Annotated in this window: 54 protein-coding genes (2 of these 54 running past the window's edge); 22 read left to right on the top strand and 32 right to left on the bottom strand. The window is 58.8% G+C overall.

Annotation, left to right across the window (positions count from 1 at the left end):
* The 10 genes from ACW55A_RS01570 to ACW55A_RS01525 all read right to left on the bottom strand — a co-directional run.
* On the bottom strand, positions 1-444 hold the 5' end (the start) of the coding sequence (locus tag ACW55A_RS01570) for a branched-chain amino acid aminotransferase (protein ID WP_003433547.1). Its footprint begins 576 nt before the window's first position; only the first 444 of its 1020 coding nucleotides appear in the window; the start codon lies at positions 442-444; its stop codon lies off the left edge, out of view.
* A gap of 151 nt (positions 445-595) precedes the next feature.
* Positions 596-1237, bottom strand: a complete 642-nt coding sequence (locus ACW55A_RS01565) for a CatB-related O-acetyltransferase (RefSeq protein WP_003433549.1) — start codon at positions 1235-1237, stop codon at positions 596-598.
* A gap of 37 nt (positions 1238-1274) precedes the next feature.
* A complete protein-coding gene (locus ACW55A_RS01560; protein ID WP_003365256.1) occupies positions 1275-2159 on the bottom strand; it encodes a glycosyltransferase family 2 protein in 885 nt (294 codons plus the stop codon).
* A gap of 255 nt (positions 2160-2414) precedes the next feature.
* Positions 2415-3302: a heme o synthase gene (cyoE, locus tag ACW55A_RS01555; protein WP_003314082.1), complete on the bottom strand. Its 888-nt coding sequence runs from the start codon at positions 3300-3302 to the stop codon at positions 2415-2417.
* A 10-nt stretch (positions 3303-3312) separates the two neighbouring features.
* Complete coding sequence (cyoD, locus tag ACW55A_RS01550; RefSeq protein ID WP_003409003.1) at positions 3313-3645, bottom strand: cytochrome o ubiquinol oxidase subunit IV; 333 nt, start codon at positions 3643-3645, stop codon at positions 3313-3315.
* A complete protein-coding gene (locus ACW55A_RS01545) occupies positions 3645-4277 on the bottom strand; it encodes a cytochrome o ubiquinol oxidase subunit III (RefSeq protein WP_042930342.1) in 633 nt (210 codons plus the stop codon). Before ACW55A_RS01545 ends, cyoD begins: the two co-directional genes overlap by 1 nt.
* A 3-nt stretch (positions 4278-4280) precedes the next feature.
* The gene (cyoB, locus tag ACW55A_RS01540) at positions 4281-6293 is read right to left on the bottom strand and encodes a cytochrome o ubiquinol oxidase subunit I (protein ID WP_003433558.1); all 2013 of its coding nucleotides are present in this window, start codon (positions 6291-6293) and stop codon (positions 4281-4283) included.
* A gap of 3 nt (positions 6294-6296) precedes the next feature.
* Positions 6297-7187, bottom strand: a complete 891-nt coding sequence (gene cyoA / locus ACW55A_RS01535; RefSeq protein ID WP_151342162.1) for a ubiquinol oxidase subunit II — start codon at positions 7185-7187, stop codon at positions 6297-6299.
* 61 nt (positions 7188-7248) lie between these two features.
* Positions 7249-7449 carry a hypothetical protein gene (locus tag ACW55A_RS01530; RefSeq protein ID WP_003314077.1) on the bottom strand — a complete coding sequence of 67 codons (201 nt, stop codon included), beginning with the start codon at positions 7447-7449 and terminating at the stop codon, positions 7249-7251.
* A gap of 252 nt (positions 7450-7701) precedes the next feature.
* Entirely contained in the window at positions 7702-8211 is a 510-nt protein-coding gene (locus tag ACW55A_RS01525; RefSeq protein ID WP_003365269.1) for a disulfide bond formation protein B, read from the bottom strand.
* A gap of 611 nt (positions 8212-8822) precedes the next feature.
* Here ACW55A_RS01525 and ACW55A_RS01520 point away from each other — a divergent pair.
* The 3 genes from ACW55A_RS01520 (at position 8823) to ACW55A_RS01510 (ending at position 11119) form a co-directional block, all read left to right on the top strand.
* Positions 8823-9719: a chemotaxis protein gene (locus tag ACW55A_RS01520; RefSeq protein WP_003365270.1), complete on the top strand. Its 897-nt coding sequence runs from the start codon at positions 8823-8825 to the stop codon at positions 9717-9719.
* An 83-nt stretch (positions 9720-9802) separates the two neighbouring features.
* Positions 9803-10246 (top strand): GNAT family N-acetyltransferase, encoded by a 444-nt coding sequence (locus ACW55A_RS01515; protein ID WP_498810382.1) that lies wholly within the window; start codon positions 9803-9805, stop codon positions 10244-10246.
* Between the two features lie 117 nt (positions 10247-10363).
* On the top strand, positions 10364-11119 hold the full coding sequence (locus ACW55A_RS01510) for a YkgJ family cysteine cluster protein (RefSeq protein WP_054080693.1): 756 nt from the start codon (positions 10364-10366) through the stop codon (positions 11117-11119).
* A gap of 17 nt (positions 11120-11136) precedes the next feature.
* On the opposite strand, the gene ACW55A_RS01505 is transcribed toward ACW55A_RS01510, so the two are convergent.
* From ACW55A_RS01505 to ACW55A_RS01475, 7 genes are all read right to left on the bottom strand, one after another.
* Positions 11137-11361 carry a hypothetical protein gene (locus ACW55A_RS01505; protein ID WP_003365273.1) on the bottom strand — a complete coding sequence of 75 codons (225 nt, stop codon included), beginning with the start codon at positions 11359-11361 and terminating at the stop codon, positions 11137-11139.
* A gap of 93 nt (positions 11362-11454) precedes the next feature.
* Positions 11455-12453, bottom strand: coding sequence for a fimbrial protein (locus tag ACW55A_RS01500; protein WP_498810380.1), 999 nt, complete (start codon positions 12451-12453; stop codon positions 11455-11457).
* A 1-nt stretch (position 12454) separates the two neighbouring features.
* Complete coding sequence (locus ACW55A_RS01495; RefSeq protein ID WP_003365279.1) at positions 12455-13240, bottom strand: fimbrial biogenesis chaperone; 786 nt, start codon at positions 13238-13240, stop codon at positions 12455-12457.
* Complete coding sequence (locus tag ACW55A_RS01490) at positions 13237-15771, bottom strand: fimbria/pilus outer membrane usher protein (protein ID WP_455807862.1); 2535 nt, start codon at positions 15769-15771, stop codon at positions 13237-13239. The genes ACW55A_RS01495 and ACW55A_RS01490 overlap by 4 nt, the downstream gene beginning before the upstream one ends.
* A gap of 131 nt (positions 15772-15902) precedes the next feature.
* Positions 15903-16655, bottom strand: a complete 753-nt coding sequence (locus ACW55A_RS01485; protein ID WP_187809349.1) for a fimbrial biogenesis chaperone — start codon at positions 16653-16655, stop codon at positions 15903-15905.
* A 63-nt stretch (positions 16656-16718) separates the two neighbouring features.
* Positions 16719-17303, bottom strand: coding sequence for a fimbrial protein (locus tag ACW55A_RS01480; RefSeq protein WP_003365284.1), 585 nt, complete (start codon positions 17301-17303; stop codon positions 16719-16721).
* Between the two features lie 330 nt (positions 17304-17633).
* Positions 17634-18014, bottom strand: coding sequence for a hypothetical protein (locus ACW55A_RS01475; RefSeq protein ID WP_054080821.1), 381 nt, complete (start codon positions 18012-18014; stop codon positions 17634-17636).
* Positions 18015-18306: 292 nt separating this feature from the next.
* Here ACW55A_RS01475 and ACW55A_RS01470 point away from each other — a divergent pair, with 292 nt between their 5' ends.
* The 5 genes from ACW55A_RS01470 to ACW55A_RS01450 all read left to right on the top strand — a co-directional run bounded on the left by ACW55A_RS01470 (position 18307) and on the right by ACW55A_RS01450 (position 26351).
* Entirely contained in the window at positions 18307-19473 is a 1167-nt protein-coding gene (locus ACW55A_RS01470) for an efflux RND transporter periplasmic adaptor subunit (protein WP_058416397.1), read from the top strand.
* A complete protein-coding gene (locus ACW55A_RS01465; RefSeq protein WP_003365290.1) occupies positions 19470-22574 on the top strand; it encodes a multidrug efflux RND transporter permease subunit in 3105 nt (1034 codons plus the stop codon). Before ACW55A_RS01470 ends, ACW55A_RS01465 begins: the two co-directional genes overlap by 4 nt.
* Before the next feature lie 10 nt (positions 22575-22584).
* The gene (locus ACW55A_RS01460) at positions 22585-23262 is read left to right on the top strand and encodes a heavy metal response regulator transcription factor (RefSeq protein WP_003314062.1); all 678 of its coding nucleotides are present in this window, start codon (positions 22585-22587) and stop codon (positions 23260-23262) included.
* Positions 23252-24616 (top strand): heavy metal sensor histidine kinase, encoded by a 1365-nt coding sequence (locus ACW55A_RS01455; protein ID WP_072365566.1) that lies wholly within the window; start codon positions 23252-23254, stop codon positions 24614-24616. The genes ACW55A_RS01460 and ACW55A_RS01455 overlap by 11 nt, the downstream gene beginning before the upstream one ends.
* 205 nt (positions 24617-24821) lie before the next feature.
* Positions 24822-26351, top strand: coding sequence for a sensor domain-containing diguanylate cyclase (locus ACW55A_RS01450; RefSeq protein WP_498810375.1), 1530 nt, complete (start codon positions 24822-24824; stop codon positions 26349-26351).
* Between the two features lie 70 nt (positions 26352-26421).
* Here ACW55A_RS01450 and ACW55A_RS01445 read toward each other — a convergent pair whose 3' ends face one another.
* Positions 26422-26901, bottom strand: coding sequence for a PA2169 family four-helix-bundle protein (locus tag ACW55A_RS01445; protein WP_002552329.1), 480 nt, complete (start codon positions 26899-26901; stop codon positions 26422-26424).
* Between the two features lie 218 nt (positions 26902-27119).
* Here ACW55A_RS01445 and ACW55A_RS01440 point away from each other — a divergent pair, with 218 nt between their 5' ends.
* The gene (locus ACW55A_RS01440; RefSeq protein WP_003341842.1) at positions 27120-27359 is read left to right on the top strand and encodes a DUF3820 family protein; all 240 of its coding nucleotides are present in this window, start codon (positions 27120-27122) and stop codon (positions 27357-27359) included.
* 124 nt (positions 27360-27483) lie between these two features.
* Here the strand turns inward: ACW55A_RS01440 and ACW55A_RS01435 are convergent, their stop codons facing one another.
* From ACW55A_RS01435 to zwf, 3 genes are read right to left on the bottom strand one after another with little or no spacing between them, the layout of a single operon-like run.
* Positions 27484-28158: a bifunctional 4-hydroxy-2-oxoglutarate aldolase/2-dehydro-3-deoxy-phosphogluconate aldolase gene (locus tag ACW55A_RS01435; protein ID WP_003365294.1), complete on the bottom strand. Its 675-nt coding sequence runs from the start codon at positions 28156-28158 to the stop codon at positions 27484-27486.
* Positions 28159-28194: 36 nt separating this feature from the next.
* Positions 28195-28908 carry a 6-phosphogluconolactonase gene (gene pgl / locus ACW55A_RS01430; protein WP_455807864.1) on the bottom strand — a complete coding sequence of 238 codons (714 nt, stop codon included), beginning with the start codon at positions 28906-28908 and terminating at the stop codon, positions 28195-28197.
* Positions 28895-30364 (bottom strand): glucose-6-phosphate dehydrogenase, encoded by a 1470-nt coding sequence (gene zwf, locus ACW55A_RS01425; protein ID WP_003408964.1) that lies wholly within the window; start codon positions 30362-30364, stop codon positions 28895-28897. Before zwf ends, pgl begins: the two co-directional genes overlap by 14 nt.
* 218 nt (positions 30365-30582) lie before the next feature.
* Here zwf and ACW55A_RS01420 point away from each other — a divergent pair, with 218 nt between their 5' ends.
* Positions 30583-31449: a MurR/RpiR family transcriptional regulator gene (locus tag ACW55A_RS01420; RefSeq protein WP_002552324.1), complete on the top strand. Its 867-nt coding sequence runs from the start codon at positions 30583-30585 to the stop codon at positions 31447-31449.
* Positions 31450-31574: 125 nt separating this feature from the next.
* On the opposite strand, the gene ACW55A_RS01415 is transcribed toward ACW55A_RS01420, so the two are convergent.
* The 10 genes from ACW55A_RS01415 to edd all read right to left on the bottom strand — a co-directional run bounded on the left by ACW55A_RS01415 (position 31575) and on the right by edd (position 43569).
* A complete protein-coding gene (locus ACW55A_RS01415) occupies positions 31575-32450 on the bottom strand; it encodes a D-hexose-6-phosphate mutarotase (RefSeq protein WP_003433591.1) in 876 nt (291 codons plus the stop codon).
* Between the two features lie 108 nt (positions 32451-32558).
* Entirely contained in the window at positions 32559-33920 is a 1362-nt protein-coding gene (locus tag ACW55A_RS01410) for a carbohydrate porin (protein ID WP_003408960.1), read from the bottom strand.
* Between the two features lie 125 nt (positions 33921-34045).
* Positions 34046-35215: an ABC transporter ATP-binding protein gene (locus ACW55A_RS01405; RefSeq protein WP_058397458.1), complete on the bottom strand. Its 1170-nt coding sequence runs from the start codon at positions 35213-35215 to the stop codon at positions 34046-34048.
* Between the two features lie 2 nt (positions 35216-35217).
* Positions 35218-36063 (bottom strand): carbohydrate ABC transporter permease, encoded by an 846-nt coding sequence (locus tag ACW55A_RS01400; RefSeq protein WP_003433593.1) that lies wholly within the window; start codon positions 36061-36063, stop codon positions 35218-35220.
* A complete protein-coding gene (locus ACW55A_RS01395) occupies positions 36056-36964 on the bottom strand; it encodes a carbohydrate ABC transporter permease (protein ID WP_003314048.1) in 909 nt (302 codons plus the stop codon). The genes ACW55A_RS01400 and ACW55A_RS01395 overlap by 8 nt, the downstream gene beginning before the upstream one ends.
* A 104-nt stretch (positions 36965-37068) precedes the next feature.
* A complete protein-coding gene (locus ACW55A_RS01390) occupies positions 37069-38355 on the bottom strand; it encodes an ABC transporter substrate-binding protein (RefSeq protein WP_058397459.1) in 1287 nt (428 codons plus the stop codon).
* Between the two features lie 169 nt (positions 38356-38524).
* Positions 38525-39931, bottom strand: coding sequence for an ATP-binding protein (locus tag ACW55A_RS01385; RefSeq protein WP_072365782.1), 1407 nt, complete (start codon positions 39929-39931; stop codon positions 38525-38527).
* A 61-nt stretch (positions 39932-39992) separates the two neighbouring features.
* Positions 39993-40730, bottom strand: a complete 738-nt coding sequence (locus ACW55A_RS01380; RefSeq protein ID WP_003365308.1) for a response regulator — start codon at positions 40728-40730, stop codon at positions 39993-39995.
* Positions 40731-40780: 50 nt separating this feature from the next.
* Entirely contained in the window at positions 40781-41746 is a 966-nt protein-coding gene (locus ACW55A_RS01375; protein ID WP_010431705.1) for a glucokinase, read from the bottom strand.
* Entirely contained in the window at positions 41743-43569 is a 1827-nt protein-coding gene (edd, locus tag ACW55A_RS01370; RefSeq protein WP_003365314.1) for a phosphogluconate dehydratase, read from the bottom strand. Before edd ends, ACW55A_RS01375 begins: the two co-directional genes overlap by 4 nt.
* Before the next feature lie 219 nt (positions 43570-43788).
* On the opposite strand from edd, the gene gap reads away from it, so the two are divergent.
* The 12 genes from gap (at position 43789) to ACW55A_RS01310 (ending at position 57336) form a co-directional block, all read left to right on the top strand.
* A complete protein-coding gene (gene gap, locus ACW55A_RS01365) occupies positions 43789-44790 on the top strand; it encodes a type I glyceraldehyde-3-phosphate dehydrogenase (protein WP_003433596.1) in 1002 nt (333 codons plus the stop codon).
* 173 nt (positions 44791-44963) lie between these two features.
* On the top strand, positions 44964-45362 hold the full coding sequence (locus ACW55A_RS01360; protein WP_050557974.1) for a YbaN family protein: 399 nt from the start codon (positions 44964-44966) through the stop codon (positions 45360-45362).
* Positions 45363-45460: 98 nt separating this feature from the next.
* Positions 45461-45817, top strand: coding sequence for a DUF5064 family protein (locus ACW55A_RS01355; RefSeq protein ID WP_003433598.1), 357 nt, complete (start codon positions 45461-45463; stop codon positions 45815-45817).
* A 189-nt stretch (positions 45818-46006) separates the two neighbouring features.
* Positions 46007-47515 carry a transcriptional regulator GcsR gene (gene gcsR, locus ACW55A_RS01350; protein WP_003433599.1) on the top strand — a complete coding sequence of 503 codons (1509 nt, stop codon included), beginning with the start codon at positions 46007-46009 and terminating at the stop codon, positions 47513-47515.
* Positions 47516-47685: 170 nt separating this feature from the next.
* On the top strand, positions 47686-48513 hold the full coding sequence (locus ACW55A_RS01345) for a PAS domain-containing protein (protein ID WP_498810365.1): 828 nt from the start codon (positions 47686-47688) through the stop codon (positions 48511-48513).
* Entirely contained in the window at positions 48467-49408 is a 942-nt protein-coding gene (locus ACW55A_RS01340) for a sensor histidine kinase (protein ID WP_498810363.1), read from the top strand. Before ACW55A_RS01345 ends, ACW55A_RS01340 begins: the two co-directional genes overlap by 47 nt.
* Positions 49393-49782 (top strand): response regulator, encoded by a 390-nt coding sequence (locus ACW55A_RS01335; protein WP_003365327.1) that lies wholly within the window; start codon positions 49393-49395, stop codon positions 49780-49782. The genes ACW55A_RS01340 and ACW55A_RS01335 overlap by 16 nt, the downstream gene beginning before the upstream one ends.
* Entirely contained in the window at positions 49683-51920 is a 2238-nt protein-coding gene (locus ACW55A_RS01330) for a putative bifunctional diguanylate cyclase/phosphodiesterase (RefSeq protein ID WP_498810612.1), read from the top strand. The genes ACW55A_RS01335 and ACW55A_RS01330 overlap by 100 nt, the downstream gene beginning before the upstream one ends.
* 328 nt (positions 51921-52248) lie before the next feature.
* Positions 52249-52632, top strand: a complete 384-nt coding sequence (gcvH, locus tag ACW55A_RS01325) for a glycine cleavage system protein GcvH (protein WP_044309187.1) — start codon at positions 52249-52251, stop codon at positions 52630-52632.
* 10 nt (positions 52633-52642) lie between these two features.
* A complete protein-coding gene (gene gcvP / locus ACW55A_RS01320; protein WP_455807868.1) occupies positions 52643-55507 on the top strand; it encodes an aminomethyl-transferring glycine dehydrogenase in 2865 nt (954 codons plus the stop codon).
* A gap of 80 nt (positions 55508-55587) precedes the next feature.
* Positions 55588-56712 (top strand): glycine cleavage system aminomethyltransferase GcvT, encoded by a 1125-nt coding sequence (gene gcvT, locus ACW55A_RS01315; protein WP_455807869.1) that lies wholly within the window; start codon positions 55588-55590, stop codon positions 56710-56712.
* A gap of 411 nt (positions 56713-57123) precedes the next feature.
* The gene (locus ACW55A_RS01310; RefSeq protein ID WP_003365337.1) at positions 57124-57336 is read left to right on the top strand and encodes a cold-shock protein; all 213 of its coding nucleotides are present in this window, start codon (positions 57124-57126) and stop codon (positions 57334-57336) included.
* A gap of 141 nt (positions 57337-57477) precedes the next feature.
* Here ACW55A_RS01310 and lptG read toward each other — a convergent pair whose 3' ends face one another.
* A protein-coding gene (gene lptG, locus ACW55A_RS01305; RefSeq protein WP_003433604.1) for an LPS export ABC transporter permease LptG crosses the window boundary here: on the bottom strand, positions 57478-57671 show its 3' end. It continues 868 nt past the right edge of the window; only the last 194 of its 1062 coding nucleotides appear in the window; the start codon falls outside the window, past its right edge; its stop codon occupies positions 57478-57480.

The raw sequence follows: 57671 nt of genomic DNA, 5'->3' as shown, positions 1-57671 counted from the left end.
CGAGAAGATGAACTCAGGCGCCGTACGCACGCCGATGTTGTCACCCACACCGATGACGAACGGGCGCAGGTACAACGCGCCGCCGGAACCGTAAGGCGGGATGAAGCGTTCGTTGGCCTTGACCACCTGTTTGCAGGCGTCGATGAATACATCGGTCGGGACGTGGGGCATCAACAGACGGGAGCAGCTGCGCTGCATGCGCTGGGCATTCTGATCGGGACGGAACAGATTGATCGAGCCATCCTTGCAGCGGTAGGCCTTGAGGCCTTCGAAGCACTGCTGACCATAATGCAGCGCGGTCGACCCTTCGCTGATATGCAGCGTGTTGTCCTCGGTCAGTGAGCCCTGATCCCAGGCACCGTCGCGCCAATGAGAAAGGTAGCGCTTGTCAGTCTTGATGTAATCAAAACCCAGAGTGTCCCAGTTGATGCTTTCTTGACTCATAACGCCCTCTATCATTTTAGCGACTGCCTGGTCGAGTCAGGCCAATGCCTTATTCTGCCAGATCATTCGGGCCATGAGGCTCGAAATAAATGCAAACCGACATGGCATTTCTGAAGCAGGCTTGCAGACAGAAGCCTCATGAGCCCGGCGGTCACCCGACCGGGAGCGGAGGCGATACCTGGCGCTGGCGGATATAGTCGATAAACGTGTCCATATCCGAACTGCACAACGTTCGCGCAACGAACTTGACCTCTTCGACAGGCCAGTTCCACCAGGCCGTCTGCAGCAGCAACCGGCGAATGTCCTCATCGAATCGCCAACGGATAAATTTGCAGGGGTTGCCTCCCACCACCGAATAGGGCGCCACGTCCCGAACGACCATCGCACCTGCCGCGACAATGGCTCCATCGCCGATGGTGACACCCGACACAATCGTTGCGTTAGCGCAAATCCAGCAGTCGCTGCCGATCACCACATCGCCCTTGCTCGGCGCGTAATCCTGAATATCCGCGACTTGCCCAACCATCGCCGGGAACGGGTATGTCGTAATCCAGTCCGTGCGATGCTCACCGCCCAGTAGAATTTTCACGCCTTCGGCAATAGAGGTGTAAGCACCTACCCTGAGCACAGCGTCGTCTCCGAAGTCGACAATCTCCGGGATGCCGTAAGTCCCCACGCCGACTACCGCACGCGGGTATTTCAATCTGATTTTTTCGGCGTGCCTGTCCAGCTTGTCCATCTTGCGCAACTGCTTGCGTATTTTTCTATTTTTTAACAGCTCGATGATTTTCATATCTTCAATCACATATGTTTTGACCAGCAGGCAGCGCCTACCGATAGCTCAACAACAAACGCTTGCAGCGCCGCAAGGTCGTTCTGTTGATCTGCCTCCACGGAATGGACAACAGCAGACTCCAGGCATATCGCTTGTCCGCGATCGCGGCATATTTCAAGGCCTTGTTGATGGCCTGAGTGCGACCGCTCTGGTATTCGCGATGGTCCCGATAAGGCTCGATGCTTTTCAAGTCAGCCTCTAGCAACACCTTGTACTTGCGTGAAAGGTTGTTCGAGTGACGTCGGTAGCGCGTAACGATCTCGGGGAGCACATGAATTTCATAGCCCAGATGGGCTATTTTCAATGTCGCCTGAAAATCCTGAACCTTTATCTGCGGGTCATAGCCGTTCGCATCCTTGATGGCCTTCATGCGGTACAGAGCGACCGGCGCGCCGACGACCACTGCGCCGCGCAATATGTCATCGAACGTCAGCCTCTCGATGTAATCGCGCGACTGACGTTTGATTTCATTGCCGTCACCATCCATGTAGCTGATCAATGCGCCGACACAGCCTACTGCGGGGTGATTGTCCAGATACTCGGCACGGATCCGCACCGATGAGGGAAGCATGATGTCATCCAGGTCCGGCGTGGAGAGGTAAACGCCTTTGGCATACCGCAGACCGTGGTTAAGGGCAGCACTGACACCCTGATTGGCCTGACGGTAAAGCTGGAAAGGATAGCGTTGCTGCAGGGACTCGAGCATCGCAATGCTGTTGTCGGTCGAGCCATCATCAACAACGATGACCTCGAAATTTTCGTAGTCCTGAGCAAAGATGCTCTGAATCGCAGCCTCAAGAAATCGCTCGGCGTTGTAGCAAGGGGCAACGATGGAAACCAAGGGGCTGGACGTGGGGTTCTGACTTTCTGAAGACATCATGGGTAGCAGCCATAATCATGATCAGCCCTGGCGGGCTCGGAAACCGGATATCTGTAACAGGTCGCTTGAAAACGGCACATCATGCGGCAAGCGCTCCTGATTTTCCATGAAAGGTCAAAAACGCCCTGCAAACAGGCTTTTACAGGCACTTCAATACTGCCGACACGCCCTGTGTTTCATCCAGTGTAGTTCGACACTCGAAAAAAAACCCCGTTCTTCGCAGAACGGGGTTTTCATAACGCGTATCAGGAGGAATCAGAAGGCGTAAGTCACCAGCAATTCTTTTGTCACCTGAAAGTCGACCGACATCATCACGCTCAACGCAGTAATGGTGAAGATCGAAAACACGAACAACTTGCGAGCCCAGACAGTATCGTCAACGGCCTTGTAGCCCTTCCAGGCCATGTACAACCAGTACATGCCCATACCCGCTGCGACAGCCAGGTAATTGAGACCCGCATAGCCACCGACGGTCAGCATCAGGGTCGCTACGAGGAACGCCAGGATGTAGAGCATGATGTGGCGCTTGGTAACCAGAATGCCGCGCTTGACCGGCAGAACCGGGATCTTCGCAGCACGGTAATCATTGAAGCGGAAGATGGCGATCGCATACGAATGCGGCATCTGCCACAGGCTGAACATCACCAGTAGCGTCAGGGCCGCAAAGTCGAAGCTGTTGCTCACTGCGCAGTAGCCAATCACCGGCGGCATGGCCCCCGAGAGACTGCCCACCAGCGTGCCGTGAACGGATCTGCGTTTCAGGTACAGGCTGTAAAGGCCGACGTAAATCACGAACCCGATCACTGCAAACAGTGCGGCCAACGGATTGGCCTCGGTGTACAGCAGGCCAACGCCTGCAATACCGAGCAAGGTTGCGTAGAGCAGCGCCAGTTTCAGTGAAACCAGGCCCTGCACCAGAACCCGGTTACGGGTTCTTTCCATTCGCTGATCGATATCGCGATCGATGCAGTTATTGAACACACAACCGGACGCAACGACCAGGGAAGTACCGATGACAGCAGCGAGGAACACGCCGAAATCGATATTTCCCTTGGAAGCCAGAAAAAAGCCACCTGCCACCGAAAGCACGTTACCGAAAATGATCCCCGGCTTGGTGATTTGGATAAAGTGCTTCAGTGACATCTGGTATTCCTCAATGCGCCATCATTTCGCGGTGGACGCTGAAAATGATCCACAGCGACAAGCCGACCAGCAGGACGATAACCATCGTGGTAAAGGCGAAGGCCATCACGTTGTTACGCTGCACGCTCGTGAAGTCCAGATGCAGGAAGTAATGCAGGTGCACCAGGATCTGGATGATCGCGAAGACCAGAACGATTGCGATCGTCATGTCCTTCGGCAGTGAAGGTGACATCACCAGGGCAAACGGAATGGCGGTCAGGATGATCGACAGTACGAAACCGATGACGTATGACTTCACTGAGCCGTGACTATTGTCTTCAGCGGAGTGATGCGAATTTGACATTACAAAGCTCCCATCAGATAGACAACGGTGAACACGCCGATCCAGACAACGTCCAGGAAGTGCCAGAACAGGCTCAGGCAGCTCAGGCGCGTCTTGTTGGTGTTGGTCAGGCCCCTTTTCTGGACCTGGAACATCATGATCGCCATCCAGATCAGACCGCTGGTCACGTGAGCACCATGCAGGCCTACCAAGGCGAAGAACGCTGACAGGAAGCCACTGCGGCTCGGACCGTAGCCCTCTTCGATCAGGTGATGGAACTCATAGATTTCCATGCCGATGAAGGCAGCACCGCACAGGAAGGTCAGTGCCAGCCAGCCCAGTACCTGGCTTTTATTGCCCTTGTACAGTGCCAGCATGGCGAAGCCGTAAGTGATACTACTGACCAACAGGAACGCGGTTTCCACAGCCACGAATGGCAGCAGGAAGATGTCCTGGCCCGATGGGCCGCCCGCGACACTGTTGACCATCACGGCGTATACCGCGAAGAACGAGGCGAACAACACGCAGTCGGTCATCAGGTACAGCCAGAAGCCGTAGACCGTCATGCCACCGCTGTCGTGGTGATCGTCATGCCCATGATCATGGTCGTGACCGTGATCGTGGGCTCCGGAGTTGATTGCAATATTTGACATTGTTTAAACCTGTTCCAGCGAGGACTTGACAGGAGTGTATGCACCGTTGGCCGCCAGGACCTTGTGATGCTCACCTTCAATACGCGCTACATCTTCAGCAGGCACCATGTAGCCCTGGTCGTCACGGACAGCGTGAGCAACGAAGACTGCAATGGTCGCAACCAGGCTTGCGCCTACCAGCCACCAGATGTGCCAGATGAATGCAAAGCCGAAGACCGTCAGCAACATACCCATGTACAGGCCGGTCGGCGTGTTGTTAGGCATGTGGATCGCCGAGTAGCGGGCAGGAACCTTGTAAGCGGTGCCGGCACGTTTTGCGTCGGTGAACGCGTCAATGTCGTCAGCTTTTGGCAGCTCGGCAAAGTTGTAGAACGGTGGAGGCGAAGACGTGGACCATTCCAGGGTATGGCCATTCCATGGGTCACCGGTCAGATCGCGGTTGTTGTCGCGGTCACGGATACTCACGAACAGCTGGATCAGCTGCGAAGCGATACCCATCGCGATCAGCACGGCACCGAACAGCGCGACGTCCAGGTAGATGTTCCACTCTGGCATGTCGGTAGCGTTCAGACGACGGGTCATGCCCAGGAAGCCCAGCGCGTACAGCGGCATGAATGCGACGAAGAAGCCGACGATCCAGAACCAGAACGCAGCCTTGCCCCACTTCTCGTTCAGGGTGAAACCGAACGCTTTAGGGAACCAGAACGCGAAGCCGGCGATGTAACCGAATACCGCACCGCCGATGATAACGTTGTGGAAGTGAGCGATCACGAACAGGCTGTTGTGCAGCACGAAGTCAGCACCCGGGATCGCCAGCAGAACGCCGGTCATGCCGCCGATCGAGAAGGTGACCATGAAACCCAGGGTCCAGAGTACCGGCGGAGTGAAGCGCAGACGCCCCTGATACATCGTGAACAGCCAGTTGAACAGCTTCACACCCGTCGGGATCGCGATCAGCATCGTCGCCAGACCGAAGAAGGCGTTGACGTTGGCACCCGCACCCATGGTGAAGAAGTGGTGCAGCCAGACCATGAAGCCCAGGATACAGATCGCACCGGAGGCGAAGATCATCGACTTGTGGCCGAACAGACGCTTGCCGGAGAACGTCGAGATGACTTCCGAGAACACGCCGAAGGCCGGCAGGATCAGGATGTACACCTCAGGGTGACCCCACGCCCAGAACAGGTTCACGTACATCATGGGGTTACCGCCCATTTCGTTCGTGAAAATGTGGAAGTCCAGGTAGCGGTCAAGGGTCAGGAACGCCAGGGTAGCGGTCAGGATCGGGAACGAAGCCACGATCAGGATGTTTGCCCAGGTGCAGGTCCAGGTGAAGATCGGCATGTCCATCAGTTTCATGCCAGGGGTACGCATCTTCAGAACGGTCACGAGGAAGTTGACCCCCGTCAGCGTCGTACCTAACCCGGATAACTGTAGCGCCCAGATGTAGTAGTCAACCCCTACGCCAGGACTGTATTGCAACCCGGAGAGAGGCGGATACGCGACCCAGCCGGTCTTGGCGAACTCACCGACACCCAGGGAGATGTTGATCAGCAGCATACCTGCGACCAGCAGCCAGAAGCTCAGGGAGTTCAGGAACGGGAACGCCACGTCGCGAGCGCCGATCTGCAGAGGCAGAACGATGTTCATCAGACCCGTGAAGAACGGCATCGCCATGAAGATGATCATGATCACACCGTGAGCGGTGAAGATCTGGTCATAGTGTTCAGGCGGAAGGAACCCTTCGGAACCGTTCTGGGCCATCGCCAGTTGGGTACGCATCATGATGGCGTCGGCAAAACCGCGCAGCAGCATGACCATGGCAACGACGATGTACATCACGCCGATTTTCTTGTGGTCGACAGAGGTCAGCCATTCAGACCACAAGTACGTCCACTTGCGGAAATAGGTGATCAACCCGACAACCGCAATGCCGCCGAGCGCGATCATGGCAAGTGTCACCATGACTATGGGCTCGTGGAACGGCACCGCTTCCAGACTTAATTTGCCAAACATCGTTTACTCCTCTGCCCCAGCAGCTGAATTTTTGCCTTTTTCCGCACCAGCGTCACCGGCCACTTCCTTCTCACCAGCAACAACCTTCTTGCCTGGATTCATACCTTCATACTTGTCGATGACGATCTGGAACAGGTTCGGGGTGACCGAGGAAAAGAGTTCGACAGGGTTGCGTTCGCTCGGCTTGATCAACTCGGCGTATTCGGCCGTGCCAAGCTTTTTAGGCGAGCTCTTGACTTCGCTGACCCAGCTGTCGAAATCAGCCTGGCTGGTAGCGATGGCCTTGAACTTCATGCCGGTAAAGCCTGCGCCACTGTAGTTGGCCGAAATACCGTTGAATTCGTGATTCTCGTTGGCAATTAGATGCAGCTTGGTGTGCATGCCCGCCATCGCGTAGATCTGACCACCCAGACCCGGGATGAAGAACGAGTTCATCACACTGTCGGAGGTCACCTGGAAGTTGATCGGAGTCTTGGCAGGGAACACGATCTTGTTGACCGTGGCGATGCCGTAGTCCGGATAGACGAATACCCATTTCCAGTCAACCGAGATCGCCTGGATGGTGACCGGCTTGACGTCCGAATCAAGCGGACGGTAAGGGTCCAGCGAGTGAGTCGAAACGTAAGTGATGTACCCCAGGAAGACCAGCAACAGCATGGGTACGCCCCAGACTGCGATTTCGATCTTGGTGGAGTGAGACCAGTCCGGCGTGTACTTGGCGGCCTTGTTCGACGCGCGATACTTCCAGGCGAAGATCAGGGTCATCAGGATGACCGGGATCACGACAATCAGCATCAGCAACGTTGCGATTACGATCAGGTTCCGCTGCTCGATACCCACCTGCCCTTTTGGATCGAGCAGAGGTACGCCATCGCATCCACTGAGCAAAAGCATACAGAAAAGGGCCAAGAAGCCAAAAAACCTGGGGTACCTTTTTTTACTCATTTCACGACCTCTAAAAGCAGCTTGCGCGGTGCAGTTGGGTTTCGACCGCCAACACTTCGCCCTGCCAGTGCCGGCTAATTTTTTTGAATTGAACAAGGGCCGCCAGTACGCACAGCGGCGTATCGACAAGTCCGGGTTTAGCTATGGATTCTTGTTTTTTGAGTTGCTGGAACTGCCCAAAACTTCGGGCAGACGCTTTCGACGCGGCCATTATACGCCCTCAGAGGCAAGCGTTGCGCTGCCTGTTCAGAGTGCACAGGGGACGCTCCAAGCCTCAAAATGCTGATCGTTCGGCCAAGCTGAACGACAAGTGACGGGGATTGTAGATACGTAAATTTTTAATGACTATGCCTAATTTTGTAACAGTTATTCTCTATATGCGTAACAATCGTCTTGCAAACGCCTCATTTCACTCGAAAAAAGCCCCGTATTCACGGGGCTTTTTTTGCGAAAGCCCCTGTAGTTAGTAAGGTTTGCGGCGATTGCGAATGATGCACGCCGGTACCAGAACTGCGGTCAGGACAAACGCCGTCAGCGCCCATTGCGCGAGTGACAATCCGAGAACCGGCGGATATGGCGTCGTGCAGAAACCGCTGACCTGAAACCCTGTAGGGAACAGTGTAGCCAATGGCAGGCCATCGACAATCGGCTGCAGCACGTCGATACCGCAGCTGTCGGACGGATGGGCGAGGATCCAGACATGCCGGCCGGCCGCGGCAATGCCGCCAAGGGCGCTGAGGGTAACCAGGGTTTCAAACGCCGTGACGCTGCGACGCCCGGGCATGGCCGCGCCGATGAACGCAAAAATGGCGATGAACAACAGCGCGTAACGCTGCAGGATGCACAACGGGCAAGGCGCTTCGCCCAGGACGATCTGCATGTACAGGGCGCCGCCGATCAGGGCCAGGCAGATAATCCCCAGCAAAACCAGAAAGCGCTTTTCGCGTCTCAGGTACAACGTGTTGTCGCTCATTCACATACCTTACTGAACTGATGAAAGGGTTGGTCAACGCCATGCAGCGTGCGTCAGCAACCTGAACGGGGGTGGACGGCCTGGCTGAGCCGAGGCGTGCGCGATGATCATCTGTCTGATCCGGCAACTCAAGCATTGGCCAGCCATACGGACGCATTTGCCAGCCGGATGGTCTGCGCGTCAGCAGATCCACGACCGACAGGACGTTTTTGCGGGAGCCGGAAGCAATGCCCTTCTATATATAGAAGGGTGCGTCAGTTTGTCGCAGCTCTTCTTCTATATATAGCTGCGGTATTTTGTCGCAGGGTGCCTTTTTGGCAAAGCACTACTGCGTGCGAACCCGCGATGCAGGTTGTCGGAATGCAGAGAGCGACAATCTGCCGCCCTCCTCCGGTTTGACGCAACCGAAGCCAGACGGCCACTATCGGGGCGTGGGCAGTCAGTTTGTCGGGCCCGCCGCGGTGTAGTGCAACGACTTCCAATGGCAAGCGAACGGCGTGCTCGGCTGTCGGTTAAAAATCCTCAAGCCAGCCCGTCTCAGGTCGATAACGTGTCATAGAAAGTTGTTTGCCGCTACCAGGCGACGAAACACCTACAGCCAGAAGGTTCATATGTCCAAGAACGTCCGAGCAGATTCACTTTCGCTGCTCCTCTTCACGTTGCGCAGCGGCAAGCTGATGGCGATCAACCTGCTCAAGGTCAGCGAGATTATCCCCTGCCCTCCCCTGACCCATCTTCCCGAATCGCACCCGCACGTCAAAGGCATCGCGACGTTACGTGGCTCGTCACTGTCGGTTATCGATCTGAGTCGTGCGATCGGCGAGCGTCCGCTGGCCGATCCCGACGGTGGCTGCCTGATCGTCACGGATGTCAGTCGCTCGAAGCAGGGCCTGCACGTTCAGGCCGTCAGCAAGATTGTGCATTGCCTGACCACCGATATCCGTCCGCCGCCCTACGGGTCGAGCAGCAAGTCGTTCATCACCGGGGTCACTCAGGTCGACGGCGTGCTGGTGCAGGTGCTGGACATCGAAAAGGTGATCCACGGCATCGCCCCTGCGCAGATCGTCGTGCAATCGACGGAGCTGGCCAAAGAGGATGCGGAACTGTTGAGCAAGGCGCGGATTCTGGTCGTCGATGACAGCCAGGTTGCCCTGCAGCAGTCGATCATTACCTTGCGTAATCTCGGCATCGAATGCCACACGGCGCGCAGTGCCAAAGAAGCTATCGATGTTCTGCTCGACCTGCAGGGCACTGCGCGGCAGATCAACGTGGTGGTTTCCGATATCGAGATGTCGGAAATGGACGGCTACGCCCTCACCCGCACACTCCGGGATACGCCGGACTTCAGTGACCTGTACATTCTGCTGCACACCTCGCTCGACAGCGCGATGAACAGCGAGAAGTCCCAGGTCGCCGGGGCCAATGCCGTGTTGACCAAGTTCTCGTCACCCGAGTTGACCAAATGCCTGATCGAGGCCGCACGTACGGTGGTCGCCCAAGGGCTCTGATCCCTGAGCGCACAGCGACACAACGTCCGAACCTGACCGACGCATCCGCCGCTCATTACTGGCTGATGCGTCGGGATCTCGCAGTGCCAGTATCATTCGCAGCCTGGCCGCATGGCATCCAGCCACGCCCCTTCACCATTGAGCGAGCCCCAGAGGTTCATCGCCTGCTGACCCTGGGTTACGGCAGCGCGGCAGGCTGCGTTCCGGATTATCCGGACTGGCTGGCCGCCTTCGAACACGATCCGGAATGCGACCCGTCGCTGTGCTTTCTGGCCATGCGTGATGCAACGGTAGTCGGTGTGATCGTGTGCTGGACCAGCGCATTCATCAGGGACTTGGTCGTGCACCCTGGTGTGCGACACAGCGGGATCGGCCACGCCCTGCTCAATCACCTGTTCGTCCATCTGCGTACGCGCAACGAAGCATCTGTCGACCTTCACGTCATGGAAAACAACCTGGCGGCGCGGCGTCTTTATGAGAAATCCGCAATGGCCTATCTCAAGCGTTTCGACATCCCTGCAGCCTGAACGCGCTGTTGACCCGCCCGGCGACTGGCGCACAACTTGCTTCCGGAGAGGTATCAAGCAGGTGAGTGACCAATTGTTGTCGCCCACCATATACCTCTTCGACGGATCATCGAGATAATGGACACCAAGTTTTCCTGCGTGGGTTGTGGCGGCTGTTGCACCGACCATCACGTACCGCTGACGCTCGGCGAAGCCAAGCAGTGGGCAGCAGATGGCGGCAACGTCATCGTTCTGACCGAGGCATTTTTGAGCAATGGCTACGGGGTCTCCGAGACCCAGCTGACCCATGCCAGCCGTCGCTCGACCGAGGTGAGCAGTGGCAGCACGACAGCCTTTGTGGCGATCACCTTCGCGGCCTACAACGTGGGGCGCTGCCGGAATCTTGACGAGAAGAACCTGTGCCGCATCTACGAGCGCCGGCCGCTGGTGTGCCGAATCTATCCGATGGAGATCAACCCGCACATTCCGTTACGCCCGGACAGCAAAGGTTGCCCGCCAGAGTCCTGGGAGCAGGGTCCCGACCTGATCGTCAACGACAGGCTGGTCGATACACAACTGATAGACCTGATCGAACGGTCGCGTCAGGCCGACCGGGATGAGATAGAGACCAAACAGCTGATTTGCCAGAAGCTCGGCATCCGTACCACCGCCCTCAAGGGCAACGGTTTCGTCGCCTACCTGCCGGACATGGGCGCGTTTGCCGCTGCCATCGAAGAAGTCGCAAATCCTGCGCAGGATGAGCGAGCTCAAGGGTCGAAGTGGGAGTTTCACGTGGCCGGCCAGCACGTTCTGGACACCCTGCAACAGGAAGGTGCCGAAGTGACTGACCGGCAGCCGGTTTCCTACCTGTTCATCCCGTTGCAGGCTGCCTGACAGGATCAATCAAGCAATCAGCGCTTGCCCATCGACCTGCGGGTACCGGCCGGCGCTGCGCCCGGGGTCTTGTGGTGGCCGTGCTTGTTGGTTTTCTGATGCCACGCCGGCTCCTTTTTGGCCTGGGCAAACTCCGAAGGCTTGAACGGAAAGCTGAAAGGCGCAATGACAGCCTTCTTTTCAGTGTCTGCGGCGGAGTCGGCTGCGGCGTCTTGAACAGGGGGTTGTTCAGGAGTGGTCATGGTGTCACCAGAAAGTCGAATTGGCCGGGCAAATGCCCGCGGCCGCGCAGCATACATCAATCGCCGCACAACCGCCCGAGCCTCCTGTCGCCGTCATTTGTAGAACAGATCGACCATCACTTCGGCATTGAACGGTCCGGGCCGTGGCGTGCTGGTGTTCCATAGCAGTTCGGCATTGAAGTCCGCCCTGGCAGTGTTGGTTTCGCCCAGCAATTCCGCCAGATGGAAGGGTTCGTTGTAGCGTAACGGCTGACCATTGACTGCGCTGGTCATCCGGATCCCCAACGAATCATTACCGACAGGGATCAGCAGCTCGCCAGACAGAGTGCCTGTCACCGGCCTGAAACGCGCGTCGATGCTGAAGGGCGAATCGCAGCTGCGACTGGTCAGCAGGGAGAATGTCTGGGTGGCAGTCACTTTGCCAATGGCCACCTGGTGTATCGCAACGTCGCCAAATTCCACGCTTTCCGGGAGCACTTGGAGATCGGCATCGCAGGCCACGAACCTCAGCCCCCGCAGGTTATTGATCACATAACTGAGGCTGCGCCCTGACAGCCGACTCGGGTCTGTCGCGCCGCCCAGCTGAAAAAACCGGTAATCGAGCAGGTCACTGGCCACGCCGGAGGACGGTGTAGCGCCGAACTTCTGGATGAACACCGAAAACGCCAGGCTGAAGCGCACCTTAGGGCAGTTGTCGAGCGTGCTCTCACCCTCACGACACATCGGCAGGTAGCTCCCGGTACTGATCCTTCCACCGCCTTGCAGATGATCGATGCCCTGCAGCGTCATCCCGGCGCGAATCCCCTGACCGATCGAACGATTGTCCGGATTCAGGTAGATAAAAATCTCTTCCGCGTTGGACTGCCAGCCCTCTCTCGCGCATTCGACCTGAACAGTCAGAGGTTCGGAACGCCATACCACTTCCCCGTCAGGACTCGACTCCGGGATTGCCACCGAACTGCTCAGATCATCGTGAATTTCGGTTTCGCCCGTCCCTTGAGTGGTACAGATCAGCGCGAAAGTGGAAGCCGGATGCAGTAACAGCACCACGGCAAGGGATCGCAGCCAGCCTCCGGCAGAGAGATATTTCATATCAGCATTCGTCCTGAATGGAATTGTTTTTCGGCAGCCCGGCCGTAGTGGCTGTCTGCCCGGTGAGCTGTGCGCAATGGGTCCGTCGGCCGCCGTAGTCGGTCAGCGCCTGGTATGAAAAACGATGTGTGGCAGAGGGCTCGACACTTGCGGGCACAGCCATGGCAACCTGGGCGCCCGGCGCCAGCAGCAGATGATCGCCGAGCTGCACACCGTCGATATGCAGCGCTTGCAGAGCGGCGTGATAGGGCGTCGGGTTACTGACCGTCAGCAACAAGGCGTGCGACGGGTCATGAGTCAGTGTCCACAGCAGTCGCGCGGGGGTGTCGGCCGGATCACCGTCAAGGCCGGGGGGCCGGTAGAACACGTTGATGCGTTGGCGCACGGCAATGTTCAACTGCCCCACGCCGTCCTGGCGTCGAGGCACCTCAAGCACATACAGATGCAGCAGAGACTCGTGCTCCTGCGGCATGCCCGAGCCCTGATACAGCACGCGCAAGGTCTGCCTGCCGCCCACCGCCAGGCGTGCAAGCGGTGGCGTGACCACGAATGGCAGCGCTTTGCGAAGCTCACCCGGGGTGTCGTCATCGTCCGCAGCGTCGCTGAGCCAAGCCTGCAAAAGCGCCTCGGACTTGCCGCGATTGCGCACTTCGAGCGTAACTTCGCGATACTGCCCGTCGAAAACCAGCCGTGTTCCACTCAGCGAAACAGCGCCCTGCGCCGCCAGGTCGCTCGTCAAAAGCACAGCCGTCAGCAGCGCCTTGCATGAGCCAGCGAAAGCGCTCATCGGCATATCACCCTGATCCGCTCGTAGGCTCGCGACGGGTCTCTGGGCGGTAGCGAGAATGTTGCCTGACAACGTTGATCGGACCAGCGCACCCACACGCTGCCGGCGTCCTGCTCGCTGAGCACCAGCGCCTGACTGCCGGGATCGACCACTGCCAGCGCCCTGCCCTGCTCATCTTCGACACTGGCGCCCAGCGGCACCTTGCTGCCATCGGTGCGCACCAGTTCGAACTGCACCCGACGGCCCACATTGGCCTTGAAGCGCACCACCGGGATCGCGCCCCTGCGCGGCACGATCTGGGTGATGGCATTTTCCAGATCGACATCAGCGCCCAGCTGCCGGGTATCCAGGCTGACCCAGTTGGTGCGGTAAGCCTGCGCATAAGGCAGAACCGCATAGCCGTTGCCGGCGGTCTCGACGTTACTGAACGACTTCAAGCGGGCGCCACCGACATCGGGCACCTGAACCAGTGCAAAGGTTTCCCCCAAGGCCTGCCCCAGGTTCACGCCACCGGCATGCGCTACCAGCGAACCAGCGGCGGACAGGCTGAATGCATCGTAATCCTGACCCTGGCTATAACCGGCCTCGAAACGGCCGAATGCCGTGCTGGTGCTGACCTTGCCTGCGCCGAAACTGCCGGAGGTACTGTCGCGTCCAGCCTGTACCGAATAGAACGTGTCGCGATCGCCCGGCACCTGGCCGTTAAGACCGGTCTGCGCGTTGTACTCGCCGCGGCTGTCGCGCACCGCGTTGAAAGACAATCGCGACGAGCCGGGGCTGGATCCAAGCGGCAGGGTCACGCTCAGAGCAATACGATTGTCGGTGCTCGCGTCACCGCTTCGCCCGAAATCCTCGTTGCGTTCGACGGACAGGCTGTAATTGAGCGAACGCCAGGCTGCGTTATAGGACAGGTAAAGTTGCCGGGTCTTGCCGGGCAGGTTCCAGTAGCGCTGCTCTGAAGCAGTCAGGCTCAGCGACGCCGACTGGCCAGGCACTATCTGAGTGATGCTGAGTTCGAGTCGATCCCGCGCCAGACCAGAGGGCAGTACCAGCCGCTGCGGGCCGATATCGCTGACGTGCTGGTTCAAGGTCCGGTATTGCTCGGTCGAATACCGGTAACCGGCCACTGCCAACGTGGTGTCGGTGACGTCCAGCGTGTTGGCATAACGCACCCGCAGGCTCTGACCACTGCGCGCCTGCTGATCCACCTTGCTGATCGATCGGGTGAGGTCCATCGACACCGCGCCCAGCCCGGTGTTTACTCCCGTACCTATATTCCAGGCCTGATAATCCTCGGCCAGTTGCAGCCCGGCAAACCCGGTGATCCGTTCGGAAAGCCCGTAGATCAGGGCTGCGCTGGCAAACGCCGGAGAGGCCTGCTGGTCGTCGTTGTTGTCGACCTGCCCGCTGGCCAGGCTGTAGCGCAACGAGCCTGCGGGAACCATGATCGGCAGCGACGCATAGGCCTGAGAGAAGGTACGCACACGCCCGTCGGCTTCGATGACAGACACCGACAAATCGCCATTCGAGCCACTGGAATAGATATCGGCAATCTCGAAAGGCCCGGGCGACACAGTGCCGCTGTAAAGCAGAAAGCCGTTCTGGCGAACTTCCACGGTCGCATTGGTTTCGGCAATCCCGCGGATGACCGGGGCATAGGCCCGCTCGCTGTCAGACAACATGCCGTCGTCAGAGACCAGCGCCGCGCCCCTGAAGCGGACACTGTCGAAGACCTGCGAATCGGTAAACGTCTCGCCCAGCGTGAGCTGGCTTTTCAGGGCGGTGATGTCGCGCTGTGCGAACGTACGATTGCTGCGATAACGCCAGGGTCTGTCACTGCCACCCACCAGAGAGGACTCGTTGCGCAAACGCCAGGCACCAACGTTCAGCCCGTTTCGCAGCCCCACGTAGTACTGATCCGTTTCCAGGCTTTTGTTACGCCGACGGCTGCCATTGAAGTTGTAATTGATAAAGCCTGCGGTCTCGCCCTGATCCCAAAGCTCCGGCGACACATAACCACGGGCACCGCGTGACATCACCGCTTGCGGCACACTGATCGTCAGTCGCAACGCACCGGGCTGATAGTCGACGCGGGCAAATTCGACACGCGCAGACAGGTCGAAACAGGCCTGGGCAGACACCTCACCTGACGGCAGACGACTCAAGTCCAGACCAAAGCTCTGTAGCATCTCGAGCGACAGGCAGGGCTCGATCAGGCCTGACAGCGGATTTTTCAAAAAGCGGATATCCCGCCTGCCGCTCAGCTTGCGATTGACGTAGATATCAACCCGGTAAGTACCGGGCAGTACGCTATTGGAGCGCAGAAACTCCTGAAGGTCAGCCGGCTGATCGCTTCCCTGGATAAAAGCCGTATTGAATCTGCCTGCGCCGCTGCCACCCGAAGAGGCGGCCGACGCGCTGACCGCAACCATCAACGCCAATCCGAAACCGATACCCCGCGCACAGCGTCGGGGGTGAGGGAGCGCGCACTGGGCAATGACTCCCTTGTTAACTTCTTTGCGCCATTCCATAGCGGTCTTCACTCTACTTCGGCTGTCGCGCGCGTCGCGCAATCCTTTTACACAGACGCAGGTCTGCCGGGCGGTCTTGTCGCTGAGGCCCGACGGTTTGAACAGTGAACGCTGACAGTGGATGCGCCAGCTTATCGGGCCGACGCCTTGCCGGCGTTAACCGGTTGTTTATGGGTAAGGGCTGCCTGATAAGGCACTTGTCCGCCGTAGTCATTGAGACTGACGAAACTCAACAGCAACGGCGCACTTGCCGATGTGTGCTGTAACGGAATACGCAGACGCTGATGCGGCGCCAGCATCTGACTGTCCAGACGGGCAAGTTCGGTGTCATGCTGGCGTATGGAAACCCTCAGCATGGAGACATGATAGGGGCCGGGATTTTCGACCTGTACACCGGTGTCATCGACCCACTGCCAGTTCAGTTTTTCCGGAGCCTGCTGTGGATCACCCTGCAAACCATCAGGCCGGAAGAAGACTTTGATGCGCTGACGTACCGCGATCTGCAGTGTGTTTTCAGCTGCGGTCTGGGGAATTTCCTGAACATTGAGCCATAACACCGATTCACGATCGGTGGGCATGTCGGCACCGGAATGAATGATCCGCAATAGCTGCCTGCCACCCCCGGCCATACGCGCAAGTGCGGGTGTGACAATGAACGGCAGGTTCGGCAGACTTTCGTGAGTGCTGACCGCCGCCACAGGCGATTCAAGCCAGGACTGCAGGAGAATCTCTCCCCCGCCACTGTTGTGAACACCCAGACTGACCTCTTTATCAGTGCCCTGGTAAATGACTCGCGTCGTATTCAATACAATGCCCGCCTGAACGGTGGATGCGCAGAACACCAACGCAACAAGCATCGTGTAGCGAAAAAAATCGGAAAACATGCTGGCGTTCGCCTTGAATTCGGTAGAGGACAGAGCGAGCACTGCCCGCCCCGCCCGACACGATTACTCGTAATCCATCACGAACGGCAGGAAGCCGTCGGCATTACCCGGATTGGTGGGCGTGCCGTTAAGCACATACACCGCGCCAAAATTGATTTCAGCGGTGGCACCGTTGGCGCCATCCTTGATCAGCGTGGTGTCGACGGTTTCGTCACCACTCAGATCCATCAGCACACTGGACGCATTGAGCAGGCCGATACCGACGCCATCTGCCGCACCGGTGGTGCGCAGGAGTTTCGCGTCGTTGTTGTCCAGGCCACTGCCGTTACGGGCAATAAGGCGCATCTTCACCATGTTGTACTGGTCTGCACCGGCACTGCAGTTGACCAGCAGCTGGATGGGGGCAGCCGTCTCGAATCGGCTTTCGCTCGATACACCGATATCGGAGAAGGACACGTTGCCCAGGTCGATATTGATTTCGCCAGGGTTGGTCCCCGCACTGACACCCGTGCCCGGCCCCACATCGCAGGAGATATTGGTCAGTGTTCCGTTAAAGACCATTGTGCCGTTGTTCGCAGCACTGGCGGTACCTGCCATGCCAACGCCCATTACGCCCAGAACTGCCAATGTAAGAGAACGCTTTTTCATGCTAACGACCTTCCTTGTGTTATTTCGTGTGTGCCCGCTATCGGACGGTGAGCACTATAGAGCCAGGTCTATTTCAATGCTGTCAGCCCGGTAACTTTCACCCCGCAGACAACACAACACGACACGCAGGACAGGTCTATAGGAATAATTATAAGTCGTGCCCGGCACACTGATAAAAACCCTTTTCCACACAGAAGCGCGTCTTTACTCAGGTACAGACTAGCGACGCCTTGACGGTGGCCGAGGTTATGTATCGTTCATACCTGGCGGGCACTGGACTGCCACTTGAAAACGTGACAGTCCGGACGAGAAAACACAACAGGCAGCTAGTTACTGATAGCTCAACGTAACGACGGCAGCGCGTGCCTGCAGGGCTTCTCCGTCGATAACCACGGCGGCAGGCAATACCTGATACTGCGTCACGAAGGGCATTGCCTGCTCACCACAGACATTGCGTTCGGTGCTCACATGAATAATGACCCCGGGTGCAACTTCCAGCGTTCTCGACTGATTACCGGGCACCGTTATCTCTGTACTGGAAACCCTGCAACTGCTGTTGACGATACTGCCACGCAACGTTATTGCACCGTCCTTTGCCCATGACACAGCGGGAGTAGCCAGCCACAGCGTCGACATGATTGCGACCCACAATTTTTTATCAAGGGACCGTAACTTCCACATCACTTTTCCGTTCGTTTTCTGACGGCTCATGGCGTACTCCATTCATTGACTCATACGATAAGTTAAGTTGATGAGAGAATGACCTGCCAGAAACCTACTTAGGAAAATGTAGGAAAACTCCTAGGACTTAATAAACATCTGGACAACTATCTCTTCAACATAGATATCGTCCAATTCCGACTTTTCTTGACTGCACGCCACACCCGCTGGAGGCTTTCTGACAAACCTGACAGCTGAAAGTCATTCTGTTGACCGGGTTTGCAGGCTATAAGGAAGCTGTAAAAAATATCTCTCCCGTACTGACATTTGGCGTTTTCTTCATATGCGCAGAAAGACCCTGACCGTCACCGCTGTCGTTCTGGTGATCGCCTGTGTGGCGATTGCCGGCTGGAAACTGACACGCCCGGCCACGCTTCCCAAAAATGCCGCTGCCGCTGTGCCGGTCAAAGTGATCACGGTCAGTCTTGAAGACGTGCCGCGCTTCGTCACAGGGATCGGATCGGTGCTGTCGCTGCAAAGCGTCGTGATCCGCCCCCAGGTGGATGGGGTGCTGACGCGCGTGCTGGTCAAGGAAGGTCAGCAGGTCAAGGCCGGAGACCTGTTGGCAACGCTGGATGACCGCTCTATCAGGGCTGCGCTGGAACAGGCGCGTGCCCAGTTGGCGCAGAGCAAGGCGCAGCTGGACGTAGCGCAATTGGACCTCAAGCGCTATCGCCAGCTCACCCAGGAAAATGGTATCTCGCGACAGACGTTCGATCAGCAACAGGCACTGGTCAGGCAGCTCGAAGCCACGGCAAAAGGCAACGAAGCGAGCATCAACGCCTCACAGGTGCAACTGTCCTACACTCAGATTCGCTCGCCGGTAACGGGACGGGTCGGCATTCGCAATGTCGATGAAGGCAACTTCCTGCGCGTCAGTGATGCTGCCGGACTGTTTTCAGTGACCCAGATCGACCCGATTGCCGTGGAGTTTTCCCTCCCACAGCAGATGTTGCCGACCCTGCAGGGGCTGATTGCCGAGCGCGACGCTGCGACCGTCAAGGCGTATCAGGGCGACGGCGCGGCCAACGGCCTGCTGCTGGGTGAAGGCACGCTTTCATTGATCGACAATCAGGTGTCGGCAAGCACCGGTACGATCCGCGCCAAGGCTCAATTCAGAAACCCCGGCGAGCAACTCTGGCCAGGGCAACTGGTGACCGTGAAGATCCAGACCGGTATCGAACTCAACTCGCTGAAAGTGCCGCCACAAGTGGTGCAGCGCGGCGTTGACCTGCACTTTGTCTATCGGCTCACTGCCGATAACAAGGTGGAAGTCGTACCCGTCAAAGTGCTCTATCAGGACAGCGAGCAGACGCTGATCAGCGGGCCGCGTGCTGGCGATGTACTGGTCAGCGACGGCCAGTCACGGCTACGCCCGGGAGCAACGGTGGAAGTGATCACCGCGCCTGCTGCGGATGTCGCCAGCGCGCAAGTGGAGCCCGCACGATGAACGGCCGTGGTTCGGTATCGGCGTGGTGCATCGACCATCCGGTGGCCACCTTGTTGTTGACCTTCGCATTGGTACTGCTGGGGGTCATTGCCTTTCCGCGTCTGCCGATCGCGCCGTTGCCGGAAGCGGAATTCCCGACCATCCAGGTCACCGCGCAACTGCCCGGCGCCAGCCCCGAGACCATGGCGTCTTCGGTTGCCACGCCACTGGAAGTGCAGTTCAGTGCGATACCGGGCATGACCCAGATGACTTCCAGCAGCGCACTGGGCTCCACCAACCTTACGCTGCAGTTCACCCTCAACAAAAGCATCGACACTGCGGCCCAGGAAGTCCAGGCCGCCATCAATACCGCCGCCGGACGCCTGCCGGCCGATCTGCCCAGTCTGCCAACCTGGCGCAAGGTCAACCCGGCCGACAGCCCGGTGCTGATCCTCAGCGTGAGTTCCAGTCTGATCCCCGGCACCGAATTGAGCGACGTCACCGAAACCATTCTGGCGCGCCAGCTCAGCCAGATCGAAGGGGTGGGCCAGGTATACATCACCGGTCAGCAGCGTCCGGCGATTCGTGTCCAGGCCGCCCCCGAGAAACTCGCCGCGCTGGGGCTGACCCTGGCGGACATTCGCCAAGCGGTGCAACAGACCAGCCTGAACCTGGCCAAGGGTGCCCTGTACGGCAAGGACAGTATTTCGACCCTGTCTTCCAACGACCAGTTGTTCAAGCCGCAGGACTACGCGCAACTGATTGTTTCCTACAAAAACGGCGCGCCCGTCCAGCTCAAGGATGTGGCTCGGGTCGTCGCGGGCTCGGAAAACGCCTACGTCAAGGCGTGGTCCGGCGATCAGCAAGGCGTCAACATCGCCATCTTCCGCCAGCCGGGCGCCAACATTGTCGACACCGTGGACCGTATCCAGCGTGAATTGCCACGCTTGCAGGAAATGCTCCCGGCCAGCGTCGATGTATCGGTACTCAACGACCGGACCCGCACCATCCGTGCCTCGCTGCATGAAGTGGAACTGACCCTGCTGATCGCGGTGCTGCTGGTGGTCGCGGTCATGGCGCTGTTCCTGCGCCAACTGTCAGCCACCCTGATCGTCAGTGCGGTACTCGGGGTATCGCTGATTGCCAGCTTTGCGATGATGTACCTGTTCGGCTTCAGCCTGAACAACCTGACACTGGTGGCCATCGTGGTCGCGGTCGGTTTCGTGGTGGACGACGCCATCGTGGTGGTCGAGAACATCCACCGTCACCTCGAAGCCGGCCAAGGCATGCGCGAGGCGGCGATAAAGGGCTCCGGAGAAATCGGCTTTACCGTGGTGTCGATCAGTTTCTCGCTGGTGGCGGCGTTCATTCCGCTATTGTTCATGGGCGGTGTGGTCGGGCGACTGTTCAAGGAATTCGCACTGACCGCAACCGCGACCATTCTTATTTCGGTGGTCGTCTCCCTGACCCTCGCGCCGACCCTGGCCGCCCTGTTCATGCGCGCGCCCACCCATCACCCGCATCAGAAACCGGGGTTTGGTGAACGCCTGCTCGCCTCCTACGAGCGCGGCCTGCGCAAGGCCCTGGCCCATCAACGGCTGATGCTTGGCATATTCGGCCTGACCCTGGCGCTGGCGGTGGTCGGTTACATCCTCATACCCAAAGGCTTCTTTCCGGTCCAGGACACCGCGTTTGCACTCGGGACCACCGAGGCGGCTGCTGACATCTCCTACCCGGACATGGTGGAAAAACACCTGGAGCTGGCAAAGATCGTCGGCGCGGATCCTGCGGTGCTGGCGTTCTCGCATTCGGTTGGTGTTTCAGGCAGCAACCAGACCATCGCCAACGGCCGCTTCTGGATCTCGCTCAAGCCACGCTCCGAACGCGATGTGTCGGTCAGTGAATTCATCGACCGCCTGCGCCCCAAACTGGCCAAGGTCCCGGGCATCGTTCTGTATCTGCGCGCCGGGCAGGACATCAACCTCAGCTCCGGCCCGAGCCGCAGTCAGTACCAGTACGTGCTCAAGAGCAACGACGGCGAATTGCTCAACACCTGGACGCAACGGCTGACTGAAAAACTGCGCAGCAACCCTGCATTTCGCGACATGTCCAACGACTTGCAACTGGGCGGCAGCGTCACGCACATCGACATCGACCGCAGTGCTGCCGCGCGATTCGGCCTGACCACGGCCGATGTCGACCAGGCTCTGTACGACGCATTCGGCCAGCGGCAGATCAGCGAGTATCAGACTGAAGTCAACCAGTACAAGGTGATCCTTGAACTGGACGCCCAACAACGCGGCAAGGCCGAAAGCCTGGCGTACTTCTATCTGCGCTCGCCGCTGACCAGCGAAATGGTGCCGCTGTCGGCGCTGGCCAAAGTCAGTGCGCCGCGCATGGGACCGTTATCGATCAGCCATGACGGGATGTTCCCCGCGGCGAACCTGTCGTTCAACCTGGCACCCGGGGTCGCCCTGGGCGATGCCGTGAGCATGCTCGATCAGGCCAAGAACGAAATCGGCATGCCCGCCTCGATCATCGGCAGCTTCCAGGGCGCGGCCCAGGCGTTCCAGAGTTCGCTGGCCAACCAGCCCTGGCTGATCCTTGCGGCGCTGGTGGCGGTGTACATCATTCTGGGCGTGCTCTATGAAAGCTTCGTGCATCCGCTGACCATCATCTCCACCCTGCCCTCGGCAGGCATCGGCGCACTGTTGCTGCTGTGGATGATGGGGCAGGACTTCTCGATCATGGCCCTGATCGGCGTGGTGTTGCTGATTGGTATCGTCAAAAAGAACGGTATTCTGCTGGTGGACTTTGCCCTGCAGGCCCAGCGCGAGCAGGGCCTCACGCCGCACGAGGCCATTTATGAGGCCTGCATCACCCGCTTCCGACCGATTATCATGACCACCCTCGCCGCCCTGCTCGGCGCACTGCCGCTGATGCTCGGTTTCGGCGTCGGTGCCGAGTTGCGGCAGCCGCTGGGTATAGCCGTGGTCGGCGGCCTGCTGGTGAGCCAGATGCTCACGTTGTTCACCACGCCGGTCATTTATCTGCAACTGGAGCGGCTGTTTCATCGACGCCAACCGGCGCCCGCCGCACCGACGCTGGCCCTGCAAAAGTGAGAGTTGCCCGATGCGCGTGCTGATTATCGAAGACGAAGAGAAAACCGCCGACTACCTGCGTCGCGGTCTGACCGAACAGGGCTATGCCGTGGACGTGGCGCGCGACGGGATCGAAGGCCTGCACCTGGCGCTGGAGAATGACCATGCGATCGTCATTCTCGACGTGATGCTGCCGGGCCTGGATGGTTTTGGGGTGTTGCGTGCGCTGCGTGCGCGCAAACAGACGCCCGTGATCATGCTGACCGCGCGCGAGCAGGTCGACGACCGCATTCGCGGCCTGCGCGAAGGCGCGGATGATTACCTGGGCAAGCCGTTTTCCTTTCTGGAACTGGTCGCCCGCCTGCAGGCCCTGACGCGGCGCAGCGGTGGCCACGAGCCGGTGCAGATCACCATCGCCGACCTGTGGATAGACCTGATCAGCCGCAAGGCGACCCGCGCCGGCCTGCGCCTGGACCTGACCGCCAAGGAGTTTTCGCTGCTCAGTGTGCTGGCCCGACGTCAGGGTGACATCCTTTCCAAGACATCCATCGCCGAGATGGTCTGGGACATCAACTTCGACAGCGATACCAATGTGGTCGAAGTCGCGATCAAGCGCTTGCGGGCCAAGCTCGATGGCCCTCACGAGCACAAGCTGCTGCACACCATTCGCGGCATGGGCTATGTGCTGGAGAACCGCAGTGCGGGTTGATTCGATTGCCCTGCGCCTGAGCGGGCTGTTCGCGCTGGTGGCACTGGTGGTGTTCCTGCTGATCGGCTGGGCCTTGTACCTGCAGGTCGACAAAAGCCTCGATTTGCTGCCCCGTGCAGAGGTGGATGCGCGCTACAGCGTGCTGGAATCGGCGGTCAATCGTTTCGGCAACCCGGAACACTGGCGCAAGATCAAGGCCAAGCTCACCTTGCTCAGTGAAGAGGACAAACGCCTGCGCTTCTGGGTGGTGAGTGACAATCCGCTCTATGAGTTCGGCAATCCCGGTGCGGACATTCGTCGTTTTGCACAGGGGCCGCTGGGCATGCACGACCTGAAGCTGGCGGACCACCCGTTTTCGTTCAAAGTGCTGGTCAGCGAGTTTCCCGCCAAGGAACAGCGTCCGGCCCTGCGCTTTCTGACTGCCATCGACACCGAGACGTTCTGGCACACGCAGCACTCGCTGCTGGTCGCCTTGATCAGCCTGGCCACGCTGGGCATTCTGCTCGCGTCGGCGCTGGGCTACTGGGTCGCGCGGATTGGCCTGCGACCGCTGACCAGCCTTTCGCAGGAAGTCCAGAAGCTCGCCCCGCCAAGGCTGTCCGGACGCTTGCAGTTGTCGCCGCTGCCACCGGAACTCGAGCAATTTGTCGCCTCGTTCAACTCCACGCTGGAACGCGTCGAGCAAGCCTACTCGAGGCTGGAGTCGTTCAATGCCGATGTGGCACACGAGCTTCGTTCACCGCTGACCAACCTGATCGGTCAGACCCAGGTGGCGCTGACCCGTGGCCGCTCTGCCGAGCATTATTTCGAAGTGTTGCAGTCGAACCTCGAAGAGCTGGAGCGCCTGCGCTCGATCATCAACGACATGCTGTTTCTGGCCAGCGCCGATCAGGGCACCAAGGTCAAGGCACAGATCTGCACCTCACTGGCTGAAGAAGTCGCGACGACGCTGGATTATCTGGACTTCATTCTGGAAGACGCGCACGTGCAAGTCCGTGTCCACGGCGACGCCAGCGCACCCATTGAAAAACCCCACTTGCGCCGCGCGCTGATCAATCTGTTGCATAACGCCGTTCAGCACACTGGCGCTGGTGAAGTGATTGAAGTCAACATCGAATCCCGCGATGCCCATGTCACTGTCAGCGTGACCAATCCGGGCGTACAAATCGCTCAGGAACATTTACCCAGACTGTTCGAGCGCTTTTATCGGGTGGATGCCTCACGCAGTAACAGCGGCGCCAATCACGGCCTGGGGCTGGCCATCGTCAAGGCGATTGCCTTGATGCATGGCGGCACCGTGTTCGTGAACAGCGACAAGGGCGCCAATACCTTCGGCATCCAGTTGCCTCGCTGACACCTGAAAATACTGACTACATTGACCGTTTCACGGTCCTCAGTGTGCGTCTGTTCGCAGCGTTTTAAATACAGTTGCTTTATTCACATTCCCTTCATATGGGGCTATAAGGAGCGTGTTATACACGCGTCAATAAGTTCCCCACTTAACTGATAATTTTATTAACCGATTATCAAGAATCATTCGTCTGCAGGTAGAACAACCGATGATGGTGTTTGCGTTTTCTCGGCAAGCCCGGCTCAAATGGACCCGTCCGGAGCTGATATTGATTTTCGGCAGCTCGGTTTCAATGCTCGCCATTCTGGCGATTGTCGCGTCTTTACTGGCCCGGGAGCGCGACGACGCGGCACAGACAGCGGCACGTGCAGCGTCCAATATCGTGCGTTTGATCGATGCCGACGTCATGCGTAACGCAGAACTTTACGACTCTTCCCTACAGGGCATGATCAGCGCCTGGCAGCGTCCGGACCTTCAGCAATTGTCACCTGAACTGCGCCAACTTGTTCTGTTTGATCGCGCCACCGCCGCCTCTTACAAGGGCGATCTGGTATTGCTCGATAACCGCGGCGAAATAGTGGCTGATTCGTTGTCTGTCACTCCTCGACATGACAACTTCGCTGACAGCGCCTATTTCAAGGACCATGCAACAGACCGCTCTTTGACGCTACATGTCAGCGCGCCGTACAAGACTCGCTGGGGCTACAAGGACTGGTGCATCAGTTTCAGCCGTCGCCTATCAGGACCCAACGGCGAGTTCATGGGGATCGTGAGCGCGGCGATGCGCCTGGTGTATTTCAAACACCTGTTCATGAGCCAGAATCTGGGCAGTGAGAGCAGCATCAACCTGATCAATACCTCAGGCATTCTGATCGTTCGCTACCCGGAAATGGAAGGCCAGGAGTTGATCGGCAAGGATTACAGCCACAGCCCCAACTTTCAGCGCATCCTTCAGGAAGGCGATGGCAGCTTTGCCGCGATGTCGACGCAGTTGAATGCTCGCCGGCTGTATACCTTCTCCCGAGTCGGCAACTTGCCGCTGATCGTGGTGATCGGGCAATCCGAAGATGAGGTGTATGCCGTCTGGCGGCGCAATGCCTGGCTGGTCGGCTCCGCGACCAGCATATTGTGTCTGGGCATTTTGTGGCTGACCTGGCTGCTGTGTCGCGAGCTGAGAAGGCGCCACCGTGCCGAAGATGCACTGGCCAGCCTGGCCGCGACAGATGGTCTGACCGGGCTGGATAATCGCCGCCAGCTTGACGAAGCCATGGAAGTCGAATGGGCGCGAGCGCAACGCTCCGGCAAGCAGCTGTCATTGCTGATGATCGATGTAGACCATTTCAAGGCATTCAATGAGCGTCATGGCCATCAGGGCGGGGACGAGGCGCTGCGTCTGATTGCGCAGACCATCTCATACTGCATCCGTCGTCCGGGCGACCGCGTGGCACGCTATGGCGGCGAAGAGTTCGTAGTTGTGTTGCCGGAAACAGACTTGCCGGGGGCCATGCTGATCGCGGAAAAAATCCGCAAGGCTGCGGAGGCACTTCCGCTGTTCATGAATGCCGAGTATCCCATCACGGTCAGTATCGGGGTCGCTTCGGAGGTCGTCCGTCAGGGAGACAAGCTGGAAGCATTTTTCGGGGTGGCCGACAAGGCGCTGTATCAGGCCAAGGACAATGGGCGCAACCGGGTCGAGTACCGCAGTTCGGTTGCCAGAAAGGTGACAGACCCGGTCTGACCAGCTGCGTTCGGGCATAAAAAAACGCCAGACTGGCTGGCGTTTTTTCGGTTACCGCTGACGCATCGGATTACGATGCGGCGTGGGCTGCACGTGCTGCGTCACGCAGTGCTTTTACTTTGTCGTGGTTGGCCAGAACGCCAGCCTGCTGCTTTTCAATCAGCGCGATAACGTTAGGCGAAACGTTCTTGGCACGGGCTTTTTCCAGCGCTTCGCGGTAAGCCTTCTTGGCAACGTCTTCGCCTTTTTCAACTTCTTCCAGCACGGCCTTGTCGTCGTCGGAAGTAACCATCGACTTCAGGTTGACCCATGCGCGGTGCAGTGCGCCAGATACGCTGGAAGAATCTTCAGGCTTGCCACCCAGTGCGGTCACTTCAGCTTGCAGTTCACGAACGGCTGCAGCGACTTCGGTAGAGCGGTTTGCGAGGAACGATTTCACCTGGGCGCTTTTCGCGTGTTCTGCGCTGGTACGGAAACCTTCTTCACCGTCTTTGCTGGTTTCGATCAGGTCATTCAGGATAGAGATCGTTTCTTTGTTGATATCAGTCATTTGATAATTTCCTAATGGCAGGTTGATACGAAAGTGTTCGATGTATAGGTAATTGCAGACACCGTGCCAGTTTTTGATACGAAAATAACTATTTAAAATCAATGACTTACGAAATTTTCACAATTGGCCGTTCGTGACTTCTGCATGATCTGTCGTTTGGCCTGCATGCAGAATGCACGTATCGTACTGGCTGAAAGAGAAATACAGGCGTATCGCGGATGAATCCGGAAAAACTCAAGCTGCTGGTGACACAGGAAATGCCGTTCGGCAAATACAAGGGTCGGTTGATCGCTGATTTACCGGGGCATTATCTGAACTGGTTCGCCCGGGAAGGCTTTCCCAAAGGAGAGTTGGGAGGTCTGTTGGCGCTGATGCAGGAAATCGATCACAACGGCCTTGGCGCGCTATTGGACCCGTTGCGCACACGTCCACGCCAGTCGTTCAAGGACAAGGGATAAACAAAGAGACGGTCCGGGGAGAAAAAAACGGTGCTCCGGACCAGGGAGCACCGAAAAGCCATACAACCAACAACAACTTCCTTGTCGGAATCAGCAGCAAGGGCTGACTCCGAAATCCTGAAAATCAGTCAAACAGTGCCATTGCCTGCGCAGTCGCTTCCTGGATACGTCCCCAGTCGCCATTCTTGACCCATGCGTTATCGATCATCCAGGTGCCGCCTACGCACATGACGTTGGGCAGGGCCATGTAGCTCTTGAGGTTATGCTCGTTGACACCGCCTGTGGGGCAGAAACGCACCTCGTTGAACGGCCCACCCAAGGCCTTGATCGCTGCCACGCCACCACTGATCTCAGCCGGGAACAGCTTGAAGCGGCGATAGCCCATGGCATAGCCGATCATGATTTCCGAGGCGCTGCTGACACCCGGCAACAGCGGCAAAGGGCTGTCGACCGCGGCTTGCAGCAGGTCTTGCGTGCTGCCGGGAGTGACGATGAACTGCGAACCGGCCGCTTCAGCGTCAGCCAGCATCTTGCGGTCCAGGATGGTCCCGGCGCCCACACACAGCTCGGGGCGCTGTTCACGCAGGATACGAATGGCGCTCAGACCGAACGCCGAGCGCAGGGTCACCTCCAGTGCAGTCATGCCGCCAGCGGCCAGTGCATCGGCCAGCGGCAGTACGTCCTGGTCACGGGCGATGGTAATCACCGGCAGAATCTTCGCCTTGGCGCAGAGTTCGTCGATCTGGGCAATCTTGTTCGCCATGCTGGTCAGCGGCTGATTATTTTCATTCTGTGTCATGGCGACGGTTCCTTTGTTTGTGGGGCTTATCGGGGCTTATGGGCACCAGTAAATCTCGATAGACGGGTTGAGAAAGGCACGCACCGGCATCTCGGCGAGGTCGTCGCCTGCCAGCGCGGTGCGCAGAGTGTCGAGTTTGGCCTGACCGGACACCGACAGAATCGGTGAACGCGCCGACGCCAGCAGGCGGCGGGTCAGGGTCAGGCGCTGGTGCGGCACGCTCGGTGCGAGCATGGGCAGGCAGCGGCGCTCACCTTGCAGGTCAAGGGCTTCGCTCAGATTCGGGCTGTTGGGGAACAGCGACGCGGTATGCCCATCGTCGCCCATGCCCAGAATCAGTACATCAATGGGTGGCAGCTCGGCCAGTGCCTGATCGGCAGCCTGAGCGGCTTCCTCGACACTGCTCGCCACGCTGTACAGGCCGAGAAACTTCGCCTTCGCCACAGGCCCCTGCAACAAGTGGCGGTGCAACAGGCCGGCATTGCTGTCGGCATGTTCGGTCGGCACGAAGCGCTCGTCCGCCAGACTGATGACGACCTTCGACCACTCCAGCGGCTGTGCCGCCAGACGCTGGAAGAAGGCGACCGGGCTGCGTCCACCGGACACCACCAGCGTCGCCAGACCGTTCTCGCTGATCGCCTGCTTGAGGCGTTCGGCGACAGTTTCAGCCAGTGCATCGGCCAGTTGCTGCGCTGTGTCGAAATCGTGTGCTACCAGCCCTGCTGGCAGATTGAGGTCACATGTCGCCATACCAGGATCTCCCGTCGCGAGTAATCAGGGCAATGGAGCTCATCGGCCCCCAGGTTCCGGCCGGGTAAGGCTTGGGCGCATCGCCCGCCTTCTTCCAGCCAGCGATCAACTGATCACACCATTGCCAGGCGTACTCGATCTCATCTTTGCGGACAAACAGGTTCTGATTGCCACGCATGACTTCCAGCAACAACCGCTCATAAGCGTCGGGGACACGAGCGCTGCGGTAGGTGTCGGAAAAATTCAGTTGCAAGGGACCGCTGCGCAGCTGCATGCCCTTGTCCAGGCCCTGATCCTTGGTCATCACCTGCAAGGAAATGCCTTCGTCAGGCTGCAGGCGGATGATCAGGCGGTTGCTGATCTGCAAACGCTGTTCAGGCGCGAAGATGTAGTGCGGCGGTTCTTTGAAATGGATCACGATCTGCGACAGCTTCTGCGGCATGCGTTTGCCGGTGCGCAGATAGAACGGCGTACCCGACCAGCGCCAGTTGCGGATATCGGCACGCAACGCGACGAAGGTTTCGGTATCGCTCTGGGTATTGGAGTTTTCTTCCTCCAGATAGCCAGGCACCGCCTTGCCTTCGCTGTAGCCGGAGGTGTACTGGCCGCGCACCACCTGGGTGGCCAGACGCTCAGGGGTAAACGGGGCCAGTGCCTTGAGCACCTTGACCTTCTCGTCCCGGATACTGTCGGCGGACAGGTCGCTTGGCGGGTCCATGGCAATCAGGCAGAGCAGCTGCAGCAGGTGGTTCTGGATCATGTCACGCAGCTGGCCAGCCTGATCGAAGTAGCCCCAACGGCCCTCGATGCCGACCTTCTCGGCCACCGTGATCTCCACGTGCGAAATATGGTTCTGGTTCCACTGGGTTTCGAACAGGCTGTTGGCGAAGCGCAGAGCGATGAGGTTCTGTACCGTGTCCTTGCCCAGATAGTGGTCGATACGATAAACGCGGTTTTCTGGGAAAAACTGCGCAACAGCGTCATTGACCCGGCGCGAAGAGGCCAGGTCGTGACCGATGGGTTTTTCCAGCACGGCACGCGTGCGCTCAGCGAGGTTGACCGACGCAAGGTTCTCGCAGATGGCACCGTAGACCGAGGCAGGTGTGGCGAAATAGGCGATCAGGGTTTCGGCATTGCCGACGCGCTCGGCGAGTGCGACGTAATCCTCGGCCTTGAGGAAGTCGACATGCAGGTAGCTGAGGCGCGCCAGAAAGCGGCCCAGGTTGTCCGGCTCCAGTTCCGTCTCGGGAATGAAGCGACGCATGGATTTTTCGATGTACGCCAGATGCGACTCTTCGTCACCCGGTTCACGCGCCAGGGCAAGAATTTTTGTGTCTTCATGCAGCAGTCCAGCGCGATCAAGCTGATAAAGAGCCGGGAACAGCTTGCGTACCGCCAGGTCCCCCAAGGCACCAAACAGGGCAAATGTGCACGGTTCAACCGTAATCAAGGGCATAATGTTGGTTCTTTTATCAAGTTAGGCTACAAATACCTTTTTTAAAGGCGTTACTCAAGGCCATATGTAGTAATAACCACAACATTCTGCCTGAAAGCATATTCCAGTGGTGATCAACACAGGCCCTCAGTACGATAGGCCACCTTTGCTACAGGCTAAAGGGCTAATAAAAGCCCAAGGCAAAACCGTTGGTAAATCAGCCCCGACAAGGACTTTGAATGGACCGCGTAAGAAACCTCCTGGAGCAAATCCAGGGCCGACTTGACGAGCTGAACAAGGCCGAACGCAAAGTGGCCGAGGTCATCCTGCTCAATCCGCAGATGGCAACGCGGCTGAGCATTGCAGCGCTTGCCCAGGCCGCCAAGGTCAGCGAGCCGACGGTCAATCGCTTCTGCCGTTCGTTCAGTGTCAGCGGCTATCCGGAATTGAAGCTGCAACTGGCCCAGAGCCTGGCCAGCGGCGCGGCTTATGTCAGCCGTGCGGTGGAAGCGGATGATAATCCGGAGGCCTATACCCAGAAGATTTTCGGCAGTGCCATAGCGTCACTGGACAGCGCCTGCCAGCAGTTGGACCCGGCCTTGATCAGCAAGTCTGTGGACATGCTCATCCAGGCGCGGCAGATCCATTTTTTCGGGCTGGGTGCTTCGGCGCCGGTGGCTCTGGATGCGCAGCATAAATTCTTCCGCTTCAATCTGGCGGTGACGGCGCATGCCGATGTGCTGATGCAGCGGATGATTGCGTCAGTGGCGCATACCGGCGAGTTGTTCGTGATCATTTCGTATACGGGCCGTACTCGTGAGTTGGTGGAAGTGGCGCGTATCGCGCGGGCCAATGGCGCGTCGGTGCTGGGGCTGACTGCAGCCGGTTCGCCGCTGGCTCAGGCCAGTACGGTGAGTCTGAATATTCCTCTGCCGGAAGACACGGATATTTATATGCCGATGACGTCGCGGATCATTCAGTTGACTGTGCTCGATGTGTTGGCCACGGGTATGACGCTGCGTCGCGGTGTCGACTTTCAGCCGCATTTGCGCAAGATCAAGGAAAGCCTGAATGACAGCCGTTATCCGATCGAGGATCAGGGCTGACTGGGTGTCGTTGACTATCGTTCCAACGCTCCGCGTAGGAATGCCTTTCGTGACGCTCTGCGTCACACAGCGGTTCTGTGATCCTCAGGTGGATCCTTGCTGAGCGCGAGTGAAGACGACGCAACTCACCCTGCCAGGCTGGCTTGCAGTTTGAGCTGCACCTGCTCTCCGGGCCGCAGGCTGAAGGTGTCGCCGGAGCCTGAGGCGGCTTCGACACGGACGAAGCCTGTGGTTTCGCTGCCGCATACGCCGAGAAGCGGTCTGCTGCCGGGGTGCCAGACGACGGTGTTGGTGCTGTCGCCGGTGTCGATGTTAAGCCTGCGCTGCCAGATCGGGTCCTGGAGCTGTAGGGCGCCGGCGTGTTCGAATACGCGCTGGCAGGCGCCTGCCACGCGCAGTTCGCCGTGTTGCTGACACGCCTGTCGGCTGAGTTCGTCATAGCCCTGTGCACCGTCGAGCCCCTCCAGCGCGACTTCAGCCACATCACCGATCCGCCAGTACGCGTGCAGCGCATGGCTGAAGTGACACGGCTCGCTGTCCTCGTGACGCGTGCTCAGACGCAGTTCCATGCCCTGCCCCAGTTCAGCATGCAGATCGACCTGCCAGTCCCACAGTTGCAAGCGCCAGTGCAGGCTCACGCCTTCTTCGCACTCACTGCTGTCGATCAGCTTCCAGTCCAGCAAACGCCCCCAGCCGTGTGCCGGCCAGCCGCTCTCGCCGGGATGCCGGCCATACCAAGGCCAGCAGACTGGCACGCCTCCACGAATGGCGCCCACCTGTGGCCACTGAGCGGCACACCAGAGCCAGGGTTTCTGGCCCTGCGGCTGAAAATGCAGCAGTTGCGCGCCCTGACGACTGAACACGGCCTGACATTGCGGGTGGTCGATGACCAACACATCGCGCAGTTGATGGCGCTCCCACTCGAAAGTCGGTCTGGCACGTCGGGATCGGAAGAAGCGCTGCAATGGATGTTCAGGCAGTTGCGCGTCGTGAGTGGTCATCGCCAATCGCGTCCCTGAAAAATAAAAGGATCAAGCCAAAAAAAACGGGCAGCCAGGCTGCCCGCAAAGCACACACGACCCTTGATCGCGTTACGCGTCAGTCAATAATCAGAACTTCGACTGGATCTTGATGCCCGCTACCAGCGCATCGTCAACCTGATCTACGCCACCAGGATGCTTGATGTACTGCAGGTTGGGACGCACGGTCAGCCAGTTGGTGACATGGAAGCCGTAGTAGATTTCAGAGTTGTACTCAGTGCTCTGGACCGGCAGGTAGCCAGGGTTGTCATAGTCATTGATACCGCTGATCTGGTTGGCCAGACGCACGCGATCCTGCACATCGTCGTTGACGTGGATACGGGCAATACCGATACCGATGTCATCTTTCGGACGCGAGTTGAACGGACCTTTGTACGTGAAACCGATCTGCTGGTAGTTGTCGACGAAGTTGGTCGCCTTGTCATGCACGGTGGCGTTGGCAAAAATGCTGAGGCCGCGCGAAGCATCGCCGTCATGCGTGGTCAGTTGTTGCTGAGCCACGACCCACCAGCCATGCTTGCTGCTGTGCGATTTGAACGCTGCGCCAGTCAGCGCTTGCGGCTGACCATTCACGTCTTCATAGACGTCGTTGGCGTTTGGCGTGCTCTTGTAGTAACCGACACGGTACTCACCGGGCAACGAGTTGAAGGATGGAGTCCAGACCAGTTCGACCGGCAGAATCATGCCTTCGGTGCCACTGCCACTGAGCTTGAAGCCGTTGCCTGTTTCCAGGTTGGACGGGTTCTGCTCGTACACACCCACCTGGGCATAGACTTCAGGCGTGATGTTGTACTTGATGCGCAACGCCCATTGGCTGATTGGCCAGTTGTACCAGGTGCTTACGTAGTTACCGACCTGCGAGCCGCAGAATGACAGGTTCTGGAAGTCGCACGGGAAGCTGTTGAAGTCTTCGCCCGGACCGAAACGGCCGGCCTTGACGTCCAGCGCGCCGTCGAAGTACTTCTGCTTGATCCACATCTGCGTCAGACGCCAGGTCTGACCACGGCCCCAGACTTCCTGGGAGGAGCTGAGTGTACCGGCGCGAGGATCGCCGATACGGTCATTGGAGATGTTGCGACCGCTACGTTCGGTGATTGCCAGCTTGAACTCTGCGTCCTGCCAGCCGAGAACTTTCTGCAAATCGACTTTCATGCCCAGCGCGAACTGGTCGCTGTAACGGCCGGTGGTGTCGTCGTTGTAGCCGCCCTTGAGGTTGCTGGCCATCTCGGAAACGTATTCCAGCGAGAAGTCATAACCCTTGTCCAGCAACTCGGTGCGCTTGCCACCCCAGTCACCCGTCATCCAGGGTGAATCTGCGGCAAACGGCTCGGCGGCGTGAACGCTGCCTGCCAGACCCATCGCACCCAACGCCGACAGCTTGCATACCAACTGGAGCCGGGAAAGCGATTTACCTTTGTTGATCTTCTTCATCCCATCAATCCTCGTTTTATTGTTATTAGCTTTGGTAGACGCGTTACTTCATTCACTGCCCTGTGTTCGCTGGTCGGCCGTGCGTTTTGGCAGCAGACGGCCAGCCAGCGATGCTCGTTGCTGAATCAATTTATCACTTGCGGCTCGACCGGTGACACATTGTTTTCCCGTTCAGCCGCCAGTCGCGCTCCCAGCACCCCGAGACGCTCGCCGCTCTGGGCATCGAAAATCAGCACCCTGGCAGGATCGAATTGCAGGGTAAGGCTCTCGCCCACCTGCGGTGCGACGTCCGGGGCGAGGCGACAGCAAACCTTGCTCTGGTTGAGCGTGACGAACACCAGCGTATCCGGACCGGTCGGCTCGGTCACCTGGACCTCGGCACGAATGGTCGGCAGCCCGGTCGATTCAGCGCCGGCCAGCATAATCTGTTCGGGGCGAATACCAAGAATGATTTCTCGATCTTCAAGGCCTGCATCGGACACGCCCACCGGCAGCTCGCAACGGGCCTGACCACTGTCGAGCGCAGCGATCAACTGGCCATCCTTGCGTTGCAGGCGCAGCGGGATAAAGTTCATCGGCGGCGAACCGATGAAACTGGCGACGAACAGGTTGGCCGGATCGGTATAGATCTGCTTGGGCGTGCCGAACTGCTGGACGATACCGTCCTTCATCACCGCCACCTTGTCACCCAGCGTCATGGCCTCGATCTGATCGTGGGTCACATAAACAGTGGTGGTTTTGAGGCGTTGATGCATCAACTTCATTTCGGTGCGCATCTCGACGCGCAACTTGGCGTCGAGGTTGGAGAGTGGCTCGTCGAACAGGTAGATCTTCGGTCGACGCGCCAAGGCACGGCCCATCGCGACACGCTGCTGCTGACCACCGGACATCTGGCCCGGCTTACGATTGAGCAAGTGCTCAATCTGCAACAGTTTGGCAACGCGCGCCACTTCAGCGTCGATGTCGGCTTGCGGCATCTTGCGGATCTTCAGCCCGAACGCGATGTTTTCACGCACGCTCATGGTCGGATACAGGGCGTAGGACTGAAAGACCATGGCAATGTCGCGGTCCTTGGGGCTGGTGCCGCTGACGTCCTGGCCGTCGATCAGGATCTCACCGCCACTGATGCTTTCCAGACCGGCAATGCAGTTCATCAGCGTGGATTTACCACAGCCCGATGGACCGACCAGAATCAGGAACTCGCCATCCTTGATCGACAGGTCGATGTTCTTGAGGGTGTCCGGCAGATTGCTGCCGTAGGTCTTGTTGACGTTGCGTAATTCGAGAGTCGCCATGATTACCCCTTGACCGCGCCGGCCGTAAGCCCACGCAGGAAATACTTGCCAGCCAGTACGTAGACCAGCAGTGTCGGCAGGCCGGCAATCATCGCCGCCGCCATGTCAACGTTGTATTCCTTGGCACCTGTGCTGGTGTTGACCAGATTGTTCAGAGCCACAGTGATCGGCTGAGAATCGCCGCTGGAGAACACAACGCCGAACAGGAAATCGTTCCAGATCTGGGTGAACTGCCAGATCAGGCAAACCATCACGATAGGCGTGGACATCGGTAGAATGATGCGCCCGAAGATGGTGAAGAAACCGGCACCATCCAACCGTGCAGCCTTGACCAGCGCATCGGGAATGCTGACGTAGTAGTTACGGAAGAATAGCGTGGTAAATGCCAGTCCGTAGACCACGTGAACAAACACCAGCCCGGTGGTCGTGTTGGCCAGCCCCATCTTGCCCAGTGTGAAGGATGCCGGCAGCAGGACGGTCTGAAACGGCAGAAAGCAACCGAACAGCAACAGACCGAAGAACAGCTGCGAGCCCTTGAAGCGCCACATCGACAGCACATAGCCATTGAGCGCGCCGATTGCGGTGGAGATGATCACGGCCGGAACAGTGATTTTTATCGAGTTCCAGAAATAACCATCGACCAGGTCCCAGGCTTTTATCCAGCCGATTGCAGTCACTACGCTCGGCCAGCTCAACAGGTTGCCGGTGCCGATGTCTTCGGGTGTCTTGAAGCTGGTGAACAGCATCACCACCAACGGCACCAAATAAATCAGACAGGCCAGCATCAGCACGGCGTAAATCAGAACACGACTGAAGCTGATGCCCGGTTTGCCAACATGACTAGTCATGGCGTTTGGTCCTCAGCTCGGAATACAGATACGGCACCAGAATCGCCAGGATCGCGCCGAGCATCAGAATCGCACTGGCAGAACCCATGCCCATCTGGCCGCGGCTAAAGGTGAACGAATACATGAACATCGCCGGCAAGTCGGATGAGTAACCGGGGCCACCGGCGGTCATCGCGGCTACCAGGTCGAAACTCTTGATCGCAATGTGCGCGAGAATCATCACGGCACTGAAGAACACCGGACGCAGGCTTGGCAGCACGACGCGCCAGTAGATCATCGGCAAACTCGCGCCATCCATCTGGGCCGCGCGAATGATCGACTGATCGACGCCACGCAGACCTGCCAGAAACAACGCCATGACGAAGCCGGAGGACTGCCATACCGCGGCGATGACCAGGCAGTACACCACGCGGTCCTGGTCAATCAGCCAGTCGAAACGGAAACCTTCCCAGCCCCAGTCGCGCAACATCTTGTCCAGGCCCAGGCCTGGGTTGAGCAACCACTTCCAGGCAGTACCGGTGACGATCATCGACAGCGCCATCGGGTACAGGTAGATAGTACGAATCATGCCCTCGCGACGAATCCGCTGGTCCAGCAGGACGGCCAGCAGGACCCCGATCACCAGGCTGATTGCAATGAACATCCCGCCAAAGACCGCAAGGTTCTTGCTTGCCACCCACCAGCGATCGTTGTCCATGAGACGCGCGTATTGCGCCAGACCGACCCATTTATAGGAAGGCAGGAACGTCGAGTTGGTGAACGACAGTGCGAATGTCCAGAGGATATAGCCATAGAAACCCACCAGCACGATGAACATGCTGGGGGCCAGCACCAGTTTTGGTAGCCAGCGTTGCAGCGCATCCATTGGCGAGGCTTTGCTGTTCGCAGCGACAGAGCTCATCGGGAGTATCCCATGCGGTGTATCGAATCCAGGCCGCAGCCGCAGGTGAAATCAACCAGGGATTTCAACACTGCGGACGACGGTTAAAGGCGGTTCAGAACGAATTACTTGGCAGACTTGATCGCAGCGCCCAGCTTTTTGGCTGTTTCGGCCGGATCAGCTTTCGGGTCATTGATGTAGTTGGTCACCACATCGAAGAACGCGCCCTGCACTGCCAGCGTAGTTGCCATGTTGTGCGCCATGCTTGGCTGCAGACCACCGTTTTTCGAATCAGCCAGGAAGTCCTTCGCAGCGGTTTGCGCACACGAGTCGAAACCGTATTTGCTCATGTCGGACAGCATGTCTTCACGAACCGGGATCGAACCCTTGTTGATGCTGAAGACCTTCTGGAAGTCCTCGCCCATGGCGACCTTGGCCAGATCCTGCTGTGCGGCAGTCGTGCCCTTGTCTTTCTGCTTGAACACCGCCAGCGAGTCGATGTTGTAGGTAAAGGCTTTTTCGGTGCCCGGGAAGGCTACGCACTGGTAATCCTTGCCTGCGACCTTTTTGGCTGCGGTCCATTCACTCTTGGCCCAGTCGCCCATGATCTGCATGCCGGCCTTGCCATTGATAACCTTGCCAGCTTCCAGGTTCCAGTCCTGGCCCTTGCCATCGGCATCCATGTAGGTCGCGACTTTCTTGAGTTCGGTGAGCGACTTGACCATTTCTGGGCCGGTCAACGCGCCGTTGTCCAGATCGACCAGAGCTTTCTTGTAGCCATCAGCCCCCATCACCGAGAGCACGACAGCTTCAAAGACGGTGCTGTCCTGCCAAGGCTGGCCACCGTGGGCAAGTGGGATGAAGCCGGCTTTTTTCAGCTTGTCGCCTGCCGCGTAAAACTCTTCGAGCGTTGTAGGCGCCTTGTCGATACCGGCTTTCTTGAAGACTTCAGGGTTGATCCACAGCCAGTTGACGCGGTGAATGTTCACCGGTACTGCTACGTAATCACCGTCGTACTTCACGGTGTCGGAGACTTTCTTGTCCAGCAGGGAGTCCCACTTCTCGGACTTGGCGACCTCTTTCAGCGCATCGGTATCGAGCAGGCCGGTAGAGGCCCATTCCTGAATATCCGGGCCTTTGATCTGGGCCACACCGGGAGGATTTCCGGCAACCGCACGGCTCTTGAGCACGGTCATGGCCGTGGAGCCGCCGCCGCCTGCAACGGCGCCGTCCTTCCAGGTAAAGCCGTCCTTTTCAACCTGAGCTTTCAGAACATCGACTGCAGCCTTTTCGCCACCCGACGTCCACCAGTGCACGACTTCTACGGTGCCTTTGGATTCAGCGGCGTTAGCGCTCAGAGGGAACAACGAAGCGAGAGAGATGACAACAGCGAGACGTGACATGGAATTCATCGAATTGACCTTTCTTGTTGTTATGCATGAGCAAGTCTGGTGCTTGCGCTTCGTGGGAGTCTAACCAAGCCTGACGCGCCGACAGTAACGAAGGGACGCGTGATTGTCACAGGATGGTGACAATTGAAATCCCGGTGCAATCGCTAGCCAAAAGCCACTGTGCAGCGCGTCATTCCACAGTTCTCGGCAGGTACAACGTTACCCGCAACCCTCCGTCACGCAGGTTCTGCAGGCTGACTTCGCCGCCATGACTGTGGGCAATGTTGCGAGCGATACCCAGGCCGAGACCGTAGCCCTGCTGCTGATTGCCTGCCAGACGGAAATGCGGTTCGAAAACGTGTTCGAGACGCTGCTCGGGAACGCCAGGACCTTCGTCATCAACATGCAGTACGAACGCCTGGGCATCGTCCTCGACTTTCAGATGCGCGCGATCACCGTATTTGAGCGCGTTATCGATCAGGTTGCCGATGCAGCGCTTGAGCGCCAGCGGTTTGCCTGAATAGACAGCCTGAGCCTCACCCTGCTGCGTGACCCGCCCATTGCCGTCAGCAAGCAGCCAGGGTTCGACCAGACATTCAAGCAGCGCGTTGAGGTCTACCGGCTCGATGTTTTCATGAATATCAGTGTCCTTGACGCACTGCAGCGCGCCTTTGACCAGCAGCTCCAGTTCATCCAGATCACGACTGAATTTGCGTTGCAGTTGCTCATCCTCGAGCAGCTCGACCCGCAAGCGCAAACGGGTGATGGGCGTACGCAAATCATGGGAAATGGCACTGAACAACTGCCCCCGCTCGGTCAGGTAGCGACTGATCCGTGTGCGCATGGCATTGAACGCCCGGCTGACCTCGATGACTTCGCTGCCGCCGCCCTCGACCACAGGTTCGACGTCCGCGCCCAGCGACATGTCCCGTGCGGCCCGCGCCAGACGCTTGAGCGGGCGGCTCTGCCAGTGCACCAGCAAGCCGATGAACAACAGCAGAAATGCGCTGGTCAGGACAATGAACGAGACCTGCTGAAGAGGCAGCTCCTGCTCCTCCAGCGAGGTGTAGGGTTCGGGCAGCAGCGAGGCAATGTAGAACCACTCGCCCGGCGCCATTTCGATTTGCGTGACCAGCACCGGCGGGTTCACCGGCTCGAGTGTCAGCGCGTAATGCGCCCACGAACGCGGCAGCTCGTCGAGCTTCAGGCCGCTGTTGAAGATCCGCAGTTCTTCGGGCCGCGCGAACCATACGGTGATGTCCGGACCATTGCCCAGTCGCTGGCGCAGCACCTCGCCCACCACGTCCAGCACCGCCTGCTTGCGAGGGGTGGGCTGCATGATCTGCATGTCCAGCGGGTGATCGTTGAGTGACACCACGAACCGTGTGCCACCCATACTGCGTAACTGGTCGAGCACCATGGGCCGGTAAGCCAGCGGCAATGAGCGAAAGTAGCTGACACTGGCCGCCATCGAGTACGCCAGACTGCGCGCACTGGTCACCAGGCCTTCCATCTGCGTGGCACGCAACTGTGACAGCCAGATCACGCTGGACAGCGCCTGCGCCAAAAAAACTGCCAGCAAGGTCAGCAGCAACATGCGCCCCAGCAACGAGCGCGGCAGCGGCAGGCCGGTTCTCTTCGTGCCTGCCCCTGTCGGTTTAATAGCCGTTGCCCGCTTGCGAGTTGACGTTTGCGGCCAGCAGGTAACCACTGCCGCGAATAGTGCGGATCAGACGCGGTGACTTGCCGGTGTCGCGCAGACGCTGACGCAGGCGACTGACCGCCATGTCGACGATGCGCTCCAGCGGCATCAACTCACGCCCACGTGTGGCATTGCCGATGGTGTCGCGGTCGAGAATCTGCTGGGGGTTGTCGAGAAACAGTTTGAGCAGTGCGAAGTCGGCGCCGGACAGAATCACCTCTTCGCCGTCATTGTGAAACAGCCGGTGGCTGACCATATCGAGTCGCCACTCATCAAACAGGATCACGTCGCCACCCGGACGCTCCTGACCGAACTGGGCACGTCGCAACAGCGCCTTGATGCGGGCCTGAAGCTCGCGCGGGCTGAACGGCTTGCCAAGGTAATCATCGGCCCCCAGTTCCAGACCGATGACCCGGTCGGCTTCGTCCGAGCTGGCGGTCAACATGATGATCGGCACATGCGGCTGACGCGGGTGCTGGCGGATCCAGCGACACAGACTGAAACCGTCTTCATCGGGCAGCATGACGTCCAGGATCAGCAGATCGCTTGGTTCGTCATTGAACGCTCGACGAAAATCCGCGCCATCGCCCACTGTGCGCACCTGAAAACCGGCGCGGCTCAGGTAGGTGTCCAGCAACTCGCGAATTTCCTGATCGTCATCCACCAACAGGATCGATTTACTGACTGAGCTCAAGTTGAAGCGTCCTTGTCTGGCTGTTAATTTTTGTTGTTATGCCATATCGCTCAGATCTGCGCACCAAACGCCTGCTGCAGGGCCACGCCTGAACCCATGAGGCCCGGGTATTCGGCCGTGACCAGCCACACCGGCAGGCCATTGAAATAGTCGCTCATGACGCCCTTCTCGGCCATGGCGCGCTTGAACCCGCTGTTAATGAAGAACTCAGTGAAGCGCGGCACCACGCCGCCGACGATATAAACCCCGCCGAGGCTGCCCAGGGCCAGCACATGGTTGCCGACCACTCTGCCGAGAAACACGCAGAATTGTTCCAGCACTGCCGCAGCTACCGGGTCGCCCGAGAGCGCAGCGGTAGTGATCGCCGCAGGCGATTTAAGCACCGGTTCGATGTCGTCCAGCGCGCAGCTGACCTGATACAGCAACAGCAAGCCCGCACCGCTGAGCACGACTTCGGCGCTGACATGTTCATGCTCGGCCATCAGCCGCGTCCACAGCAGCGCCTCACGCGCGGTGCCGATGGGCAGGTCGGCATGACCGCCCTCGCCCGGCAACGCCATCCAGCGACTGCCTTCGAGTTTGATCAGCGTACCGACGCCCAGCCCGGTCCCCGGCCCCACCACCACGCGCGGCCGATCAGGCTTGCCGACACCGTGGCAGACCGTCAGGTATTCATCATCCTTGAGCCGGGTCATGCCCAGCGCCATGGCGGTGAAATCGTTGATCAGCAGCAGTTCATCGACCTGCAGGTCGGCGCAGAACGCCTTGCGGCTCAATTGCCAGTGGCTGTTGGTGAACTGGAAAAAATCGCCATCGACAGGCCCGGCCACCGCCAGGCACACATGACCGATATCGCCGCGCTGCAGCTCCAGGTCCTGCAGATAGACTTCGATGGCCTTCTCCGGGCCCGCGTAGTCAATGGTCGGGAATACCCGGACAGAATGCAGCGTGTCGTCTTCCCAAATGGCAAAACGTGCATTGGTACCGCCTATATCACCGACCAGGGCCAACTTCACTTAAGCGTCTCCAGACTAGAGGTAAAGGCGCTGGCGCCTTGCTCTGCGGAGCTGAAGGCCATGCGCATGAATCCAAAAAGCTCGCGACCGCAGCCGACACTGTTGTCGATCTGGTTGATGGCCGGTTCTCTGGCGGCCAATTCTGACGCTTCGACCAGCACTTGTAACGTGCCTTTTACACCATCCACGCGAATCACATCGCCATTGCGTACCAGCGCCAATGGGCCACCATCGAACGCCTCCGGGCAGACATGAATCGCCGCCGGGATCTTGCCCGAAGCGCCGGACATGCGTCCATCGGTGACCAGCGCAACCTTGAACCCGCGATCCTGAAGGACACCCAGAAACGGCGTCATCTTGTGCAGCTCGGGCATGCCGTTGCAACGCGGGCCCTGGAAGCGCATCACGGCGACGAAATCGCACTCCAGCTCGCCGGCCTTGAAAGCGTCGGCCAGCTCTTTCTGATCCTGGAACACCTTGGCCGGTGCTTCGACGATCTGATGCTCCGGAGCCACCGCGGACACTTTCATCACGCCGCGCCCCAGGTTGCCTTCCATGACCCGCAGCCCACCTTCCGGCGAGAACGGACGGGCCACCGGGCGCAGGATATTTTCATCGAGGCTTTCGAGCGGCCCTTCACGCCAGACGAGTTTGCCGTCCTCCAGGAACGGCTCCTTGGTGTAACGGCTGAGTCCATAACCGGCCACGGTATTGACGTTTTCGTGCAGCAGACCGGCAGCCAGCAGCTCGCGGATCAGGAACGACATGCCGCCTGCCGCCTGGAAGTGGTTGATATCGGCTTTGCCGTTGGGGTAGACGTGACTCAGGGTTGGCACCACTTCAGACAGATCGGCCATGTCCTGCCAGGTCAGTTGAATGCCAGCAGCCTGAGCAATGGCCGGCATGTGCAGCGTATGGTTGGTCGAGCCACCTGTCGCGTGCAGCGCAACGATGGAATTGACCAGCGAGCGCTCGTCGACGATTTCGCCGATCGGCATGAAGCTGCCACTCTGCTTGGTCAGACGCGTCACCTGGCGGGCCGCCTCTGCGGTCAGCGCATCACGCAATGGCGTGTAGGGATTGACGAACGAAGCACCAGGAAGGTGCATGCCCATGACTTCCATCAGCAACTGGTTGGTATTGGCGGTGCCGTAGAAGGTGCAGGTTCCCGGACCGTGATACGACTTCATTTCCGAGTCGAGCAGCTCTTCGCGGGTGGCCTTGCCTTCCGCATAACGCTGCCGTACGTCGGCTTTTTCCTTGTTGGAGATGCCTGAAACCATCGGTCCGCCGGGCACGAAAATGGTCGGCAGATGACCGAATCGCAATGCGCCCATCATCAGACCCGGCACGATCTTGTCGCAGATGCCCAGCATCATGGCGGCGTCGAACATGTTGTGTGACAAGGCAATCGCCGTGGACATGGCAATCACTTCACGACTGGCAATCGCCAGTTCCATGCCCGGCTCGCCCTGGGTGACGCCATCGCACATGGCCGGTACACCGCCCGCAAACTGACCGACCGAACCAATGTCACGTAATGCCTGTTTGATCTGGGCTGGAAAGTGTTCGTAGGGCTGATGCGCCGAGAGCATCTCGTTGTAGGAAGAGACGATTGCCACGTTGGCGGCGTTCATCAGACGCAGGCTTTGCTTGTCTTCCGGTCCGCAGGCGGCGACGCCGTGGGCAAAGTTGGCGCATTGGAGCTTGCCGCGCATCGGGCCATCGCTCGCTGCGCCGCGAATCAATTGAAGGTAGCGCTGACGGGTATCGCGACTGCGGGCGATGAGACGCTCGGTTACTTCAAGGACGCGGGGATGCATGTGATGAACTCCAGGCTAACGTCTAAGGTCACCCGTAAAGACGGCTCCGGTTTTCGAGCAGTGACTGTCAGGGAGCAAAACCCTGATCTCGATCAACTGGGAGTGCCTTTCAGGCTTGTAGTTGTAGATAAAACAAAATATTGCCACTAAAAAGGCTTGTTTTCTATTTCTATGAGAATAATCTTGTAATTCCAACAACAAATTCAGAAGGACGGCTGTATGACTCTTCGTATTGCAATCAACGGTTTTGGCCGAATCGGCCGCAACGTCCTACGCGCACTGTATACCCAAGGCTACCGTCAGGACCTGCAGGTCGTCGCCATCAACGATCTTGGCGACAGCGAAATGAACGCACACCTGCTGCGCTTCGACACTGTACACGGCCCTTTCAGCGGCACAGTCGAGTGTGACAAGGACAGCCTGACCGTCAATGGTGACCGTATTTCGGTCAGTGCCATCCGCAATCCGGCCGAGCTGCCGTGGAAAGCGCAGGACATCGACGTGGTGTTCGAATGCACCGGTCTGTTCACCAGCCGCGACAAGGCTGCCGCGCACCTCACCGCCGGTGCACGCAAGGTGATTATCTCCGCGCCAGCCAGCGGTGCCGATGCCACCATCGTCTATGGTGTCAACCACGACACGCTGCGCCAGTCGCACCAGATCATCTCCAGCGCCTCGTGCACCACCAACTGCCTGGCCCCGGTCGCTCAAGTGCTGCATCGCGAGCTGGGTATCGAAAACGGCCTGATGACCACCATTCATGCCTACACCAACGACCAGAACCTGATCGATGTCTATCACACCGATCCGTACCGCGCCCGCTCGGCGACGCAGTCGATGATCCCGAGCAAGACCGGCGCTGCCGAAGCGGTGGGCCTGGTACTGCCGGAGCTGGCAGGCAAACTCACCGGCATGGCGGTACGCGTACCGGTCATCAACGTTTCGCTGGTCGACCTGACCGTGACCCTGAAGCGTGAAACCACGGTCGATGAAGTCAACGCGCTGCTGAAAGAAGCCAGTCAGCATTCCAAAGTGCTCGGTTACAACGCCCTGCCGCTGGTCTCCCACGACTTCAACCACAACCCGCTGTCGTCGATCTTCGATGCCAACCACACCAAGGTGAGCGGCAAGCTGCTCAAGGTACTGTCGTGGTACGACAACGAATGGGCGTTCTCCAATCGCATGCTCGACAACTGCCTGGCACTGCATAACGCGCAGTAACGGCGCAGCCGCGCTGAAGCATGTGCAGCGAGAGGTGTCCGGGTCATGGACGCTCGCGACCATGCTCAGCGCATGGCAGATCGATGCACTGCGGGTGGTGAAACTGTGCAGGCATGAAAAAGCGCCCGGTGCTGTTAAGCTGACCGGGCTCCCCGAACCTGCCTGTAGAGACCATGACGTACAAACCACCCGGCTCAAGACTTTCACGCCTTTTATACGGCATCCTCGCCTATACCGCGTTGGGCATAGGCATCGTTGCGATCTTCGTTCCCGGCCTGCCAACCACCGAGTTCATTCTGCTGGCCGCCTGGGCGGCAACACGCAGTTCGCCGCGGCTGAACGCCTGGCTGGAAAACCACCGCGTGTTTGGGCCGATACTGTACAACTGGCGTAATGGCCGACTGGTCGCGCGCAAGGCCAAGATCAGCGCCACCATCAGCATGCTCGTCTGTGCCGTGGTGATGCTGAGCCTGATCGGCCATGCCTGGTGGCTGTACCTGGCACTCTCGGGGATGGCGCTGGGCAATCTATGGATCTGGTCGAGGCCGGAACCGGACAAGATCGATCGTTAAGCGCAGGCATGAAGCGAGCGGTACTTTGCGCAAGGCTGAACCGTCCGCTCGCGAGGGGTGTCTGACTGAGCACACTCACCACTTGATGGAGTCACTTCATGTACGAGCCAGGCCATCTGCACCTCACCCACGTGGCGCTTCAACCGTCGGATATCAGCTATGACATCCACTTGCGCTACAACGTGGAGGAAGATCCCAAGCAAGGCACGTCCATGCACTTCACCATGCAGGGCGCAATCAACGGCAAGTCGTTCGAAGAGCAATTCCAGCTGCCCCGTGACCTCGCCTTCAACTTCGCCCACGACGCGAGTCGCATCGCAATAAGGCACGGCTTGCCCAACTCGGCCGCACTGCCCATCGCCCAGCACAAGGACTACGACCGAATGTTCGCGGACATTCGCGACAAACTCCACGCCAAGTCAGGTGACCCGGTGAAGCCGGAGCATCTGGAGTAAGCCAGCGCTGTCGAGGCCCGTAGAACGCCAGCGGGCAGTAGCGGGAGGAATCAGGCACGGAAAACACCATCGTGCCCAAGCTGGAGCGTGAGCAGCGATCGGTGTGTGCAAGTCCACAAGCGGATTTCACCAAACCTGCCGCCACAAGGCATACTTGCCGCCTTCTCATTCGCGAACCGTCATCGCCCCATGCGCATCCATGTCAGCTTCATCGACCGCGTCGGTATCACCCAGGAAGTGCTGGCGATTCTGGGTGGACGCAATCTGAATCTGGACGCAGTGGAGATGGTGCCGCCCAATGTGTACATCGATGCGCCGACGCTCAGCCATCAGATGCTCGAAGAGCTCAAGGACGCGCTGTTTCGGGTCCGAGGTGTGGAAGCGATCACTGTGGTCGATATCCTTCCGGGGCAGCGTCGCCACCTGCAACTGGACGCGTTGCTCGCCGCCATGACTGACCCGGTGCTGGCTCTGGACAGCGCCGGGCACGTGCTGCTGGCCAACCCGGCACTCATCGCGCTGATTGGCCGGGAGCCCGCGGGTGAATCCATCGGTGAGCTGTTCAGCGACCCCAGTCTGCATGTCGCGTTGCTGGAAAACGGCTTTCGTCTGCCGCTGCGCGAGATCAACCTGAACGGTGAAGCCCTGCTGCTGGACGCCACGCCGATTACCGAAGCCGGCGCGCTGATTACCCTGTACCTGCCCAGCCGAATCGGCGAACGCCTGTCGGCATTGCACCATGATCACGCCGAAGGTTTCGACGCCCTGCTTGGCGACTCAGCCGCCATTCGCACCCTCAAGGCACGGGCGCAACGGGTGGCGGCGCTGGATGCACCGCTGCTGATTCAGGGTGAAACCGGCACCGGCAAAGAGTTGGTTGCCCGCGCCTGTCACGCCAGCAGCGCCCGCCACGGCGAGCCGTTCCTGGCTCTGAACTGCGCAGCGCTGCCGGAAAACCTCGCTGAAAGCGAACTGTTCGGCTATGCCCCGGGGGCCTTTACCGGGGCCCAGCGTGGCGGTAAACCGGGGCTGATGGAACTGGCCAACCAAGGCACCGTATTCCTCGATGAAATCGGCGAAATGTCACCCTATCTGCAAGCCAAATTGCTGCGTTTTCTCAACGATGGCAGCTTCCGCCGCGTCGGTGGCGATCGGGAAGTAAGGGTCAATGTGCGCATTCTCAGCGCCACCCACCGCGATCTGGAAAAAATGGTCAGCGAAGGCTCCTTCCGTGAAGACCTGTTCTACCGCCTCAACGTCCTCAATCTGGAGGTTCCGCCGTTGCGCGAGCGCGGTCAGGACATTCTGTTACTGGCCCGATACTTCATGGAACAGGCGTGCGCACAGATTCAGCGTCCGGTCTGCAGGCTCGCACCCGGCACCTACCCTGCCCTGCTCGGCAACCGCTGGCCAGGCAACGTGCGGCAATTGCAAAACGTGATTTTTCGCGCGGCCGCCATCTGCGAACACACTCAAGTGGATATAGGCGACCTGGATATCGCTGGCACCGCCGTGGCGCGTCAGAACGACAGCTCGATCGACAGTCTCGAACATGCCGTCGAAACCTTTGAGCGCAATCTGCTGGAAAAGCTCTATGCGGACTACCCTTCCACCCGCCAACTGGCCAATCGCCTGCATACCTCGCACACCGCAATCGCTCATCGCCTGCGAAAATATGGAATTCCCGACAAGCGTTAGTCGATTAGCGTCATTTATCGAAAATATATTCCGAGAAGTTTCATTTAATAACTAATCTGCCGATAACGATCTGGTATTGTCCATGAACCTCTTATCATCCATTTGAATGGATGTCCGTAGTGTGATTACGGCCGTAATGGCATAAAGGTCAGGTAGTACCGGGAAGTCATATGCCAACCTCGCCAGTGGACCGCCCGCTCGTCGATGCCCAGTCTCGCGCTGAAAAAATCGTCGAATCCCGCCGCCAGAAAATCCTCCTCAAGACTGGTGCACTGCAGGATGCCATTTTCAACAGCGCCTATTTCTCCAGCATCGCAACAGACGAACACGGCGTTATCCAGATATTCAATGTCGGCGCCGAACGCATGCTCGGTTATCACTCCGAGGACGTTGTCGACAAAATCACACCTGCCGACATCTCCGACCCCGCCGAGCTCATCATCCGCGCAGCAGCCCTCAGCCATGAACTCAACACCCCCATCACGCCGGGCTTCGAGGCTCAGGTGTTCAAGGCTTCGCGTGGCATCGAAGACATCTACGAACTCACCTACATCCGCAAGAATGGCAGCCGCCTGTCGGCCATGGTCTCGGTCACATCGCTGCGCGACAGCGCTGAAACCATCATCGGTTATCTGCTGATCGGCACCGACAACACTGCACGCAAACAGGAAGAAGAAGCTCAGGCACTGCTGGATCAGCGCTTGCGGGACCAACAGTTCTATACCCGCTCGCTGATCGAATCGAACATCGATGCGCTGATGATGACCGACCCGCAAGGCATCATTTCCGACGTCAACAAGCAGATGATGGCGCTGACCGGACGCACCCGCGACGAATTGATCGGTGCGCCCTGCAAAAACTTCTTCACCGACCCGGCGAGTGCCGATGCCGCGATCAAGCGCGTGCTCAGCGAGCACAAGGTCAGTGACTACGAACTTACCGTGCGGGCCTATGACGGCACTGAAACCGTGGTGTCCTGCCACGTTTCACGACCGTGACCGCAAGCTCAAGGGTGTCTTCGCCGCAGCCCGCGACGTGACCGAGCGCAAGCGTTTCGAGCGAACACTGGAAGAAAAGAATATCGAGCTGGAACACGCCAGCCACATGAAGTCCGAGTTTCTTGCCACCATGTCGCACGAACTGCGCACGCCGCTGAACGCCGTGATCGGTTTTTCCGAGGCACTCAGGGACGGCATGGTCGGCGACATGACCGATGCCCAGCGACGCTACATAGGCGATATCTTCAATAGCGGCCAGCATCTGTTGTCACTGATCAATGACATCCTCGACCTGTCCAAGGTCGAGGCCGGCATGATGACGCTGGAGCTAGAATCGGTGGATCTGGACGAACTGCTCGGCAACAGCCTGCTGATCGTTCGCGAGCAAGCCGCACTGCAACATATCCAGCTGAAGCTGGAAACAGAGGCCGACTTCGGCGTGCTTGAGCTCGACCGGCGCAAGACCAAACAGATCGTCTACAACCTGCTGGCCAACGCCGTGAAATTCAGCGAGCCCGGTGGCTGGGTGACACTGGCGGTGCGTCTGGTGCCGCTTGCTCAGGCAGGCCTTATCGACGGTGACTGGCCGACATACGGATTTGCGCTTCCCTCCAGCGACTGTGAGCAGTTTCTGGAACTGAGTGTCAGCGACACCGGAATCGGCATCGCCCAAAGCGACATGAACAAGCTGTTCAAGGCGTTCAGCCAGATCGACAGCGGCCTGGCACGCAAATTCGAAGGCACCGGACTGGGCCTGGCGATGGTCAAGCAGCTCGCCGAACTTCACGGCGGCTGCGTCGCAGTGGCCAGCGTGAAAGACCTCGGCGCACGCTTCGTTGTGTGGCTGCCCATCCGCTCACCTGAATCAGCGGAGGCACGATGGCCCAGATCCTGATCATTGAAGACAACGCGGCGAATATGCGTCTGGCAGAGCTGTTGCTGACCAGCGCCGGGCACGCTGTGCTGTCGGCCGTCGATGCCGAAAGCGGCCTGAAACTGGCTCGCGAGCGCCAGCCCGACCTGATCCTGATGGACATCCATCTGCCGGAAATGGACGGCCTGACCGCCACGTCGCTATTGAAGAAAGACGCCGGCACAGCCGCGATCCCGGTGATCGCACTGACCGCGATGGCCATGAAGGAAGACAAGGAGAAGATCCGCCTGGCGGGCTGCAACGCTTATGTTATCAAGCCGTTGCGCTACAAGGAGTTGTACCGGGTCATCGACACCCTGCTGGAAAAAAATCTGCCTCAACAGTCCATTACCTGAGCATTCGATATGACCCAGAGCGCGCGACCATCCTGATTATCGATGACGACGTCCATGTCCGGGACCTGCTGGAGGTGCTCTTGCAGAACCAGGGTTATCGGACACTGACGGCGGAATCAGGCGAGCTGGCGCTGGCCATGATCAAACAACAGGCACCCGACCTGATCCTGCTCGATATCATGATGCCGGGCATGGACGGCTATGAAGTCGCCACCCAGCTCAAGGCCGAAAAGGGCACCGCCAATATACCGATCATCATGCTCTCGGCTCTCGACGAGCAGAGTGCCCGCCTCTCGGGACTGGAGGCCGGGGCCGAGGAATACCTCAACAAGCCTGTGGACAGCGCCGAACTGTGGCTGCGTGTGCGTAATCTGCTGCGCCTCAAGTCCTTTGGCGACTACCTGAAAAGCCACAGCCTGATCCTCGAAGACCAATTGCAGCAGCGCACCATCGATCTCGAGCGCTTTCGCACGGTGATGGACGCTTCCGAAGACGCGATTTTCCTGATCAACCGCAACACCATGAGCCTGATCGAATTCAACCGCCGCGCCTGCCAGTTGCTCGGCTACACCGCTGAGGAACTGTCACACAAGACGCCTGCCGAACTGGGCGAAACGTCCATGGAGCAGCTTGAGGTCGTGTACGACCAGATCATTGCCGGCAAAGGCCCCAGCGAGCCACTGGAAACCCAGATTCGCGACAAGAGTGGCCGGGATGTCGAGGTCGAAATCCATCGCCAGGCGTACCGCACCGGCGAGGACTGGGTCATCGTCGGCATCGTGCGCGACATCACCCGGCGCAAGGAAAGCGACCAACGCCTGCTGACCATGGCCCACTACGACACGCTGACCGGCCTGCCCAACCGGGACCTGTTCTTTACCAGCCTGCAAATGGGCATGACCCAGGCGGCCATCAGTCGCTGGAAGCTGGCGGCCCTGACGGTCAATATCGACGGTTTCAAGAACATCAACGAAACCTGGGGGCATGTGCTGGGCGATGAGGTGCTGCTGGAAGTCAGCCGCCGATTGTCGAACTGCCTGAATGCCAGCGACACCCTTGGCCGCGTGGACGGAGATCAGTTCGCCCTGATTCTGATGCTTCGTCCCGGCCAGGCGGATACCCGGCAAACGCTCGAGCGCATCCGCAACGCATTGCGAGCGCCCTTCCACATAGAAGGCCAGAGCCTGGTCATGACCGCCAGCATCGGTATTGCGCTGTACCCGGAGGACGGCGAAGACTCAAGCGAGCTGATCAGACACGCCTACACCGCCATGAACAGCGCCCGAAAAATCGGCCCGGACAACTACCGGTTCTATACGCCGCAGATGAACGCCGATGTTTCGGCACGCCTGGACCTTGAGGCTGCCCTGCGCGAAGCCGTGCGTAATCAGTCCTTCGAAATCGTCTACCAACCCAAGCTGGACCTGAACAACGACCGCATTTGCGGGCTTGAGGCGCTGTTGCGCTGGCCACGCCCAGGCCATCCAGGCGTTTCGCCCGCTGTATTCGTTCCGGTGCTGGAAAGCCTCGGCCTGATCGGTGAAGTCGGCAACTGGGTGGTCGACAGCGTCTGCGCGCAGATCGCGCGCTGGCAACGCTCCGGGCTGGGCTTGTTTCAGGTAGCGGTCAACATTTCGGGGCAACAGATTTCCAGCAGCAGCCTGGTGGCCGACATTCGTCAGGCCCTCGAAAAACACAATGTTGCGCCGCAGTGGCTTGAGGTCGAACTGACAGAAAGTTCGCTGATGGAAAATACCACGCACACCATCGCCACCCTGGGAGCGCTGCGGGCCAATCGCGTGAGTATTTCCATCGATGACTTCGGCACCGGCTATTCAAGCCTGGCGTACCTGCGCCGCTTTCCTATCGACAAGCTCAAAATCGACATCGCATTCATTCGTGAAGTGACCAGCAATCCACAGGACGCGGCCATTGCCAGAGCCATCATCGAGCTGGCTCACAGCCTCGACCTGCAGGTGATCGCCGAGGGTGTGGAAACCCCGGAACAACTGGCGTTCCTGAGGGAAAACCACTGCGATCAAATCCAGGGTTATCTGATCAGCAAGCCGCTGCCGCTTGAAGAGCTCGAAACGTTTTTGTGCTCACCGGAAAAGAAAGCTGCGTCAGGTAAAGGGTGACGCGCGACCGATGCGTCCGACCTGCTTGAAAACGATGACCACTGCGGGATGGATGCACTCACTGCAACCCATTCGTAACGAAAACGCTCCACTGTAACGATTTCACTCCAAAACACCTCATTCCGTGCGTATCAAGGCCTTGATCAGTCAGGTATTTTCAAATACCTGACGACTGTAGCGTTTTCGCTACACCCAAGATCTACAGGCTCAGTTAAAAAACATACAACCCTTTGATTTAATTAAAAAAACAAAACATGGCCGCTAAATTGCTAAGTCATAGCTCATATTGTTCGCGTGCTGCGCGAGCCCTGTTCTCCTAGGAGTTTGTATGAGCGATTTGCGATTCACCGTTGACCATGAATGGCTGCGTGCCGAAACCGACGGCAGCGTGACGGTCGGCATTACGCCCTACGCGCAGGAATCGCTGGGCGATGTGGTCTTCGTGCAGCTCCCGGAATTACAGGCCTACACTCAACACGCTGAAGTGTCAGTGGTGGAATCGGTGAAAGCGGCCAGCAGCATCAACATGCCGCTGGACGGTGAAGTCGTCGAGGTCAATTCCGCCCTCGACGCCACACCGGAGCTGGTCAATGAAGATGCCCTCGGTGCGGGCTGGTTCTTCCGCTTCGTTCCACAAGATGCCAACGCCATTCACGGCCTGCTCGATCAGGACGCCTACGACCGCCTGATCAAAGCCAACGCCGAAGCCTGAGGAGCACGCCATGACTGACCGTATTGAACTGAGCACTGCCAACGAATTCATCGCCCGTCACATTGGCCCCCGGGCGGCCGACGAGCAGGCCATGCTGCAAACACTGGGTTTCGATTCCATCGATGCGCTGAGCGAAAGCGTCATTCCGGAAAGCATCAAGGGCACCAGCGTTTTGAACCTGCCTGCCGGGCAGAGCGAAGCTGATGCGCTGGCCTCCATCAAGGCCATCGCCAGCAAGAATCAGCTGTTCAAGACCTACATTGGCCAGGGTTACTACAACACCCACACGCCAGCACCGATCCTGCGCAACCTGCTGGAAAACCCGGCCTGGTACACCGCCTACACGCCCTATCAGCCAGAAATTTCCCAAGGCCGCCTGGAGTCACTGCTCAATTTCCAGACACTGATCAGCGACCTCACCGGCCTGCCGATTGCCAACGCCTCTCTGCTCGACGAAGCCACCGCGGCCGCCGAGGCAATGACCTTTTGCAAACGCTTGAGCAAAAACAAGGCTAGCCAACAGTTTTTCGCGTCCAGCCACTGCCACCCGCAGACCCTCGACGTGCTGCGTACCCGCGCCGAGCCGCTGGGCATCACCGTGGTCGTAGCCGACGAGCACGAGCTGGGCGATGTCAGCGATTACTTCGGCGCGCTGCTGCAATACCCGGCCAGCAATGGTGACGTATTCGATTACCGCGAGCTGGTCGAGCGCTTCCACGCGGCCAATGCACTGGTCGCCGTGGCTGCCGACCTGCTGGCCCTCACCCTGCTGACCCCGCCAGGCGAATTCGGCGCTGACGTGGCAATCGGGAGCGCGCAACGCTTCGGCGTGCCGCTGGGCTTCGGTGGCCCGCATGCGGCCTACTTCTCGACCCGCGATGCCTTCAAACGTGACATGCCCGGCCGTCTGGTCGGCGTGTCGGTAGATCGTCACGGCAAGCAGGCCCTGCGTCTGGCCATGCAGACCCGCGAGCAGCATATTCGTCGCGAGAAGGCCACCAGCAACATCTGCACCGCGCAGGTGCTGCTGGCCAACATCGCCAGCATGTACGCGGTCTATCATGGTCCGCGCGGCCTGACACAGATCGCCAATCGCGTTCACCACCTGACCGCGATTCTGGCTGAAGGCCTGAGCAGCCTGGGCCTGAAGGCCGAGCAGGCATTTTTCTTCGACAGCCTGACCCTGCACACCGGCGGCAGAACCGCTGCACTGCATGCCGCCGCACGCGCCAGGCACATCAACCTGCGCGAAATCGATGACCAGCGTCTGGGTCTGTCGCTGGACGAAACCACCTCGCAGTCGGCCGTCGAAACCCTGTGGGCAATCTTCGCCAGCGAAGGCCAGAGCCTGCCGGACTTCGCCGCATTGGCAGACAGCGTGCAATCGCGTCTGCCGGCCGGGCTGTTGCGTCAGTCAGCGATCCTCAGCCACCCGGTGTTCAACCGCTATCACTCGGAAACCGAGCTGATGCGCTACCTGCGCAAACTGGCCGACAAGGACCTGGCGCTGGATCGCACCATGATTCCGCTGGGCTCGTGCACCATGAAGCTCAACGCTGCCAGCGAAATGATCCCGGTGACCTGGGCCGAGTTCGGCAACCTGCACCCGTTTGCTCCGGCCGAGCAAAGCGCCGGTTACCAGCAACTGACCGACGAACTGGAGGCCATGCTCTGTGCGGCCACCGGTTATGACGCGATCTCGCTGCAGCCGAACGCCGGTTCACAGGGTGAATACGCCGGACTGCTGGCGATCCGCGCCTATCACCAGAGCCGTGGCGATGAACATCGCGACATCTGCCTGATCCCGTCCTCGGCGCACGGTACCAACCCGGCGACTGCCAACATGGCGGGTATGCGCGTCGTAGTGACTGCTTGTGATGCACGCGGCAACGTCGACATCGAGGACCTGCGCGCCAAGGCCATTCAGCATCGTGACCAGCTTGCGGCAATCATGATCACTTACCCGTCGACCCACGGCGTGTTCGAAGAAGGCATTCGCGAAATCTGTGGCATCGTTCATGACAACGGTGGCCAGGTCTACATCGATGGCGCAAACATGAACGCCATGGTCGGCCTGTGCGCTCCGGGCAAATTCGGCGGCGATGTATCGCACCTCAACCTGCACAAGACCTTCTGCATCCCCCACGGAGGTGGCGGCCCGGGCGTTGGCCCAATCGGCGTCAAATCCCATCTCGCCTCGTTCATGCCCGGCCATGCACGCATGGAGCGCAAGGAAGGCGCGGTCTGCGCAGCACCGTTCGGCAGCGCCAGCATTCTGCCCATTACCTGGATGTACATCCGCATGATGGGCGGTGACGGCCTCAAACGCGCTTCGCAACTGGCGATTCTCAACGCCAACTACATCTCGCGCCGCCTGGAGGAGCATTACCCGGTGCTCTACACCGGCAGCAACGGCCTCGTCGCACACGAGTGCATTCTCGACCTGCGCCCGATCAAGGACAGCAGCGGCATCAGCGTCGATGACGTGGCCAAGCGTCTGATCGACTTTGGCTTCCATGCCCCGACCATGTCGTTCCCGGTTGCCGGGACCTTGATGATCGAGCCGACCGAGAGTGAATCCAGAGAAGAACTGGACCGCTTCTGCGATGCCATGATCAAGATCCGCGAAGAAATCCGCGCAGTTGAAAACGGCACCCTGGACAAGGATGACAACCCGCTGAAAAACGCGCCGCATACCGCTGCCGAAATCGTCGGCCAGTGGAGCCATCCTTACAGCCGCGAACAGGCGGTGTACCCGGTCGATTCGTTGATCGAGAACAAGTACTGGCCTCCGGTCGGTCGTGTCGACAACGTCTTCGGCGACCGCAACCTGGTCTGCGCCTGCCCGTCCATCGAGAACTATCAGGAAGCGTGACAGCCCCGCCTGGCATTGCCTGATCGCGCTGCGCGCACAGGCAGTGCCATTGGCACGGCCCGCTCAACAAGGAATCGAACATGTCCACAGAATCACTGCTGACCACTCCCCTGCACGCCCTGCACCGCGAACTCGGCGCGAAGATGGTGCCCTTCGCCGGTTACGACATGCCTGTTCAATACCCGGCTGGCGTAATGAAAGAGCACCTGCACACCCGCGCACAGGCCGGTCTGTTCGATGTCTCGCACATGGGCCAGATTCGCCTCACCGGTACGGACGCGGCCAAGGCACTCGAGGCCCTGGTGCCGGTGGACATCATTGACCTGCCGGTCGGCATGCAGCGTTACGCGATGTTCACCGACGAGAACGGCGGCATTCTCGATGACCTGATGGTGGCCAATCTCGGCAACGACCAGTTGATGCTGGTGGTCAACGCGGCCTGCAAGGATCAGGATCTGGCGCACCTGTGCAAGCACCTGGCCGGGCATTGCAAGATCGAACCACTGTTCGAAGAACGCGCCCTGCTCGCGCTGCAAGGGCCGGCCGCGGTGACCGTACTGGCACGCCTCGCCCCGGAAGTTGCCAAAATGACCTTCATGCAGTTCGCCAGCGTCACGCTGCTCGGCGTCAAATGCTATGTCAGTCGCTCGGGCTATACCGGTGAAGACGGCTATGAAATTTCAGTGCCTGCCGAACAGGCTGAAGCCCTGGCACGCCACCTCCTGGATGAGCCGGAAGTGGCACCGATCGGTCTGGGCGCACGTGATTCGCTGCGACTGGAAGCCGGTCTGTGCCTGTACGGCCATGACATGGACACACATACCTCGCCGATCGAGGCCAGTCTGTTGTGGGCCATTTCCAAAGTGCGTCGCGCCGACGGTGCGCGTGCAGGCGGCTTTCCGGGCGCCGAGCGAATCTTTGCCCAGCAACAGAACGGCGTCAGCAAGAAGCGAGTCGGCCTGCTCCCCCAGGAGCGCACACCCGTGCGTGAAGGTACCGAGATCGTCGATGAACAGGGCGCTGTTATCGGCACCGTATGCAGCGGCGGTTTTGGACCGTCGCTGACCGGGCCGCTGGCCATGGGTTATCTGCATAACGATTACACGGCGCTGAATACACCTGTCTGGGCAATGGTGCGCGGCAAGAGAGTCCCCATGCTCGTCGCAAAAATGCCTTTTGTTGCGCAACGTTACTTCCGCGGTTAAATAGCGGCGTCAAAAAAACAGCAACACTTCGGTGTTGCTGAAGCGCTGTTCCCCAGCAGTGTTTCGTCAGTATTTCGAACACGGAAACAGCCTGTCATATATGCAAAAAATGCACCTATAAAGTGCAAAATGTTATGACGGATCAATCACCGTGCACCCGGCGCAAACACTGCGCATACAAGGCCAAAGCCCCGGAAACAGGGTGCCAAGCAAGGGGGTTGTATTTGTAACGGGACTTGGCGTAGAGTTTCCGAACTGTGTTTGCATGGGTCGCCGAATCTGGACCTGGGCAGTAGCTCTAGGTTTGCTACAACCCGTTCTACGTTTCTTACTTCCTGCAACCAGCCCCAGTGCTCTTTCATACGAAAGAGGCTGTAACCAATTCAAGTCAAGCGTCAAGGAAATAAGAAAATGGCTGAACGTCAGAGCGGTACCGTCAAGTGGTTCAACGACGAAAAAGGTTTTGGTTTTATCACTCCTGAGAGCGGGCCGGATCTGTTCGTACACTTCCGCGCCATTCAGGGTAACGGCTTCAAGAGCCTGAAAGAAGGTCAGAAAGTTACCTTCGTTGCGGTGCAGGGCCAGAAAGGCATGCAGGCTGACGAAGTTCAAGCCGAAGGCTGATAACGACGCACCCACGCAGATACAAGAAAGCCTCTGGCAGCGATGCCAGGGGCTTTTTTGCATGCGGGATTTGCAGGGCTCCGCAAGCGCCCATGAAAAAAGCCGACCCAAGGGTCGGCTTTTTTCAATAAGGCGGATGCATTACCCGGCGCGGCGTAACAGAAGTACCCCGGCCAGCGCACAGGCGGCAGCAGGCAGCAGCACTGCCAGCAAAGGCGGGAAGCCGAACAGCAAGCTCGATGGACCGAGCAGGTCCTGAATGATGCGGAAGGTAAAGCCGACCACCACACCGGTGAACACGCGCTGCCCCAACGTAACCGAACGCAGCGGGCCGA

It is taken from the genome of Plantibacter cousiniae (nom. nud.) (genome assembly GCF_977070315.1).
Note: the sequence above shows the minus strand (reverse complement) of the source record. Positions and strands in the feature narration are given on the sequence as shown.

What these genes read in the sequence shown, in the direction of transcription:
- ACW55A_RS01565 (WP_003433549.1), bottom strand. Translation starts at nt 1,237, where the DNA reads ATGAAAATCATCGAGCTGTTAAAAAATAGAAAAATACGCAAGCAGTTG.
- ACW55A_RS01560 (WP_003365256.1), bottom strand. Translation starts at nt 2,159, where the DNA reads ATGATGTCTTCAGAAAGTCAGAACCCCACGTCCAGCCCCTTGGTTTCC.
- cyoE (WP_003314082.1), bottom strand. Translation starts at nt 3,302, where the DNA reads ATGTCACTGAAGCACTTTATCCAAATCACCAAGCCGGGGATCATTTTC.
- cyoD (WP_003409003.1), bottom strand. Translation starts at nt 3,645, where the DNA reads ATGTCAAATTCGCATCACTCCGCTGAAGACAATAGTCACGGCTCAGTG.
- ACW55A_RS01545 (WP_042930342.1), bottom strand. Translation starts at nt 4,277, where the DNA reads ATGTCAAATATTGCAATCAACTCCGGAGCCCACGATCACGGTCACGAC.
- cyoB (WP_003433558.1), bottom strand. Translation starts at nt 6,293, where the DNA reads ATGTTTGGCAAATTAAGTCTGGAAGCGGTGCCGTTCCACGAGCCCATA.
- cyoA (WP_151342162.1), bottom strand. Translation starts at nt 7,187, where the DNA reads ATGCTTTTGCTCAGTGGATGCGATGGCGTACCTCTGCTCGATCCAAAA.
- ACW55A_RS01530 (WP_003314077.1), bottom strand. Translation starts at nt 7,449, where the DNA reads ATGGCCGCGTCGAAAGCGTCTGCCCGAAGTTTTGGGCAGTTCCAGCAA.
- ACW55A_RS01525 (WP_003365269.1), bottom strand. Translation starts at nt 8,211, where the DNA reads ATGAGCGACAACACGTTGTACCTGAGACGCGAAAAGCGCTTTCTGGTT.
- ACW55A_RS01520 (WP_003365270.1), top strand. Translation starts at nt 8,823, where the DNA reads ATGTCCAAGAACGTCCGAGCAGATTCACTTTCGCTGCTCCTCTTCACG.
- ACW55A_RS01510 (WP_054080693.1), top strand. Translation starts at nt 10,364, where the DNA reads ATGGACACCAAGTTTTCCTGCGTGGGTTGTGGCGGCTGTTGCACCGAC.
- ACW55A_RS01505 (WP_003365273.1), bottom strand. Translation starts at nt 11,361, where the DNA reads ATGACCACTCCTGAACAACCCCCTGTTCAAGACGCCGCAGCCGACTCC.
- ACW55A_RS01500 (WP_498810380.1), bottom strand. Translation starts at nt 12,453, where the DNA reads ATGAAATATCTCTCTGCCGGAGGCTGGCTGCGATCCCTTGCCGTGGTG.
- ACW55A_RS01495 (WP_003365279.1), bottom strand. Translation starts at nt 13,240, where the DNA reads ATGAGCGCTTTCGCTGGCTCATGCAAGGCGCTGCTGACGGCTGTGCTT.
- ACW55A_RS01490 (WP_455807862.1), bottom strand. Translation starts at nt 15,771, where the DNA reads ATGGAATGGCGCAAAGAAGTTAACAAGGGAGTCATTGCCCAGTGCGCG.
- ACW55A_RS01485 (WP_187809349.1), bottom strand. Translation starts at nt 16,655, where the DNA reads ATGTTTTCCGATTTTTTTCGCTACACGATGCTTGTTGCGTTGGTGTTC.
- ACW55A_RS01480 (WP_003365284.1), bottom strand. Translation starts at nt 17,303, where the DNA reads ATGAAAAAGCGTTCTCTTACATTGGCAGTTCTGGGCGTAATGGGCGTT.
- ACW55A_RS01475 (WP_054080821.1), bottom strand. Translation starts at nt 18,014, where the DNA reads ATGAGCCGTCAGAAAACGAACGGAAAAGTGATGTGGAAGTTACGGTCC.
- ACW55A_RS01470 (WP_058416397.1), top strand. Translation starts at nt 18,307, where the DNA reads ATGCGCAGAAAGACCCTGACCGTCACCGCTGTCGTTCTGGTGATCGCC.
- ACW55A_RS01465 (WP_003365290.1), top strand. Translation starts at nt 19,470, where the DNA reads ATGAACGGCCGTGGTTCGGTATCGGCGTGGTGCATCGACCATCCGGTG.
- ACW55A_RS01460 (WP_003314062.1), top strand. Translation starts at nt 22,585, where the DNA reads ATGCGCGTGCTGATTATCGAAGACGAAGAGAAAACCGCCGACTACCTG.
- ACW55A_RS01450 (WP_498810375.1), top strand. Translation starts at nt 24,822, where the DNA reads ATGATGGTGTTTGCGTTTTCTCGGCAAGCCCGGCTCAAATGGACCCGT.
- ACW55A_RS01445 (WP_002552329.1), bottom strand. Translation starts at nt 26,901, where the DNA reads ATGACTGATATCAACAAAGAAACGATCTCTATCCTGAATGACCTGATC.
- ACW55A_RS01440 (WP_003341842.1), top strand. Translation starts at nt 27,120, where the DNA reads ATGAATCCGGAAAAACTCAAGCTGCTGGTGACACAGGAAATGCCGTTC.
- ACW55A_RS01435 (WP_003365294.1), bottom strand. Translation starts at nt 28,158, where the DNA reads ATGACACAGAATGAAAATAATCAGCCGCTGACCAGCATGGCGAACAAG.
- pgl (WP_455807864.1), bottom strand. Translation starts at nt 28,908, where the DNA reads ATGGCGACATGTGACCTCAATCTGCCAGCAGGGCTGGTAGCACACGAT.
- zwf (WP_003408964.1), bottom strand. Translation starts at nt 30,364, where the DNA reads ATGCCCTTGATTACGGTTGAACCGTGCACATTTGCCCTGTTTGGTGCC.
- ACW55A_RS01420 (WP_002552324.1), top strand. Translation starts at nt 30,583, where the DNA reads ATGGACCGCGTAAGAAACCTCCTGGAGCAAATCCAGGGCCGACTTGAC.
- ACW55A_RS01415 (WP_003433591.1), bottom strand. Translation starts at nt 32,450, where the DNA reads ATGACCACTCACGACGCGCAACTGCCTGAACATCCATTGCAGCGCTTC.
- ACW55A_RS01410 (WP_003408960.1), bottom strand. Translation starts at nt 33,920, where the DNA reads ATGAAGAAGATCAACAAAGGTAAATCGCTTTCCCGGCTCCAGTTGGTA.
- ACW55A_RS01405 (WP_058397458.1), bottom strand. Translation starts at nt 35,215, where the DNA reads ATGGCGACTCTCGAATTACGCAACGTCAACAAGACCTACGGCAGCAAT.
- ACW55A_RS01400 (WP_003433593.1), bottom strand. Translation starts at nt 36,063, where the DNA reads ATGACTAGTCATGTTGGCAAACCGGGCATCAGCTTCAGTCGTGTTCTG.
- ACW55A_RS01395 (WP_003314048.1), bottom strand. Translation starts at nt 36,964, where the DNA reads ATGAGCTCTGTCGCTGCGAACAGCAAAGCCTCGCCAATGGATGCGCTG.
- ACW55A_RS01390 (WP_058397459.1), bottom strand. Translation starts at nt 38,355, where the DNA reads ATGAATTCCATGTCACGTCTCGCTGTTGTCATCTCTCTCGCTTCGTTG.
- ACW55A_RS01385 (WP_072365782.1), bottom strand. Translation starts at nt 39,931, where the DNA reads ATGTTGCTGCTGACCTTGCTGGCAGTTTTTTTGGCGCAGGCGCTGTCC.
- edd (WP_003365314.1), bottom strand. Translation starts at nt 43,569, where the DNA reads ATGCATCCCCGCGTCCTTGAAGTAACCGAGCGTCTCATCGCCCGCAGT.
- gap (WP_003433596.1), top strand. Translation starts at nt 43,789, where the DNA reads ATGACTCTTCGTATTGCAATCAACGGTTTTGGCCGAATCGGCCGCAAC.
- ACW55A_RS01360 (WP_050557974.1), top strand. Translation starts at nt 44,964, where the DNA reads ATGACGTACAAACCACCCGGCTCAAGACTTTCACGCCTTTTATACGGC.
- ACW55A_RS01355 (WP_003433598.1), top strand. Translation starts at nt 45,461, where the DNA reads ATGTACGAGCCAGGCCATCTGCACCTCACCCACGTGGCGCTTCAACCG.
- gcsR (WP_003433599.1), top strand. Translation starts at nt 46,007, where the DNA reads ATGCGCATCCATGTCAGCTTCATCGACCGCGTCGGTATCACCCAGGAA.
- ACW55A_RS01345 (WP_498810365.1), top strand. Translation starts at nt 47,686, where the DNA reads ATGCCAACCTCGCCAGTGGACCGCCCGCTCGTCGATGCCCAGTCTCGC.
- ACW55A_RS01340 (WP_498810363.1), top strand. Translation starts at nt 48,467, where the DNA reads ATGACGGCACTGAAACCGTGGTGTCCTGCCACGTTTCACGACCGTGAC.
- ACW55A_RS01335 (WP_003365327.1), top strand. Translation starts at nt 49,393, where the DNA reads ATGGCCCAGATCCTGATCATTGAAGACAACGCGGCGAATATGCGTCTG.
- gcvH (WP_044309187.1), top strand. Translation starts at nt 52,249, where the DNA reads ATGAGCGATTTGCGATTCACCGTTGACCATGAATGGCTGCGTGCCGAA.
- gcvP (WP_455807868.1), top strand. Translation starts at nt 52,643, where the DNA reads ATGACTGACCGTATTGAACTGAGCACTGCCAACGAATTCATCGCCCGT.
- gcvT (WP_455807869.1), top strand. Translation starts at nt 55,588, where the DNA reads ATGTCCACAGAATCACTGCTGACCACTCCCCTGCACGCCCTGCACCGC.
- ACW55A_RS01310 (WP_003365337.1), top strand. Translation starts at nt 57,124, where the DNA reads ATGGCTGAACGTCAGAGCGGTACCGTCAAGTGGTTCAACGACGAAAAA.